This is a genomic window from Kitasatospora sp. NPDC001095, assembly GCF_053598615.1.
This window is the reverse complement of the sequence record NZ_JBSFKQ010000059.1, coordinates 1-44,333: the sequence shown is the minus strand read 5'-3', so window position 1 is coordinate 44,333 and position 44,333 is coordinate 1. Positions and strand designations below refer to the sequence as shown.

Sequence of the window (44,333 nt, the reverse complement as noted above, 5' to 3'; positions counted from 1 at the left end):
GTGGAGTTCACCGCGGCCTTCGTGGAGCTGCCGGACCCCCGGTCCACCACAGCCCCCGCCGCATGCCCGCGGAGGCGTCCGAGGAGGCGTCCGAGGAGGCGCTCGAGGACACGTCCGCGGAGGCGCCCGCAGGCGCGCCCACCGAAGTTCCCGCTCCGCCCGACGCTCCGTCACGCGTCGTTCATGCGCTGGTCGCTGACCTTCGGATGAATGAGGGCGCCCGCAGTTGTACAGCCAACTGCGGCGCTCCCCTCTCCCAGCCTCCGTGACCAGCCGTACCCGGCCCCGGCGCACCGTCCCCCGGCGGGCCCCGGCCCCGGGCGGCGGACAGGACAACCGTGGCCGCAGGCAGCGCCCTGACGCTCAGCTCCTCCAGCAACCCCACCGAAGGCGACCGGCTCACCTTCCACTGGACCACCGACGTCCCCGACGCCAAGAACTGGGTCGGCATCTACGACGGCGGCCGCCAGCCCGGCAACGGCGGCTCGCTGCTGTGGAAGTACACCCCGGGCACCTCGGGCGACGTCCAGCTCGACACCTCCGCGCTGACCGGCGGCCCGTACACCGCCTACCTGCTCGCCAAGGACGGCTACGGCATCCTCGCCCGGACCGAGCCGTTCGCCTTCCGCCCCCAGCCCGCCGTCGTGCGCCCGCACGCCGCCGTCGACTCCTTCACCGCCACGCCCGTCGCCCCGGGCGCGGCCGTGACGGTCCGGCTCGGCGGACTCTGGTCCCGTCCGGCCGGAAACCCGGCCGGCTCCGCCACCTTCCGCAAGGTCGCCGGCCCGGCCTGGGCCTCCGTCAGCGCCGACGGCGTCCTCACCGGCACCGCCCCCGCCGCCCCCGGCAAGGCCCCCGAGCCGGTGGTCGTCGGCGTCGAGGACAGTACGGGCGCCACCGACACCGTCACCGTCCTCGTCCCGGTGGTCGACCCGGCCGCCGCACCGCGCCTCAAGGCCGCCGGCTGGAACCTGCACGACGCGGGCTCCGCCCACACCGACGCGCTGGAGAAGCAACTGCGCGTGGTCCTCGCCCAGGGCCTGGACGTGCTCGCCCTCCAGGAGACCGCGGGGGAGCGGGCCAGGACCCTGGCCGACGCCCTCGGCTGGTACGCCTACCAGAGCCCGGGCAGCATCGGCATCCTCAGCCGCCACCCGCTCGGCGACGTCACCCCGCCGACCGCCGAGCTGCCCGCCGCCGCGGTCACCCTGCGGCTGCCCGGCGGCCGCAGCGTCCGATTCTGGGCCGCCCACCTGGACGAGGCGGGCTACGGCCCGTACGCGGTCCAGGACGGCCGGACCGCCGCCGAGGTGCTGGCCGCCGAGAAGGGGTCGCTGCGGCTGAAGCAGGCCGAGGCGCTGGCCGCCGCCGTGCGCGCGGACATCGCCCGGCGCATCCCGGTGGTGCTGGCCGGCGCGCTCTCCTCGCCCTCGCACCGGGACTGGACGGCCGCCACCGCCGCCGCCCACCAGGGGGTCGGCGCGCTCGCCTGGCCGGTCACCGTGGCCCTCCAGGACGCCGGCCTGACCGACGCCTTCCGCGAGGAGTGCCCCGACCCGGTCAAGGCCCCGGGCAACACCTGGTCGCCCACCCGCAAGCGGCGCGGCGACCGTCCCGAGCCGCAGGACCGCATCGACTACGTCCAGTACGCGGGCCCGCTGAAGCTGGTCGAGGCGCACACCCTGGTCGCCGACTGGCCGCAGCCCGAGCCCGGTGCCGCCGCCAACGAGTGGCCCTCCGACACCGCCGCCGCGGTCGCCACCTTCTGGCTCTGAGCTCCCAGGCTCCCCGACTCCCAGTTCCGAGAGGCCAGTTCGTCATGCCCGAGCTCTCCCGCCGCACCTTCGTCGGCGCCACCGCGGCCGTCGGCGCCACCGCCCTGACCGGTCTGACGGCCACCCAAGCCGCCGCCGCCCCGGCCCCCGCGCCCACCGCCGCCGGCGGCGCCAAGCCGACCGTCCCGCTCACCGGCACCGTCAAGGACGTCAGGCACGTCGTCGTCCTGATGCAGGAGAACCGTTCCTTCGACCACTACTTCGGCACCCTGGCCGGCGTCCGCGGCTTCGGCGACAAGCAGGCGCTCCAGTTCCCGGACGGCACCGACGTCTTCCGCCAGCCCGACAGCCGGCGCAGCGACGGCGGCGTGATGCTGCCGTACCGGATGGACACCGCCAAGTACAACGCGCAGAACGCCGGCGGCCTCCCGCACGACTGGGCCACCGGTCACCAGGCCATCAACAACGGCGCGATGAACAAGTGGATCGCCGCCAAGGGCGAGCGCACCATGGGCTACTTCACCCGGGACGACATCCCCTACCAGTACGCCCTGGCCGACGCGTTCACCGTCTGCGACGCCTACTTCACCTCGCTGGCGGGCCCGACCGACCCCAACCGCCTCTACCTGTGGACCGGCACCTCCGGCCCCGGCCGCGACGGCACCACAGGGCCGTGGATCGACAACACCCCGGTCACCGACAACCCCGTCGCCGACTGGACCACCTACGCCGAGCGCCTGGAGGCGGCCGGCGTCAGCTGGCGCGTGTACCACAACCTCAGCAAGGACGACCGCACCGGCGACTACGACGACAACGCGCTCTCCTACTTCAAGCAGTTCCACGACTTCCCGCACGACGACCCGCGTTACGTCAACGCGATGACGAAGTTCGACCCCGCCGACTTCGACCGCCACTGCAAGGACGGCACCCTGCCGACCGTCTCCTGGCTGGTCGCGCCCTACCTGTTCTCCGAGCACCCGGAGGCCGGCCCGGCCTACGGCGCGCACTGGGTCGACCAGGCCCTGCAGTCGCTGATGTCCAACCCGGAGGTCTGGCGGCACACCGTCTTCCTGGTGATGTACGACGAGAACGACGGCTACTTCGACCACGTGGTCCCGCCCACCCCCGAGCCCGGCACCCCCGAGGAGTTCACCCAGGGACGGGCCATCGGCCTCGGCAACCGGGTGCCGCTCTGGGTGATCTCGCCCTGGTCGCGCGGCGGCTGGGTCAACTCCCAGGTCTTCGACCACACGTCCGTGCTGCGCTTCATGGAGCTGGTCACCGGGGTGGCCGAGCCCAACATCTCGGCCTGGCGCCGGGCCGTCTGCGGGGACCTCACCAGCTGCTTCGACTTCGCCGCCCCGGAGCACTCGATCCCGGCGCTGCCCGACACCAAGGCGCTGATGGCCAGGGCCGACGCGGGCACCAAGCTGCCCGGTGTCGCGCTGCCGGCGGTCGGCGCCCAGGCGATGCCCGTCCAGGAGCGCGGCGAGCGCCCGCACCGCCCGCTGCCGTACCAGCCGTGGGCCGACGTCGAGGTGGACCGGAGGACCGGCAAGGTCACCTGCACGATGAGCAACGACGGCTCGGTGGCGTTCCCGTACGCCGTCTACCCGAACATCCTGCTCCCCTTCGCCGGCACCCCGTACACCGTCGCCCCCGGCGCCACCGCCCGGTACGTCTGGGACGCCGCCACCACGGGCGGCCGCTACGACTTCACCGTGCACGGCCCGGACGGCTTCGTCCGCCGCTTCGCCGGCACCGTGGTGCGCGACGGTCAGGACGGCCAGAACGACATCGGCGTGCCGATCGTCACCGCCGACCTGCGCGGCGACCGCAAGCTCACCCTGCAGCTGGCCAACGACGGGATGACCGACGTGGCCTTCACCGTCGCGCCCAACGACTTCGCGGGCACCGCGCAGACCGTCTGGGCCAAGCCCGGCAGGCAGGCCAACCTGGCCTGGCCGCTGGACAAGCAGGGCCGCTACGACGTCATCGTGACCGCCCACACCGGTCAGCGCTTCGTCCAGCGCTACGCGGGCTGGGTGCACTGACGCGAGGTCGGCCGGGGGCGCCGATCCGGTGACCCCCGGCCGTGGCTCGGCCGCCGTACCGGACCCCGCCGTTACCGTCGGGCGCATGCAGAAAATCACCACCGTCCTCTGGTTCGACGACCGGGCCGAAGAGGCCGCCGCCTTCTACACCTCCCTGTTCCCGAACTCCCGGATCACCAGGACCACCCGCTACGGCGAGGCCGGCCCCCGCCCGGCCGGCTCGGTGATGACCGTCGAGTTCGAGCTGGTCGGCCGCGAGTACACGGCCCTCAACGGGGGCCCCGAGTTCCACTTCACCGAGGCGATCTCGCTCCAGGTGGAGTGCGAGGACCAGCAGGAGGTCGACGCACTCTGGGCGGGACTCACCGCCGACGGCGGTCAGCCGGGCCCGTGCGGCTGGCTCAAGGACAGATACGGCCTCTCCTGGCAGATCACCCCCCGGGTGCTGCTCGACCTGGTCGCGGGCGAGGACCGGGCCAAGGCGGACCGCGTCTTCGCGGCCATGCTGCGGATGCAGAAGATCGAGATCCAGCCGCTGCTCGCCGCGGCCGAGGGGTGAGGCCGTGACCGCCCTCAGCCACCGCGGCATCACCTACCTGCGTGCCACCCCCGAGCGGGTCTGGCACGCGCTCACCAACGCCGACGAGTCCGGCCTCTACTGGGGCCACCGCAACGTCTCCACCTGGCTGCTCGGCGCGCCCTGGGAGCACCAGCGGACCGACGGCTCCGGCATCGCCGACGTCACCGGCACGGTCGAGGCGGTCGACCGCCCGCACCGGCTGGTCACCACCTGGGCCGGGCCGCAGGAGGACCGGGCCGGCTGGCCGTCCCGGGTCACCTTCGAGATCCAGGGCTGGCAGGACCTCACCCGGCTCACCGTCATCCACGAGAACCTCGCCGACGAGGCCGCGCGGGCCGACGCCGAACAGGGCTGGTCGGCGGTGCTCGCCAATCTCAAGACCTACCTGGAGACCGGCCACCCGCTGCCGCAGCAGCCCTGGCTGATGCCCTGACCGCAGCGCTCCGGGGAACGGCGCCGAGCGGGAAGCCCCGGGGAACGGCGCCGGGCCCGCCGGCCGGGACCCGGCGAAGCGCCGGGTGGGACACCCCGGCAACGGCGCCCGGCCTACGCCGCCGGGCGCTGCGCCTTGACGGAGGACCGCCCGCCGCGGGCCCGCTCGCCCCGCAGCAGGCGGCGCAGCGCGGCGTAGCGGGAGAACCGCTCCCGGTTCGCCACCGAGGCCCGGTCCAGCTCCTCCATCAGCCGCCGGCCGCGGTGCTCCAGGTCCATCTCGTCCAGGATGCGGTCCACCTCGGCCAGTATCGAACCGTGCAGCTGCCAGGCCTCCGGGTGCTCCTGGACCTTGCGCAGCAGCAGCTGGGCGACGTTCTCCCGGCAGGTCCACGCGGCCGCCAGCTCGGCGGTCAGTCGCTCCTCCGCCTCCTCGGCGTTGCGGCTCACCTGAGTGGTCACCAGCACCGCGTAGCTCACCATCGCGCCGCCCACGTGCGCCAGCAGTTCCTCGAGCTCCACCGCGACCTCCGGCGGGAAGAGCCGTTCATCGGGTCCGCGCCGCTTGGCCAGGTCGGTCAGCGAGCGGGCCAGCACGCGGATCACGACGACGCAGATCTCCAGCGTGTCCAGCCCGGTGCGCAGCACCAGCCGGGACAGCAGCCCCTCGCTGATCCGCGGGTTGAACCGCAGGCTGTCCTCGGCCTGGCGCAGCGCCGCGTCCACGTCGGCGATCGCCTGGTCGAGCCGGCGGGCCTCGTGCAGCCGCTCGGCGGCCCTGGCCACCGGGGTGGGGCGGCCCAGCTCCTCGGAGATGTCCAGCAGCAGCTGGCGGGCCCGCCGGGCGAGGTCCTCGATCGACTCCCCGGCGGTGTCCACCCAGACCGGTGGCGCGAACAGCAGGTTGAACAGCAGGCCGACGGCGGCTCCGATGAGCGTCTCCAGCACCCGGTCCCAGGCCTGCGAGGCCAGCTTGGTCACGCCCAGGATCAGCATCGCGCTGATCGCGACCTCCTGGACGAACTCCTCGACCCGGACGAACCGGCCGACGACCAGTGAGGCCAGGATGATCAGCCCGAGGCTCCACCAGGAGAGCCCGACCACGGAGCTGAAGCCGATCGCGATCAGCACCCCGACCACCACCGAGTTGACCCGCCGGATGCTGGTCTTGAGCGTCGAGTAGACGGTGACCTGGACCACCAGCAGCGCGGTCAGCGGCGCCGTCAGCGGGGCGGGCTCGCTGCTCAGCTGCGTCGCCACCGCGTACGAGATGGTGGCCGCGACGGTGGCCCGGATGGTCTGGACCACGAAGGGGTCTCGGGCGCTGCGGCGGACCAGGTCCTTGAGGGTCTCCGGGAGAAGGGCCATGTCGCCCTTCTTTCCCCGAAGCCGCCGTTCACACCGCTCCCGGGACCTTCCGGCACCCGTACGCCCGCATCGGGCCGGGCCGGTGCGGGCCGGGCCCGTGCCGTGCGCCGCCGGTACCCGCTAGTCGTCGCGGTTGAAGCGCAGCTTCCAGGGCGCCAGCGCGGACTCGACCTGCACGCCCATGCTCATCTTCGAGGCGCCCTCGATCCGCTCCTCGAAGCGGATCGGCACCTCGCGGATGGTCATGCCCTGCTTGACGACCCGGTAGTTCATCTCGACCTGGAACGAGTAGCCGTTGCTCTGCACGGTCGGCAGGTCGATGGCGCGCAGGGTGTCGGCCCGCCAGGCCTTGAAGCCGGCCGTGGCGTCCCGGACGCCGAGGCTGAGGATCGCGTTGACATAGAAGTTCGCCCAGGCGGAGAGCGCCTTGCGGTGCCAGGGCCACTCCTCGGCGGTGGAGCCGCCCGGGACGTAGCGCGAGCCCAGCACCACGGCGGTGCCGTCGGTGAGCAGCGTCTCGACCATCGCGGGTATCGCGGAGGCCGGGTGGGAGAGGTCGGCGTCCATCTGCACCACGACGTCGGCGCCCTCGTCCAGCGCCTTGGCCATGCCGGCCAGGTAGGCGCGGCCGAGGCCGTCCTTCTCGGTGCGGTGCAGCACGCTCACGGTGCCGCCGGAGTCCACGGCGAGCTTGTCGGCGATCTCACCGGTGCCGTCGGGGGAGTTGTCGTCGACCACCAGCAGGTGCAGGTTGGGCACCGGGAGCTCCGCGAGCAGGCCCGCGAGGACCGGGAGGTTCTCCCGCTCGTTGTACGTGGGGACGACCACAACGACCTTGGGGGAGGCCTCGACCATGTTCTGTTTCCCTCGTGCCTGCTCCGGATGGGACCGTGCGAGTGTACCGGGGGTGTCGGGCGCCGCCGGCCCCGGCTCAGGGCGCGGGCGTCCGCACCGGCGCTCACGGCCGGCCGAGCCGGGCCCGCTACGCCATGCCGTAGACGGCCGCGAGGTTGTCCTGGGCAGGGTGGGTCCGGCCGGCCGGTCCGGCCGCGAAGGCGCGCAGGACGTTCTCGGTGACCTGGCGGACCAGGTCCCCGGCGTGCGAGTCGATGCCGTGGTCGGCCTTGCCGCCGCCGGGGCCGCGGGCCTCCAGCGCCTCGACCCAGCGCATCGTCCCGGTGGCGAACACCCCGGCGCCGCTCGGCACGGTGTAGTAGGCGGTGTCGGAGTGGGAGCGGCGGCCGTCGCAGACCACGGGGGAGTGGGCGATCACCTCGATCGGCCGCGGGGTGGGAAAGCCGGTGTCCACCCGGTCGTACTCCACCCCGACCAGGTGCGGGAACGACGCGCCCGCCGCGACGCCCGTCCCCTCGAAGGCCCAGTGCCCGGGCGAGGTGACCACGTACGGGGCGTCCACCGGGTAGCCGTCGTAGATGACGCCGAGCATCGAGCTCTCCGGGTCGGCGCCCGGGCCGACCCTGAAGTCGGTGGTCGCCGGGGCGCCCGACCGGTGGCCCGGATCCTGCGCCCACGCGTCCTTGTAACAGACCACCGTGCGGTCGGGGCCGAGCTCGGTCGGCTCGAAGCGGACCCGGCGGAAGCAGCAGTTGGCGCCGAGGATCGCCAGGTTGGTCCCGGCGTCCCGGGCCGCGACCACGTTGGCCCGCTGCTCGGGCGACCAGTACTCGTCGTGGCCCAGGGACAGGACGGCGCTCGCCCCGGTCAGCAGGCCGGGCTCGCGGGCCACGTCGATGCCGGTGGTGTACGCGAGCGGCAGGCCGAGCCGCTCGGCGAGGGCGACCAGCGGCGCCTCGTAGACCAGGAACAGCCCGGCGCCGTGGTCGTAGTCGTACGGCCGGTCGAAGACGACCTGCAGCGAGCGGGTGGCCAGGCCTCCGGTCGGGCCGTTGTAGAGGCTGTAGCCGCCCCACTCGTTGTAGGCCTGCCAGGTCGCCGGGGCGCCCATGATCACGGTCCGGCCGGCGGTGCTCGCCGAGCGGACGGTGAGCGGGACGTAGCGCCGGCCGGAGCCGTCCTCGGCGTCCAGGCGCAGCAGGTAGGCGCCCTCGGGCCAGCCGGCGGTGTCCACCGCGAGGGTGCGCTGCCAGCTGGTCAGCACGGTGCGGGTCGCCGGGTCCACGTGCGGCGCGGCCTGCTTGCCGCCGGGGACGTGCTCGCGGCGCCAGACCAGCCGGGCGCGGGCGCCGTCGTACCAGCCCATCCGGTAGGCGGAGACGGTGAAGGCGGCGGCGGAGGTGGAGACGTGCAGGCCGAAGGACTCCCCTGGCAGGACGCTGACCCGGTCGGCGAAACCCTCGATGGCGCCGTCCGGGCCGGGGTCGGTGATCTCCCAGTCGGGGTTGCCGGGCAGGGAGCGCTCGCTCGTCGGGCCGGTGTGCCCGTCGGCGACCGGGCCGCCGGAGGCGGAGGCGGGGGCGGTGGCGCCGGGTGCCGCGGCGCCGGGTGCCGAGGCGGCTGCAGGGGTGGAGGGGTCCGGGCGGCGGGGGCCGCAGGAGGTGACCGCGGCCGCCATCAGGCCCAGGCCCAGAACCCTCCGCCGGCTCGGCTCCACCACCGCGACCTCCCTGTTTCCCTCGTCCGTGTCCGTGCCCCGTGTTCCGTGCCCCGTGGCCGCCCCGGCCGGGCATGTCGGGTGCGCGGACATCCTCGCGCGTTTCGCGACGCCGGTGTAGGCCGCCGCGCCGGATCACGGGGTCTCGCGGGGGTGCCGCCCTGCGGGGATGAGGCCTGGGACGGCCCGCCACCGGGGAGGGCCGTACGGGCGCACCCGGGTGTGTCGGCCCGCGCGCTTGCCCGACCCCGGCGATCACGTCCCCTAGCCTGACCAGGCCCGCCGTCCGGCGGCCGCAGGGGGCCCGGAGCCGCGCGCCCGGCCGAGTCGTGGACAGGGGTGCACGTGGTGTCTTCGGGGTCGGCCGAGCAGGGGGCGGTGCCTTCCTCCCGGGGCGGGCGGTTCCGGGCCTGGCTGCTGGAAGGCCTGTCCGACATGGCCAAACAGCACCCCGGCCCGCACGCCGAGCCTCAGCAGGAGAAGGGCCAGCGCTGGTGGCGGGTCATGTGCCTGACCGGCCTGGACTACTTCTCCACGCTCGGCTACCAGCCCGGCATCGCCGCGCTCGCGGCCGGGCTGGTCTCGCCGCTGGCCACCATCGTGCTGGTGATCGTCACCCTGCTCGGCGCGCTGCCGGTCTACCGGAGGGTCGCCCAGGAGAGTCCGCACGGCCAGGGGTCGATCGCGATGCTGGAACGGCTGCTGTCGTTCTGGCAGGGCAAGCTCTTCGTGCTGACCCTGCTGGGTTTCGCGTCCACCGACTTCATGATCACCATCACCCTGTCCGCCGCCGACGCCAGCGCCCACCTGGTGGAGAACCCGCACCTGCACAGCGCCCTGGCCGGCAGGCAGATCTCGCTGACCATGATCATGATCGCCCTGCTCGGCGCGGTCTTCCTCAAGGGGTTCAGCGAGGCGATCGGCCTGGCCGTGGTGCTGGTCGCGGTGTACCTCTCGCTCAACGTCGTGGTGGTGGCGAACGGGCTGTGGCACGTGCTCAGCGCCCCGCACCTGTTCAGCGACTGGACGGACGCGCTGACCGCGGAACACGGCAACGCCATCGCGATGATCGGCGTCGCCCTGATCGTCTTCCCGAAACTGGCGCTCGGCCTGTCCGGATTCGAGACCGGTGTCGCCGTGATGCCGCACATCGAGGGGGACCCGGACGACACCGAGGAGAAGCCCACCGGCCGCATCCGTGGCGCCCGCAAGCTGCTGACCACCGCCGCCGCGATCATGAGCGTGTTCCTGATCACCACCAGCTTCATCACCACGCTGCTCATCCCCGAGGACCAGTTCAAGACCGGCGGCCAGGCCAACGGGCGGGCGCTCGCCTACCTCGCCCACGAGTACCTGGGCAGCACCTTCGGCAGCGTCTACGACCTCTCCACGATCGCCATCCTCTGGTTCGCCGGGGCCTCCGCGATGGCCGGGCTGCTCAACCTGATGCCGCGCTACCTGCCGCGCTACGGCATGGCCCCGCACTGGGCCCGCGCGGTGCGGCCGACCGTCATCGTGCTCACCCTGATCGCCTTCCTGGTGACCTGGATCTTCGACGCCAACGTGGACGCCCAGGGCGGCGCCTACGCCACCGGCGTGCTGGTGCTGATCAGCTCCGCGGCCATCGCCGTCACCATCGCCGCCCACAAGGCCGGGCAGCGTCGCTGGCGGGCCGGCTTCGGAGTGATCTCGGCGGTCTTCCTCTACACCACGGCGGTGAACATCGCCGAGCGGCCGGACGGCGTCAAGATCGGCGCCTGCTTCATCGCGGGCATCATGCTGGTCTCCTTCCTGTCCCGGCTCAAGCGCGCCTTCGAACTGCGCGTCACCGACGTGGTGCTGGACGAGGTCGCGGAGCGGTTCGTCCGGGACTACACCCACCGCCCGCTGCGGCTGATCGCCAACGAGCCGAACAGCCGGGACCTCGCCGAGTACCGTGACAAGATCCACCAGATCCGGCGGGACAACGACATCCCGGCCGAGGACGACCTGGTCTTCGTCGAGGTCACCGTGCTCGACCCGTCCGACTTCGAGGCCGAGCTGACCGTGCGCGGCGAGGTGCTGCACGACCGCTACCGGGTGCTGTCGCTGGAGAGCTCCAGTGTGCCCAACGCGCTGGCCGCCCTGTTGCTGCGGGTGCGCGACCTCACCGGGCAGCAGCCGCACATCTACTTCGAGTGGACCGAGGGCAACCCCTTCGCCCAGTTCCTGCGGTTCTTCCTGTTCGGACAGGGTGAGATCGCCCCCGTCACCCGCGAGGTGCTGCGCGAGGCCGAACCGGACCGGGCCCGCCGCCCGGCCGTGCACGTGGGCTGAGCTGCCCCGGGCACGCACGTGGGGCGGGTCGTCCCGGCCGTGCACGTGTGCTGAGCCGTCCCGGCCGTGCACGTGGGGCAGGTTGTCCCGGCCGGTCAGCGGCTCGGGTGCGACCTGCTCCAGGCGGGGGCGACGATGGCGACCAGGGCGACGGCGAAGGCGAGTTGCAGGATGTGGCGGATCCAGTCGATGCCCGAGGTGTGGCGGACGCCGATCCAGCCGGAGACGGCGTTGCCGAGCCAGGCCCCGGCCGCGCCGAGCAGCATGGTCAGCCACCAGGGGATCGACTGCGGTCCCCGCAGGATGAGCTTGGCGATCACGCCCAGCACGAAGCCGATGAGCAGGATCCACAGGAGTTGGAACATCGCAGTCCACCTTCCGAGCGCTCCCCGGGCCGGCGGCCGGGTGCGCCGTATCGCCGATGACGCGGTTCGTCCCATGATCACCCGGATCGGGTGAACGGGCACCTCGGCGGGGGATCGCGCAGGCCAGCGGCATCTCGCTGGACCGCCGTCGACAGGGATGGGCGAGAACGAGCCGCAGGCGGGGCCGGAAAGTCGCTGTCCGCCGTCCGGGCCGTACGGGTAGGAATGGGCGGGACGCGGACGGGCCGCGTCACCGAAAGGAGCCGACCCTCGTGACACGCCTTCGTTCCGCCGTCCTGGCCCTGGGCTGCACCGCCGCCGCGCTGACCCTGACCGCGGGAACGGCCCAGGCCGCGCCCGGTGACACCAGCACCGTCTGCTCCTCCTCGCTGACGCCGGGCGGCTACGTGGACGTCCAGTGGTGGAACAGCGCCGGCTGCGGCTCCGGCTTCAACCCGAACACCAAGAAGATCATGCAGCTCACCGGCTACCCGGTCGGCACCGTGGTCAACGCCTGCGCCTCCACCTGGCCGCCGGCCGGCTGGACGATCGTGAGCACCTTCTACGGCTCCGGCTGCAACTACTCCGCGGTGCCGAGCCTGGAGAAGAACTCCTGGCAGCTCAAGCGCGTCTCCTGACGGAAACGCCCGACCTGTTCCGATCCGACGGCGGCCGGGGCCTCAGCGGTCCCGGACCGCCGCGACGGCCTCGCGGACGCCCGGATCCGGGTCGTCCGCCAGACTGTCCAGCAGTTCGGCGACACCCGGGGTCGACCAGCGGCAGACGGCCCAGACCAGTTCCCCCCGCACCGCCGGGTCCGGGTGGGCGGCCAGCGGGGCCAGACGCTCCAGAGGGCCGCGCCGGCGCAACCCGAACCAGTGCAGCACCGAGCGCAGTTCGGCCGGATCGCCCGGTACGCCGGCCGCCGCGATCCGCGCGAGCAGCACGGGGACGGGCGGCGGCGGGCCGTCCAGCGGGTGCGGGTGGCGCTCGCGCAGTCGGCGGGCGCCGTACTCGCCGTAGATGCGGCAGCCGAAACAGGTGCACGGCCGGGTGCCGTGGGCGCCCGGGAGGTAGCGCCAGCCGGTGACCTGCGGTACGGCGCGGACCCGGTGCACCTCGCGGGCCCCCACCGCGCGCGGCAGGAACACCTCCCAGCCACGCGGGTCGGCCAGCGTGCCGATCCGCCGGACCGCCTCGGCGGCGCGCAGCGGCCGCTGGGTGCCCCGGTCGCGGTCGCGGTAGTGCCCGGCCAGGACCTCCTGGTCGTCGTCCAGCCGGAGGTGCACCGCGACGAGCGCGCCCTTGGGGTGGAACCGGGCCAGTTCGCGCAGCCACTGGTGGGTCAGCGTGTACGAGGGCAGCACGGGGAAGCAGTACACCCCGCGCGCGCCGCCCTGGCCGTGGCTGTCGGCGCGGATCCCGGCGCGGCGGATGCGCGGCGCGTTGGCCGCGGCGGTCAGGTGCACGAACATCGCCATGAGGCGCGATGGTAGCGAGTGAACGGGCGGCGCTCCGAACGGTTTTCGGGGAGCGGACGGGCGAGGGCGGGTCGGTCCGGCTCGGCGGGTCGAGGGTGGGCGGGTCAGCCCGGAGGGTCGAGGGTGAGCGGGTCAGCCCGCGTTCGCGCGGGGCTCGGCTCGGGGCCCGGTCCGGCGCTCGATCAGGGCGGCCAGGCCGTCCAGGATGCGCTCCAGGCCGAACTCCAGCGCCTGGTCGCGGCCCTCCGGGTCGGCCATGGCGGCGGCGACGGCCGGGAAGCGGTCGGCGTGCTCCCGGACCACGGTGCCGAGGGCGGCCAGGAGTTCGGCCTCGGGGGTGCCGGCCGGTCCGGCGGCGCGGGACTGCGCGGTGATCCCGCGCACGTGCCCGGTGAGCAGGACGGCGGCGTCCATCCGTTCGGGGCCGGTCAGCCCGTGGCCGTCGAGCGCCGCCACCGCCCGCTCCAGCCAGGCGAGTTCCCTCGGGCCGAGCGCTCGGGCTCCGACGGTGGCGTCCAGCAGCCACGGGTGCCGGGCGAAGGACTCGGCCAAGTGGTGGGACCAGGCGGTGAGTTGTTCCCGCCAGCCGGCACCGGTGGGTGCGTCCGGAGGTGCGCCGACGGCCGACTCGACCATCAGGGCGATCAGTTCGGCCTTGCCGGGGACGTACCGGTAGAGCGACATCTTGGTGAAGTCGAGCAGCCCGGCCACCTTCTGCATGGAGACCGCGTCGAGCCCCTCCGCGTCGGCGACCTCGACCCCGGCAGCGGCGATCCGCTCCAGGCTGAGGGCCGGCTTCGGGCCCCGGGTGGGCCTCGCCGGAGGACCCCAGAGCAACCGCACGGTGTCGCTCACCGACTCGACCATCATCCACTCCCGTCCTGGGCCCCTGCGGGGTGTGCCGCCCCGGGCTTCCGGCCGGGTGTCCGTCCATGCCGCGACCTGGGGGGTTGCCCATCCGATGCAACTGTGTCTACCGTACACAGCAACGAACAGTGTCCGCCAGACACAGTTTCACGTTCCTCGGACGGAGTGGTTTCCATGAGCACCAGGGTCCTGATCTCGGGCGCGAGCATCGCCGGTCCCGCGCTGGCCCACTGGCTGGGCCGGTACGGCTTCGAGGTGACCGTGGTCGAGCTGGCGCCCGCCCTGCGCGACGGCGGCCAGGACGTCGACTTCCGCGGCCGCACCCACCTGACCGTGCTCGAGCGGATGGGCGTCCTGGAGGAGCTGCGCGCGCTCGGCACCGGCGGAAGCCCGATGACCTTCGTGGGCCCCGACGGGCGCGGACTGCTGCACCTGCCCGCCGAGTTCGCCGGCGGTGACCTGGAGGTCCCGCGCGGCGAGCTGGCCCAGTTGCTCCACCGGCACAGCGCCCGCGCCGAGTACGTCTTCGGCGACGCGATCACGGAGCTGGAGGAGACCCCGAGCGGGGTCCGGGTCGCCTTCCGGCACGCGGCGCCGCGCGAGTTCGACCTGGTGATCGGCGCCGACGGCCTGCACTCCAACGTCCGCCGGCTCGCCTTCGGCCCCGAGCGGCACTACGTCCGCCACCTCGGCTACTACGCGGCCACCTGGCGGCTGCCCAACGAGCACGGGCTGCCGGTCGGCGCGGTCGGCCTCAACGTCCCCGGCCGGCTGATGTCCGTCGGCGCGGCCCACCGCGACCCGGCCCGGGCCGGCGCGTTCTGCCTCTTCGCCTCGCCCGAACTGCGCTACGACCGCCACGACCCGGCAGGGCAGAAGGCGCTGGTCCGGGCCGCCTTCGCGGGCCTCGGCTGGCGGGTCCCACAGCTGCTGGAGAGTCTGGACGCCGCCCCCGAGCTGTACTTCGACTCGATCAGCCGCGCCGACGTGCCCGCCTGGTCGACCGGCCGGATCGCCCTGATCGGCGACGCCGCCTGCGGCGCGACCATCGGCGGCATGGGCACCGGGACGGCGGTGGTCGCCGCGTACGTCCTGGCGGGCGAGCTGGCCCGGGCCGACGGCGACCACCGCGCCGCCTTCGCGAGGTACGAGCGGCTGCTGCGCGGCTACGCGCAGGGCTGCCAGAAGGGCGGGGACCGGACCGGGCCGTTCCTCGCGCCGCGGACGGCCACCGGGCTGCGGCTGCGCAACGCGCTGCTCAACCGGCGCTGGGTGCTGGAGCGGATGCTGGAGCTGGGCAAGCAGGTCAGCAGCGTCGAACTGCCGGACTACGAGCGGGAGTCGGCCCGGCGGCGGTTGGCCACGGGCTGAACGGGGCGGGGCCCCAGGTGCGGACGGGGCCTCGGCGCGGACGCGGCCCCGGGTGCTGAGGGGCTGCTGGCGGGCTGCGGACGGGCTTCAGTGTGGTGGGCTGATGCGGGTTCCGTTGTCGAGCAGCGCCTCCACCTGGACGGCGGCCCGGGCGGGGCGTTCGACGGCCAGGGTGCGGTGCGGCGTGGAGTGGTCGGCGGACCGGTCCGGGCCCTTGACGGCGAGCCGGGTGACCCGGCGGCTGCCCGCCGCGAGCAGGAACTCCGGTCCACGCGGGGAACGCCACCAGGCCCAGGACACGGTGTCCCGTTCGGAGCGGCTGCACGTCCGGCCCGATCCGCCGCCGGTACGCTGCGGGCGGCCGGAGCCCGGCAGCAGGACGGCGGTGGCCGCGCTGCCCGCGCCGCCCCAGCGGTCGGCGCGCAGGCAGACCCAGGAGGCCGAACCGGCGTTCTGCGGCAGCGGCTGCACGGCGAAGACCCGGAGGTCCAGTTGCCTGACGCCCGGTGCGCGCTCGGGGGCGGCGCAGCCGGCCCGGGACCAGGCCCGCAGCGGGTCCTGGGCGGTGGCCTCGCGCGGCTCGGGGGCGGGCGGGGGCGGGCGGGCGGGGCGTGGTCGGCCTGGGTGCGATCGGCCTGGGTGCGGTCCGGTGGCGGGGCGTGGGTGAGGTGGGTGGGGATCAGGCCGCCCACGTCGGTCGGCAGGAAGGCGTGCCGGTCGGCGACCACGGGGGAGGAACGCAGTTGGAGCAGGGTGGCGCCCCGGCAGCCGGGGGGACCACCGGCCGGGGTCGGGGCTGTGAGGCCGTCGGGGTGGTCCAACGAGCGCGCGGGGGTGTCGGGGTGGTCCAACGGGCGCGCGGGGGTGTCGGGGTGGTCGATCCGCCGGGTCTCGGCCGAGTCCACCCAGGGCGCCAGCAGGTAGCGGACGGTGGCGCCCCAGCGGTGCAGGACCACCGCGCCCGCCGTGGTGAGGTCCGCGTCGTCGGCCCGGGCGAGGTCCGACTCGGCGTCCTGCCCGTCCCGGCCGTCGGTGGAGCGGGCGATCCGCCCGCCGTCGTGGAACACCACCACGCCGGTGCCGTCCACCGTCCCGGCGAACAGCAGGTGCAGGGAGCGGTGGGCGGAGCCGGGTCGGTACCCGGTTCGGCGTGGGTCCGGGCGCCGGGCCGTGACCAGGCTGCCAGGGCCCGGCCGAGCAGCGCGCCGTCCGTGCTCCGCTCGCCGCGGGTCGGCCAGACGGTGAAGCCGACCCGGGTGGTGGGCTGCCAGGCGCCGGCGGCGACCCGGACCAGGTCGGAGGGGTCGGTGTCGGACCCGGGAGCGACACCGTCGCCGGACGGCCGGGCACCGCGGGGAGGGAGCCGCCCAGGACGCCCGCCGTGGGGGTGAGTCCGAGCACACCGACCGCGGGCACGGCCGTCAGCGAACGGCGACGGCGCAGCAGGTCGGTGGGCTGTACCCGGACGGCGCACCGGTCGAAGGCCGGCGGCAACGGGTCCGAACCGGAGGGGACCTGTCCGGCCACGGCCACGGCCATGGCCACCGCCACCGCCGGGTGCGCCGCTCCGGCTGCCGCAGCACCTCGGCGGCCCGTTCCGGGCTCAGCCCCTCGACCGTCCGCAGGGCGAAGGCCGCCCTGTCCGGGGCGGAGACCGCGGCGAGCGGGTGGTCGACTTCCGCGTCCTCCTCGCCGCCGTTCGGGGTGAACAGCCGCAGGCCCCGGACCCATGGCGTGAGGAGGCGGGCGGCCGGGTGCGACCGGAGCGCGGTGCGCAGCACCCGCAGACGCAGTGCGGCGTAGACGGCGTCGTCGTCCGGGGCGTCGGAAGGTTCGGGAGTGGACGCCTCGGCGACGGTCGGCCGGGGAGACCGGGCCCAGCGGGTGGGCAGGGTGCGCTGGACGGCGGCGTGGGTGGCGAGCACCCGGCTGTGCCGGTCGCGGTCGGCGGGCAGCGCCAGGTGCGCGAGCCGGACCGTTCCTGCCGAGGAACCCTCCCGGTAGCCGTGGTGCCGTCGTGGTGGACAAGCGACGAGTCGATCATGTGATGGTTGCGCCGCCCGGGGAGATCGGCGGTCATATGACGGGTGTGCGGCGGGCCCCTGGGGCAAGGACGTCCGGCGCGTGCCGGCGGCCCTCCCGCCGACGAGCAGCGGTGGATGCTCCGCCCGCCTGGTCGACGGGGGTTCCCGGGCCGTCGACACGCTCGTCGACCGGCTCGCGGCGGACCGCAACGTCTCGCTCGCGGCGGTCGGGGAGACCGCCTCGCGCCGGCTGTACGGCCGGGACTCCCGGGGTCCGGCACGGTCACGCCCGGGTGACCTCCGGTGTCGGGGCGGACCACGGGAGCAGACGCGGTCCCGCCACGACCCGAACGCCGTCGACCCGTACTCGGGCGGCCGCCGGTTCGGCCGGATGACCGGCGGGCACCGGGAAGCCGGGCGGCGACCCCGGCGTGCTCGTGCCGCAGGCCCTGGAGGGGGTCGTCCCCGCGGCCGGCGGCAGGATCGCTGCGGCCTTCGTGGCGAGCCCGTGCGGTCGGGCCCGCCACTCCGGACGCGGGACGCGGGGCGCCGGGTGGGCGGACCCCGATGTGCACGGCCAGGCGCTGCGGAACACGTACGGCCGGAACGGCTGGTCCTGCGGCTCCGCCACGGCCTCCGGCCGGTGCCCTCCCCGCCTGTGGGGCGACCGTCCGCCCCTGACCGCTGTCGGGAGCGCGTTCGCGGGCCGAGGCCCAAGGTCCCACCCGTTCGGCCCCTTGGCCCCTGGCGATCCCGGCCGCCACGAGCGATGCTGCCGGTACCGGCCGGGACGACCCGTGCCCGGTCGGACCAGCATCGTTGGACGAGGTGAACCGGCGTGCGGCATGCCACCGTCGAATCCGTGATGACCAGCCCCGTGGTCCTGGTCTCACCCGAGACCGGATTCCGGGAGATCGTGGCGCTGCTGAGCGAGTACGACATCACCGGCGTACCGGTGGTGGACCCGGAGGGGCGGCCGCTCGGCTTGGTCTCGGAGGCCGACCTGCTGCGCACCCTCGCCGCGCAGGAGGACCCGGCCAGCCTGCTGCCGGCGCCCGAGTCGGCCCAGGCGGGACCGGACGGCGAGGTGACCGCGGCCGACCTGATGACGGCGCAGCCGGTCTGCACCACGCCGGACACCAGCGTGGTCGCGGCGGCCCGGCTGATGAGCCGGCACGGCCTCAAGCGGCTGCCGGTGCTGGACGAGGAGGGGCGGGTCATCGGCATGGTCAGCCGCGGCGACCTGCTGCGGGTTTTCCTGCGCGAGGACGCGGTGATCCGGCGGGAGATCGTCGAGGAGGTGCTGGGCCGGATCGACGGGGTCAGCCCGGCGGAGATCGGGGTGGAGGTCAACCAGGGGCGGGTGGTGCTCAGTGGGACGGTGCCCGAACCCCACCTGGTGCCGATCGTGCTCAACCTGTGCCGCTCGGTGGACGGGGTGGTCTCGGTGACCGACCGGCTCGCGGCCGGTGGCGCGGCACCGGTCGGCTGACCGGCCGCGCCAGCACCGAATCGCACGTTCGTCCCGGGCTCGAACTATGCGCTTCGCATACTGCGGAGGGTATCGGGGAACTCACCCTGTGTGCCCGGCGTGCGGACTGCCGGGACGCCGGAGCTTCGGGGAGGCGGCCGTGACAGTCGTGTTCGACGCGGACTTCACTTCAACCAGCCAGTGGACCGCCGGGCGCAGCAGCGCCTATCCCCGGATGGGGCCGACCAACAGAAGCGACCACAAGCTCGACTACCTCAGCCGCGACTACTGCCCCGGCGGGGTGTTCACGGCGGTCAGGCGGCACAGCGGCGGGCTGTGGAGCTGCAGTCTGCTGACCACCGAGGGCAGTCCGGAGGGCTTCCAACTCCGCGCCGGGGACGTGCTGTCGGCGAGCGTGACGCTGCCCGTCGAGCTGGGCGCCTGGCCGGCGATCTGGACCTGGCGGGACGGCGGCAACGAGGTGGACGTCTTCGAGTACCACCCCGACAACCCCGACCTGCTGGAGATCTCCAACCACGTGCGGGGCGGCTTCCGTTACTGGCACGGCGCGAGCGCCGGGATCGGGCCGGGAGCGACGTTCGACCTGCGGGTCGTGCTCGGCGCGAACTCGGTGGACTGGTACGTGGCGGACGAGCTCGTCTACGCGGACCTGCACGGGGTCGGGTCGACGTGGCACGCGTACATGATCGTCAACATGTCAGTGGCGGACGGGACTTACCACGACCGGCCGCCGTACGGCGGGCCGGACCGGCTGAGCTGGGTGTGCCACGGCCTCCAGGTCGAGCGTTGAGCGTCCGGCGCGGGCGTGCGGTTCTGCGGCTGAGTGTGCGGCGGGGCGTGTGAATTCGGCGGCTTAGTGTGCGGCCGGGGTGCGTGGCCCGGCGGGTGTGCGGGGCGCGGCGGGTGCGCGGGGTGGGGTGCTGGTGCCTACGGTTCGCGGGGGGCGAAGGAGGCGGTGATCGGGCCGCGAGGGGTGAACCCGCCGAGTGGGTCGAGCGGGGTGAGCAGGTTGTGCGGGTCGCGGGGGCCGCGCGGGCCGGAGCGCTGGAACCAGACCGCCCGGCGGTGCGGGCCGATGTGGGCGGGGTCGGTCACGTACAGGTCGTCGCGCGGGGCGCGCTCGTTGCCCGGGGCGAGTGCCGCGTCCACGGCGCGGTCGGCGATCGAGTTCAGCAGCGCGGTGGCGGTGGTCTCGGCGGCAGTGGGCGCGATGGCGAGGGCGGTGAGCTCGGCCCAGAGTTCGGTGGTGACGTAGTCGATCGGGGAGTGGCCGAGCGTGGGGTGGGGGCGCGGGTCGGGATGGTGCCGCAGCACCCCGGCGGCGACGAGCTGCTCGGGGGAGCGGTCGTCGTCGGGCGCGTGGCCGACCGTGAGCGGCGGGACGGCGGACGTGGGCGGTGGGGCGGAGGACATGGGCGGCGGGTGGTGGGTCACGAGCGGCACGCTACCCGGGGCGCACGCCGGATCGAGCACCGGACCGTCGTCCCGGACTTCCCTCACGCCGCTTTCACTGTCGACGGGCGCACGATGGTGGTAGGCGCTGCTCACCTCGGCGGGCCCCGGCGGGGCCGGAGGAGGAGGTCCTGATGAGGTACTGGCACGAACACAACTACGTCGGTGGCTGGGGCATGGGGCTGATGGTGTTCGGGATGCTGGTGGTCCTGGTGATCCTGGTGCTCCTCGCGGTGGCCCTGTTCCGTTACGTGTCGCACACCCGGCAGCCGATCCCGCCCGGACGGGCGGCTCCGGGCGCCGGTGGGCCGGGGGCGGGCGGAGCACAGGGCTGGGGCCAGGTGGGGCAGGGGGGCCAGGGGCCGGCCGCGGAACAGCTGCTCGCGGAGCGGTTCGCGCGGGGTGAGATCGACGCGGAGGAGTACCGGCACCGACTGGACACGTTGCGCTCGGCGAACGGGCCGGGCGGGGACTGAGCTGGGTCGGCTCGGGACGCGGGGCCTCGGGGAGGCGGACCTGGGAGCCTTGCGGGCCTCGGGATGCGAGCCTCGGGCGTACGGGCGGGCCCGCCGCACTTCGCGTGCGGCGGGCCCGCCCGTCGGCGGGGGTGCCTGGGCGTCCGACCGGTTACTCGACGACCAGCTCGACCGGGATGTTGCCCCGGGTGGCGCGGGAGTAGGGGCAGACCTCGTGCGCCTGCTTGACCAGCACCTCGCCGGTCTCGCCCGCGAGGGACTCGGGCAGCTCGACGCGCAGGACGACGGCGAGGGCGAAGCCAGCCTCGTCCTTGCCGATGGACACCTCGGCGGTCACCGAGACCTCGCTGGTGTCCACCCGGGCCTGCCGGCCGACCAGGCCGAGAGCGCTGGCGAAGCAGGCGGCGTAGCCGGCGGCGAAGAGCTGCTCCGGGTTGGTGCCCTGGCCGCTGCCGCCGAGCGCGGGCGGCATGGCCAGCGTGAGGTCCAGCCGGCCGTCGGAGCTGACGGCACGACCCTCCCGGCCGTTGGTGGTGGCGGCTGCGGTGTAGAGCGCGTCCATGGTGGCTTCCCTTCGGGTCCTGGGTGTTCGTGCGGTCGGTCGTCCGGGCGGTTGCGGGGCCCGGACCGCTTCGCGGCGGCCGCTCGGTGGTCGCTGCGTTGTAACCAAGTAGAGCACGCAATTCAATTGCGCACAACTAAGTCGCGCGCTGGCGATCGTTATCATGGGTCCATGACCACCAATCCCGGCCTGGCGGACGAGGAGCTGCTCCGCCTCGACCAGCAGATCTGCTTCTCGCTCAATGCGGCCTCCCGTGCCTTCGGCGGTGTGTACCGGGTGCTGCTGCGGGACCTCGGACTCACCTATCCGCAGTACCTGGTCATGCTGGTGCTGTGGGAGGAGGGCGAGCTGCCCGTCAAGCGGATCGGCGAGCGGCTGCGGCTGGACTCCGGAACGCTCTCCCCGCTGCTCAAGCGCCTGGAGGCGGCCGGACTGGTGCGCCGCGAGCGGAGCCCCGAGGATGAGCGGTCGGTCACCGTCCGCCTGACCCCCGAGGGGTCGGTGCTGCGCGAGCGGGCCGGGCTGGTCCCGCGCCGACTGCTCGCGGCGGCCGGGCTGCCGCTCGAGGACCTGGCGGCGCTGCGCGGGTTGCTGGACCGGGTGACCGCCGCGCTGGACGCCGCCGAGGTCGAGCCGGCGCCGTAGGGGCGTGGCCGACTGGAGCGGGGGGTGTTCGGGTGGAGTGGGGGGTGTTCGGGTGGGATGGCCCTGGGGTGGCCCTGGAAGGCTTGTCAAGCCATCCTTCCGTGAGCCTGTGATCTGGGTCACGTTTCGGATGCGTCCGTTGGGTTCGCGAGGGTGAAGCGGCAGGTCAGCGGCGCTGTCCGAATGTGAACGGAATCTTTCGGCAATTGTCCGCCCGATCCGGTCAACATCGCGGAGCTCCCGGACGGTTACACCACGAGCCCCAAGGGGCCGTCGGCGTGCCACCAGGTGGGCCGGCCAGCTGACCGACGAAAGGGGGGCCGCGTGAGCACTCCCGGGCCGGGCGAGGAGCGGGGACTGCGAGCCGACCCGCTCGGCGACCTGCCGAACGACTTCGAGGCCTTCTTCACCCGAGAGAACTCCGGGTACCTCCGCTACGCCCAGCAACGCCTGCGGCACCGTGAGGACGCCCAGGATGCCGTCCAGAACGCGGGCACCACGCTCTACAAGAACTGGCGCCGGGCCCTGGCCAGCCCCGATCCGCAGGCCTTCGCCTTCAAGATCGTCAAGGATGCCGTGGTGGACGTGCTGCGCGAGCGTCGCCGCACCGAACGCAAGCGGCTGCGGGTGATCGCCCAGCGCCGTCCCGACACCAGCCAGGACGAACTGAACGAGCTCGCCGAGCTGGACGCGCTGGACTGGGCGATGGAGGAGCTCGCGCGGGCCGCCCCGGTCCAGGCCGACGTGGTCCGGCTGCGTCAGGCGGGACTGTCCTACCCCGACATCGGACGCTCCCTCGGCATCGCGCACACCACAGCCCGCACCTACTACAGCCTCGGACGGCGCCACCTGGAGTACCTGCTGGAGCATCCGGACGACGGCGGGGCACGGACATGAGGGTCGCGGACCTGCTGCACGCGCACGCCGTCGAGCTGGAGCGGGAGTTCGACGACCACGATCCGGTGGCCTTCACCCGCCGACTGGCCGAGCGGCTCGCCGCCGTCCGGCGACCCGCCCCAGTGGTGCGCGAACGCCCCGACCGGCCACCCGCCGGCGCCCGGCCCCCGCACGCTCCGGCGGCGGGGCCCAGCCCGGGTGCGTCCGTGGCGGCGGGCTCCGGGACCGGCGCCGGGGCGGGGGTGGGGGTCGGCCCCGGGGTGCGGTCGGGCTCCGGGGCGGCGGCGATTCCGGGACAGCTCAGGTGGGCCGGGGGGCGGGCGGAGCTGCGGCGCGACCTGCGGCACCTGTGCGCGGGGGTGGCGGGCGCGGTGGAGCCAGGGGAACTGGCCCTGGACCTCGAACTCGCCGAGAAGACCGCCTTCCGGACCCTCGGCTGCCTGTTGTACGGCATGGGCCGCACGGCGGACGGCGTCTTCTGGTGGCGGATAGCCGCTCAGTACGGGGACCAGCTGGCCGTGCACTGCCTGGCGGTGCACTACACCGCCGAGGGCGAGCGGCGCGACGCGGCCCGCTGGGCCGCCCAGGCCCAGGACCTGAGCGCCCCTGGCCGGCTGCCGGAGTTGGCGCCCGACGTCCGGCCGGGCGGGGCGGCGGAGCTGGCACGGCTGCTGGCTGAGCACTATGACGGCGAGATCCTTTTGACGGTGCGGGAGGCCGTGGCGGCGCGACCGAGGGCGCACCCCGGACGGTTGGGCGTCCGGGCGGTGCGGGGGCGGGGGGTGGTCCGGATCCGGTGACGGGTGCGGGTGCAGGTGCGGGTGCGGGTGCGGGTGCGGGTGCGGGGACGGGTGCGGTGACGGGTGCGGCCGGTCGGGGTTCAGGCGAGCCCCGAGACGGCGGCGCCCAGGTACTCGGCGCCGAGCAGCAGCGGAACGGCGGTCATGATCGCCGCGTTGTGCGTGGCCGTCCAGGCCCGCCACTCGCCGAGGGTCTGCCGCGCGTGGTCGTTGCCCACGAGGTGGACCACGAGCGGCAGCAGGGTGCCCAGCGAGCCGAGGAGCACCATCAGGGTGGCGGCCACCGCCTTCCCGCCGATACCGATGCCGATGCCGGTAGTGATGCCGACCCCGACCCCGGCGCCGGGCGGCGCGGCGGCGATGGAGGCGGCCCCGCCGACGGCCGGGATCAGGGTCTTGGGGTGGGCGACGATCAGGACCACCGCGAGACCGGCGGACCGGGCGGCGGTCAGCCGGTCGATCGAGAGCAGCCAGGCCGGTGGCGCGGTGACCCGGCCGGGGCGGGGCCGTTCGCGCCACTGCCGGGCGGCCAGCACGAGGAGCGCGGTGCCGAGGCCGAGCTTCAGCCAGGAGGACCAGGTCGGCGTGGTGCGGGCCGGGTCCAGCGCGGTGCCCGCCGCGACGACGGAGGCCACCACCGTGGCCAGGCCGAGCAGCCAGCCGGCCGTGAAGGCGATCCCGTTGGCCCGTCCGTGCGGTGAGGCGAGGATCAGGAGGACGGCGATCAGCGGCAGCGGGCTGAGCGCGACCGCCACCGCGGAGGCCAGCATCGGGCCGATAGCCTCACCCATCTCCCGACCCGCCTTCCCGTCGCCGGGCACCGTCCGCCATTCAGCTACCGACGGGCGGTCGGCGCACGGCCGGTGCCGCCGTTCGGGTGAGGTCGGGTGGGGAGAGCGGGTGGGGGACGGGCGCGGAGTCACGAGTGGGGGCCGGCGCGGGGCGAGAGCGGCGGAGGGCCGCCGCACCGCTGGGGTGCGACGGCCCTCCGCGAGCGCGGAGCGTGTCAGTCGTTGCCGGACTCGATCGCCGCGTGGTCCAGCGCGGTGGGGTCCTCCTCGTCACCGGTGCCGGCCGCGATGGGAGCCGCACCGCCCGGAGCGAGCTCGCCGATCAGGCCGCTCCACGGCGCCAGCTGGCCGTGCACCGCGTACTGCTCCAGCTTGCTGCGCGAGTCGGCGATGTCGAGGTTGCGCATGGTCAGCTGGCCGATGCGGTCGTCCGGGACGAACGCGGCGTCGACGCTGCGCTCCATCGACAGCTTCTCGGGGTGGTAGCTGAAGTTGGGACCCTGGGTGTCGATGACCGAGTAGTCCTGCCCGCGCCGCAGCCGCAGGGTGACGGTGCCGGTGACCGGGTGGCCGATCCAGCGCTGGATGCTGTCCCGGAGCATCAGCGACTGCGGGTCGAACCAGCGGCCCTCGTACAGCAGCCGCCCGAGCCGCCGACCCTGGGTGTGGTACGTCGCGATGGTGTCCTCGTTGTGGATGGCGTTGAGCAGCCGCTCGTAGGCGATGTGCAGCAGCGCCATGCCGGGGGCCTCGTAGATGCCGCGGCTCTTGGCCTCGATGATGCGGTTCTCGATCTGGTCCGACATGCCCAGGCCGTGCCGGCCACCGATGGTGTTGGCCTCGTGGACCAGGTCGACGGCGCTGGCGAACTCCTGGCCGTTGATCCGGACCGGGCGGCCGAACTCGAACTCGATGGTGACGTCCTCGGTCTGGATCTCGACCGCCGGGTCCCAGAAGGCCACGCCCATGATCGGGCTGACGATCTCCATGGAGGCGTCCAGGTACTCCAGCCGCTTGGCCTCGTGGGTGGCGCCCCAGATGTTGGCGTCGGTCGAGTAGGCCTTCTCGGCGGAGTCCCGGTACGGGAGGTCCCGCTCGGCGAGCCACTCGGACATCTCCTTGCGGCCGCCGAGCTGGTCGACGAACGCCTGGTCCAGCCACGGCTTGTAGATCCGCAGGTTGGGGTTGGCGAGCAGGCCGTAGCGGTAGAATCGCTCGATGTCGTTGCCCTTGTAGGTGGAGCCGTCGCCCCAGATGGAGACGCCGTCCTCCTGCATGGCGCGCACCAGCAGCGTGCCGGTCACGGCGCGGCCGAGCGGGGTGGTGTTGAAGTACGTCTGCCCGGCGGAGCGGATGTGGAAGGCGCCGCAGGCGAGGGCGGCCAGGCCCTCCTCGACCAGCGCGGCCCGGCAGTCGACCAGCCGGGCCTGCTCGGCGCCGTACGCGCGGCCCCGGGCCGGGACGTCGGCGAGGTTCGGCTCGTCGTACTGGCCGATGTCGGCCGTGTATGCGTAGGGGAGGGCACCGTGTTCGCGCATCCACGCGACGGCGACGGAGGTGTCCAACCCACCGGAGAATGCGATGCCGATCCGTTCACCGACCGGCAGCTTGCTCAAGACCTTCGACATGGATGCACCCTCTGACCCGCGAGGAGCGGGCCCCTGATCTAGCGATGTGTGACGGGATTCGGCGTAATCGATCCGATGCCCGAACTCTGGCATAGATTTGCAGAGTAATGCAAGGGCATACGGAATCCCCGGTGGCGACGGTGGCTCGCCGGGCCATCGCATGCGGGTCTTGTGTCCGGCCAACTCCGTTGGGCGGTCAGGTGGTTGGGGGGATCAGGGCGCCTGGCCGGACCGCCGGGCGCGCAGCCAGGCGGTACGGGAGGCGAGTACGCCCAGCCCGAGGGCGACCAGGTGGCCGGCGTCGGCCAGCTGCTGGTCCAGCGCCCAGGCGGTGGCCAGGGTCAGCGCGAGCGCCGGCAGGCCGTAGCGGCGCAGCGGGAGCGGGCCGAGGGCGAGCAGACAGGCGCCGGTGGCGACCAGGCCGTAGCTGATGCCCACGTCGCGGGCGTGGGAGAGCGCGCCGGGGATGCGGGCGGTCACCATCACCCACATGGCGCCCTCGGTGAGCAGGGTGGCGCCCAGGTGTCCGAAGAGGAAGACCGCTCCGGCCCGGGCCGGCCCCCAGCGCCACTCGGCCAGGCCCAGGGCGGCGGCGACCGCCGCGATGCCCGCCCAGGCCGGGACGCCGTCGACCACCAGGCCGCTGGTGAACAGGGTCCACCACTTGCCCACTTCCAGGTGGTGGACATTGCTGCTGTTGTGCCGGACGAACCGGGCCCGCTCGGCATGGCCCTGGCTCGCCAGCCAGGCTGCCGTCACGGTCAACAGCAGGACGTACGCCGCGGTCAGCCGCAGCCGGGCGGCGGCTCCCAGGGCGGAGAACCTCGGGGCGGCGGCCTTTGGGGCGGCGGCTCTCGGGGCTGGGCGCCGGGAGGCATCGGGGCCGGTCGGTGTCCTCGTCGTGAGGCGATCGCTCATCGTGCCTGGTGCCCTTGTTCGGCGGTTCCCGGTGAGGGATCGCCCGGTGCGCGGCCGGGAAGCCCGCGGCCGGACGGTCCGAGCGCCAGCGTACGCGAGCGGCCGGAAGGCGGTGGGGGCCGGAGGCGGGTGTGCGGTCCGGGGCCGGGAACCCTCGTGCGGTCGCGCATCGGCCTCGGTCGTGGCGGGTGGCGGTGGAGCCGGGTGGGGGTGAGGGTGAGGGGAGCAGCGTCGAGGAGGCGTCGATGGCCGATAGCACCGCCGGGGGCTCCGAAGCGCACCGGCGGCCCTGGTGGGCGCGGGCAGGCCGCGCGGTGTGGGCCTACGTCCGGCGCGCGCCGGGCACCTACATCTGGCTGGCGATCCTGCTCGTCACCACGCAGGTGATCAGGCACGTCGATCCGGCGACCGCGGACCGCATCCTGCATCGGCGCTCGACCAACCTCCACCACCTCCAGGTCTCGCCGGTGCGGGTCCTGGCGACCAGTGCCCTGTGGATCGCGGGCGGTGGTTGGCCGCTCTACTTCCTGCTGTACAACGTCTTCCACGTGCCGGCCGAACGGTGGCTCGGCACCCTGCGCTGGATCTCTGTGGCGGCTGTCGCACATGTCGGCGCTACCTACCTCAGCGAGGGCGTGCTCGGCTGGGCGATCCGCCGCGGGTTGGCCCCGCCGAGGGCCGTCTACACCCTGGACTACGGCGTCAGCTACGCGCTGGCCGGGGTGGTCGCGGTACTCGCCTACTTGATCGTGCCGCCCTGGCGGTACCTGTACGCGGCAGGGGTGCTGGTCGTCTACGGACTGGGTGTGCAGCAGAGCCGGGACTACACCAGCATCGGTCACTTCAGCGCGGCGCTGATCGGATTCGCCTGTTATCCGCTGACGCGGGACCACCCGGGATCCTTCGACCCGGTCGCCTCGACCAGGGCGCTCTGGCGGCGGGCACGCGGGCGGTGGGCGCGCGGGCGGGCCGTGATCGGCCGCTCGTGACGGCGGACGCCGACCGGCCCGCTGTTGCCCGGTCCGCTCCGTACGAGCGGGCCGGGCAGCGGTGGCGCATGCGACGGGCGCGGGGCGGCTACGGGCCGACTCGCTGGGAGACGCAGAGGATGTTGCCCTCGCTGTCCTTGGACCAGGCCGCGTGCATGCCCTCGCCCTCGGCGACGCCGTCGACGGTCCGCAGGTCGGGGAAGTCGTACCCCTCGAAGGTGATGCCGCGGCCGCGGAGGCCGGTCATCTCGCCATCGAGGTCGGCGACCTTGAAGCTGGCGAGGGTGTGGGCGGCCTGACCACCGCTGGGGGTGCGGTAGACGGTGCACTGGGTGCCGCCGCTGTCGCAGACGAATTCCTCCGCACCCTCCTCGGTCAGCTTGAGGCCGAGGGCGTCGGTGTAGAAGGCCTTGGCGCGGGCGAGATCGGTGGCGGAGATGACTGCTTGCAGCGGAGCGTCTCCAAGCATGGTGTTTCGCCTCCTCCCTGTCACCGGGCTAGGGACGCGCGGGCCGTGCCGCCCGGTGAGCGCAGGACCGCGTCGGGCCGTGTGCGGGAGGCTGCCGGGAGTCATGCGGGGGCCAGCCTCCAGAGCGAGGTGACCTCGGCGGCGCGGGCGGCGCGCAGGAGGGGATCGGACCGATCGGGGGCGGTGGCCCGGGGGTGGCGGGGGACGGTGTCGAGACGCCCGGTGATGCGCAGCCCGGCCTCGGAGACGGCGCCGAGCAGGTCGGCGCGGGAGCGCAGGCCGAGGTGTTCGGCGAGGTCGGAGAGGACGAGCCAGCCCTCGCCATCGGGCAGTAGACGGTCGGCCAGGCCGTCGAGGAAGCCGCGGAGCATGCGGCCGTCCTGGTCGAACACGCCCTCGTCGAGGCTGGAGCTCGGGCGGCCGGGCAGCCACGGGGGATTGCACACGATCAGGGCGGCCCGGTCGTGGCCGGGAGGGTAGAGGCCGGTGCCGGCGATCTTGATGCGGTCGGCGAGCCCGAGGCGGCGGACGTTGTCTCGGGCGCAGGCGAGGGCGCGTGGATTGGCGTCGGTGACCAGGACCTCGCGCAGTCCGCGCCGCGCCAGGAGCGCGGCGAGCACCCCCGTGCCGGTGCCGAGGTCCTGGGCGGTGGCCGTGGGGTCGGTACGGGCGGCCGGTGGCAGCGGCGCCCGGGCGACGAGGTCGACGTACTCGCCGCGGACGGGTGAGAAGACCCCGTAGTGCGGGTGGATGCGGGCACCGAGGGCCGGAACCTCGACGCCCCTGGTGCGCCACTGGTGGGCGCCGATCACACCGAGGAGCTCGCGAAGGGACACGATTCTGTTGTCAAGGAGCGGTCCGTAGGCCGCCAGGCAGGCCTCGCGGACGTCGGGCGCCCGGTGGAGCCGGATGCGGTGGTCCGCGCCGAGCGGCACCAACAGCGTGCCGAGGACACGCGCGAGGCGGGCGCGTTCCCGACGGTGCTGCCGGAAGGCATCGGCCGGGGAGTCGGGGGTGGATCGGGGCCGGCGCCGCTCGGCGCGGCGGCGCATGGCGTGCAGGAGGCGCAGTGCGCCGGGGTAGGTGCCCTGCCAGAGCAGGGCGGTGCCCTCGCACGCCAGGCTGTAGGCGGCCCCGGCGGACAGGGTGTCGTCGGCGGCGATCAGGCGCCGCGGCGGAGGTGCTCCGTTCTCGCTGTGCCAAGGTGCGGGCAGGGTGGAAGAGATGGGCAGGGTGATGATGCCGGGCCGGTGGGTGTCGGACACCGGGACTCCTCGTGGTCGATCGTGCAGGGGACACGAAGAGCGCTTCGACGAGGAGGTGAGCAGCAGGCGCGTCGGGCGGTGGCGCCGCCGGGATGGCGGGCGCGGGGCGTCAGGCCAGGTGCGGCTCACGCGTCGAAGCGCGAGCCGAGGTGTCACCGAGTACGAGGCCCGGCACGACGGCGGGCCGTATACCACTGATCATCTGCGGGCCTCCTTTCCGAATGTCCGAACCAGCTGGTCCTGTGCGGATGTTCGTACGCTTTCACACAGAGTGGTTGGATCGCAACCGATTTATCGCCGGCCCGCCGGCCAGTCGTGCGGCACGCGCTCCAGCACGCCCGCGCCGAACAGCTCGTACAGTGGCAGGGTCTCCAGATGGACGTAGCCGATGTGACAGTCGCAGACCGGCAGGGGGCAGGCGCGCGGCCGCAGTCGGGAGCGGTAGCTGCCGTCGTAGAGGTTGCCGAGGACGTCCCGGACGAAGTGGCAGCGGCGCACGGTGCCGTCGCCGTCGACCGACAGTACGGACTCCCCGGTGCGGCACGGCAGCCCGGCGCTGGGGTGGGCGTGCCGGCTGTAGCCGAAGTGCGGGTCCACCGCGGCCCACTGGGCGGCCTCGGCGTCCGTGTAGGCGAGGCCCTCGGCGGCGTTGACCCACAGGTAGACGCCGTCGGAGAGCTCGGCGCGCAGCCGGCGGGCCTCGGTGAGGTGCTCGGGTTGGCCGACCACACCGACGCTGTAGCGCACGCCGAGTGCGTCCAACTCGCGGCACTTGGCGAGGAAGCGCTCGCGGGTGACCTGGCCGGGGTGGAAGGTGACCCAGAGGGCGAGGGCGTCGAGGTCCGCCTCGGCGAGCCAGCCCGTGCGGCAGCTGAGGTTGGTCTGGATCGCGACGCGGCGGACGTGCTGCAGGTGGCTCAGCTCGACCAGCGCGCGGCGGTACCAGGACCGCACCAGCCCCTCGCCCCAGGGGGTGAACAGCAACGACAGGGTGTCGCCGGTGTCCGCGCGCCCGGCGGCCCAGCCGGTGAAGCGCTCCAACGCGGCCCGGTCGGCGCGAAGTTGCTCGGGGCTGTCGCGCCGCTTGGCGAACGGGCAGTACGGGCAGTCGTAGTCGCAGGAGGCGAGCGGACCGCGGTAGAGCAGCGTGAGGCTCCGCGCGCCGTCCTCCGGCAACGGTGGGGCGGAGGGCATGCCGAGGAAGGTCATTTCGCCTCGTACGCGGCCATCCGGGCCCGGACCTCGGGCGAGAACAGCATCGGCCCGACGGCGTCCGAGTGCGCCAGCCCCTCCGGGCTGAGCCGCAGGTACGCCGGATCGCCCTCGGCGAGCCAGCCGCGCTCGGCGAACCCGGCCAGCTCCGCCGGGAAGTCCTCGACCGGTGAACTGCCGAACCGGGCGCGGTAGTCCGCCAGCGCCATGCCCCCGGCCTGGAGCAGCGACTGCACCAGGTGCCGCCGGCGGGGCTCCTCGCCGCCCATCCAGTGGCCGACCTCGGCCCGGTGGAAGTCCTCGGTGGCGACGTAGTCGTCGATGATGCCGCGCACCGCGGTGGCGTTCACCGCGTAGTCGAAGGAGTAGTGCAGCCGCGAGGTGTAGGAGCGGGCGCCGCAGCCGAGCCCGACCATGCCGTCGGTCTGGCAGGCGTACTCGCTCGCTCCGGCCTGCGGGGAGGCGGCGCGGCGGAACATCCGCATCGACACCTGCTGGTAGCCGTGGGCGAGCAGGTGGTCGCGGCCGGCCCGGTAGAGCGCGAGCCGGCGGGCGTCCCAGACGGCCTGGCTCTCCTGCTCGCCGCGCCGGGCCAGGCCGGTCAGCGGGCGGACGTACAGCGGGTAGAGGTACAGCTCCTCGGGCTGCCAGGCGAGCGCGGTGTCCAGCGAGCGGAGCCAACTCGCCTCGGTCTGGCCGTCGATGCCGTAGATGAGGTCGATGTTGAGCACCGGGAAGCCGGCCGCGCGGATCCGGCCGAGGGCGGCTTCCACCTCGGCCCGCTTCTGCGGGCGGACCGCGGAGCGCGCCTCGGCGTCGTCGAAGGACTGCACGCCCAGGCTCAACCGGGTGGTGCCCCGGGCGGCCAGCACCTCCAGCCGGTCGGCGGTCGCGGTGGCGGGCGAGGCCTCCACCGAGAGCGGTACCGCCCTCAGGTCGGCGCCCATCCGCTGCTCGGCTATGTCACACAGCCGCTCCAGCTCACCGGCCGTCAGATAGGTGGGGGTGCCGCCGCCGAACGCGGCCAGCGCGAACCGGGCCCCGTCGTCCAGTGCCGAGCGCACCGCCGTGGCCTGGCGCTCCAGGGCGTCCAGGTACGCCGTGGTCAGGCCCTCGGGGCTGCCGATCCGGGTGAACAGGTTGCAGAAGCCGCAACGGACCTCGCAGAACGGTATGTGGAGGTAGAGCGAGAGCGCGTGCTGCGCCTCGCCGGCCCACAGCTCGCGCAGCGGGGGACGCCCGGGCAGCGGGCGGTAGGCCGTCTTGTGCGGGTACGCGTAGACGTACGATTGGTACGGCGAGTCCGGGCGCGGGGGTGCGGTGGTCATGCGTGCTCCTCGGAGGTCGCGGTGGGGTGCGCCGCCCGGGCGGGGAGGGTGAAGTGCGCGTACGGGACCGTCCAGACCACCTCGTGGCCGATCCGGTGCCCGGTGTAGCCGTCCTCGCCGTAGGCGGTGCCGTGGTCGGAGCAGACCATCGCGAAGCAGGGGCGGCGGGCGCTCATCGCGGCGAAGAGGCGGCCGATGTGCGCGTCCACGTACTCCAGGGCGGCGGCGTGGCTGTTCCGGGAGTCCCCGTGCTCACGAGTGGCGTCGGGCAGGTGGAACCAGTTCGGCTGGTGCAGTGCCGAGACGTTCAGGAAGAGGAACAGCGGCTGGTCGGCGGGCTGTTCGGCGGCGACCCGCTCGGCCCGGGCGACCTGCTCCTCGAAGGACGTCGGCGACGCCACGCCCAACTCGGGCGCCCAGTGGCTCTCCTGGAAGAGCCCGGGCAGCACCGAGCCCAGCGGGCCCTGCTTGTTGAAGAACCCGACACCGCCGATGCACACCGTGCGGTACCCGGAGGCGGCCAGGGCCGTCGGCAGGTCAGGGGCGTCGAACACCCAGGTGCGCGGGGCGGTGCTCTCCGAGCCGGCGAAGCGGGCGGCGAACAGGCGCGGGTGCGGGCCGTCTGGAGAGGCCGGTGTCGGCAGGAAGCCGGCCAGGATCGCCTGGTGGGCGGCGTAGGTGAAGCTGCCGGGCGCGTGCCGGCGCTCCCAATGGCCGCCGGGGAGGACGGCGGCGAGGTTCGGGATGCGGCCGGCGGCGGCCAGCTCCTCGGCGACGTCGAAGCGGAGCGTGTCGAGGGTGACGAGCAGCAGGTCGTGGGAGCCCACGACGGCGTTCATGTCGGGAGCGGGAGCCGGGACGGGGGCGGTGTTCTGGTGGTTCATCGAGCGGGTTCCGTGATCTGGTGGTCCGTCGCCACGGGGGACGAGGGGGAGGGGGCGGTGAGTGCGGCCAGCTGGGCGCCGTAGGTGTCCAGACCCTCGGCGGGGCCGCCGGGCAGGCCGGTGAGGTTGGGGAGCAGGTCGCCGAAGGCGTTCACCTCGCCGACCAGGGCGCGCCGCCAGCCGGCCGTGGGCAGGACGTCGACACCGACCATCGGTGAGCCGGGGAAGCAGGCCGCCGCGCGTTCGGCCGTCTCCAGCAGGGCCGGCCAGGCCGGCCCCGCCGTCTCCCGGACCTGCGCGACGCTGCCGCGGGCCCCGCCGAGGTGCAGGTTGGTCATCGGCTGGGTGCTGGTGCGCACCACGGCGTGGGTGGCCCGGCCGGCGACCACCACGACCCGCAGGTCCGCGGAGCGGCCGGACTGCGAGGCCTTCGGGATCCACTGCTCGACGTGCAATCCGTCCGGTGCCAGGGCGTCGACGATCGCGGCGACCTCCCGCTCGTCGCGGTAGCGGCGCACCCGCAGTGAGTTGTGGAGCCGGCCGTCGGCCAGCTCCACCGAGGTGGTGGCCTGCAGTTGCCCGCGCGGCCCGAACTCCAGGGCCATCACCCCGGAGGCGGAGGAGCCGTGCGCGGGCTTGACGAAGACCCGGCGCAGGCCGGCCTCGGCGAGGCGCTCGCGCAGGTGCTCCCAGTCGGTGACCTCGCCGCCGAGCGCCCTGGGCACTGGCACTCCGCCCGCAGCGAGCAGGGCGTGCGCCCGTCGCTTGTCGAACATCACGGCGATCTCCTCCGGATCGCCGAGCAGCCGCACGCCGGGCCGGGCGGCCAGCCCGCGCAGCGCGGCCATGACGCCCTCGTACCAGACGGCCGTGCCCTCGACCCTGGTCGGCGCGTAGCCGGAGCCCAGCGCCGGGCCGCGCAGCAGCCTGTCGACCTCCGGCTCCTCGCCGGGCGACTCGACGCGCAGCAGAGCGCCCTCGGGCAGCCGGTACCGGCCACGCAGCACGTCCAGCCAGGGCAGGAGGGCGGGCTCGGGCAGCCCGGCGGCCCGGGCCGCGGCCGCGAACAGCGTCACCCGTCGGTGCCCAGGATTGCCGAGGACGGTCAGCCGCATGGTCATCGCCTCCGCACCCGCCTACTCGGCGACCGAGACGTAGCGGTCGTCCTCGTCGTCCATCTCGTCGCCCTCGGCCTCGCTGAGGTCGATCTCGACCCCGGGCAGGGCCTCCCGCAGGCGCTCCTGCAGCGCGTCACTCAGGTAGTGGTGGTGCAGGTCGAGGGCGCGCAGGTGGGTGAGCGGCTGGCCCTCCAGCAGGGCCGTGGCACCCTCGTCGGAGAGCACGCCCATGGAGAGGTCGAGCGACTCCAGCCGGGCGACCACCGGGGCGTGCGCCACCGCGGCGGCGATCTCGTCCTGGAACTCGCTGTTGGCCAGCCCGAGGTGGCGCAGCCTCGGCAGCCGGGTGCCGTCCAGGAACGGCGCCAGGTCGTCCGGCGTGGCGTCACCGCCGTACTCGTCCACACCGAGCCAGAGGTCCAGGCGCTCCAGCGCGGGCAGTTCGGAGCCGGCCACCGCGCGCACCACGGTGGCCGGAAGGCCGCCGGACTCGAATCGCAGGCTGGTCAGCCGGTCGTGCCGGACCGGCTCCAAGGCGAGGTCCATGCCGCCGCGCACGGCCAGCGACCTCAGCCCGGGGAAGGCGTTCAGCAGCGGGGTGACGTCGTCCATCTCGAGCCAGGAGATCTCGCACTCGTCGTACGTCACCTCACCGAGGAACAACGCCTCCAGGGCGGGCAGGCGCCGAGCGTCGGCGGTGACGGCCTCGACCGCGGGGCCCACGGAGGTGTAGCCGTCCTGCCACCAGGCGCCGATCACCACGGCGCGCACACCGGCCGGATCGACCTCCTCCAGGAAGGACCGCCAGAGGTGGGCGAAGTCCTGCTTGGAACCGTATTCGAGGGACAGCCGCCAGGCGACGGCGCCGGCGGCGGGCCGCGGCCGGGCGTCGTCGGGCGTGAACTCGTGGATCGGCAGCTCGTGGAAGCGTTCGATGTGGCGGGAGACGGCCATGTCGGATCCTGATGGGTCGAGTGGTCGGACGGATGGTCGGACGCGTGCGGGAGGTCGGCCGGTGCGCGCGTGAGGTGACGGCTACTCGGCCACGGCCACGTAGCGCCACCGGTCGTCGGGCTTGCCGGCCTCGGAGAGGTCGATCTCGACCCCGGCCAGGGCCTGGCGCAGGCGCTGCTGCATCTGCTCGGTGAGGTAGTGGTGGTGCAGGTCGAGGGCGCGCAAGTGGGTGAGCGGCTGGCCCTCCAGCAGGGCGGTGGCGCCCTGGTCCGTCAGCACGCCCATGGAGAGGTCGAGCGACTCCAGCCGGGCGACGACGGGCGCGTGCGCCACCGCGGCCGCGATGTCGTCCTGGAACTCGCTGTTCTGGAGGCCGAGGTGGCGCAGCGCCGGGAAGCGGGTGCCGTCCAGGAACGGAGCGAGGTCGTCCATCGTGGCGTCGCCGCCGTAGTTGTCCACGCCCAGCCAGAACTCCAGCCGGGCCAGGGCCGGGAAGTCGCAGCCGGCCACCGCGCGCACGACCGAGCCAGGCAGGCCGCCGGCCTCGAAGCGCAGCGCCTCGAGCGCCTCGTGCCGCAGCGGCTCCAGGGCCAGCCCGCCCTTGCCGTCCCAGTCCTGCGAGGCGCCGCGCACCACCAGCTCGGCCAGCCGCGGGAAGGCCGTCAGCAGCGGTGTGATGTCGCACTGCTGGATCCAGGAGATCTCGCACTCCTCGGCGATGATGTCGCCGACGAACAGCGCGCGCAGGGCGGGCAGTCGGCCGGCGGCGGCGACGATCGCCTCCATCGGCTCCCGGAAGCCGTCCGGCTCGTCCGGCGACCACTGGCCGATCACCACCGCGGTGACCCGCTCGGTGTCGACGGTGGCGAGGAACTGCTCCCAGCGCTCGACGAACGTCGCGTCGGACTCGTAGTCGAGCCTGATCCGCCAGGCAGCCGAGGCCGCGTCCGGCAGCCGGACGGCGCCGGAGCCGCCCTTCTCCTCGGCCTCCGCCAAGGCCTCCACGAAGTCGAAGACGGGGAGACCGTGGAACCGTTCGATGTGGTCGTTGACAGTCATGCACTGCTCCTCGGGGATCTGGGCCGAACAACTGTCTACCAGCCGGGACTGACAATCCGGCGGCCGGGTCACCGCCCGGGCGCGTTGTCAGACCCTTGCCCTATGTTCGGGTCCTGGCTCCGGAGAGTGACCGCGGCGGACGCGGCGGAGCCACGGGTTCCGGCGTCCGCCGGAGTCCGGCCGTACGGCGAGGGAGGACTGATGTACCGCCAGGGCGATGTGCTGATCGTGCCGGTCGAGGAGGGCGCGGTGCCGCCGCGGGTGGCCGAGCTGGCCGTGCGGGCCCGGGACGCCCGGGGCCGGATGGTGCTCGCGCTCGGCGAGGTCACCGGGCACGCGCACGCCGTGGTCGGCCCCGGCGCGCTGCGCCGCGAGAGCGGGCCGTTCGGCGCGAGCTGGCTCCACCTGCCCGAGGGCGGCCGGGTGGTGCACGAGGAGCACGCGGCGATACCGCTACCCAAGGGGTGGTACCGGGTGGTCCGCCAGCGCGAGTACGTGCCGGGCGCCGTGCGGGTGGTCGCGGACTGACGACCGCTCCGCCCGCCGCACGGGGGTCGGCGGGCGGGTGAGCGCGGGGCGGGGCACGAGGGCGGAGCGCGCGGCCGGGGCCGCGGCACGGAACGGGAACGGACGGCCGGGCGGGGAGCCCGGCCGGGAACGGAGCAGGGATGGACACGGTGATCCACGACGAGGTCCACGGCGGCGCCGCGCAGGCGGTGTCCGGGCCGGCCGAGGTGACGGCCCGCTGGCGGGCGGCCGCGGCGGCCACCGCGGCGGCCACCGGGGCGGGCGACCGGGCGGCGGCCGAGCACGCCGTCCGGGCCGCCTACCGGGCGGCCGGGCTGCCCGAGCCCGCGGCGGTCCGCTGGTTCGGGTCGCCGCTCGCCGCGACGGAGGCGGCGCTGGAGCTGCGGGCCGCCGGCGCGCAGAGCGTGCGCGAGGCCGTGCGCACCCGGCCCTGGGAGGAGGCCCGGCGGCGGGCTGTCGAGCAGGTCGGCACCGCCGGGTGGGCGGGCCACTGGGCGCTCACCGGCGGCGAGCTCGGCCCGGTCACCACCCCGCTCGCCGACCGGCTGCGCAACGCCGTGCTCGACCGGCTCGCCCCCGAGGCCGACCGGGAGGCCGACGCCGCCGTGGCCGAGGAGGCCCGGGCCCGTCGCACCACCGTCCGGCTCGCCCTGCTGGACGCCGTGCGGGGCCAGCACGACGCGCCGTGGTTCGCCGCCTTCGAAGCCGCCGGGGCGGGCGCCGACGCCGTCGCCCCGCTCGCCGAGCTGGCCCGGCGGGTCGGCTGGTGGTGGCCGTACCAGGACGTGGCACTGATCAGCGAGCGGCCCACCGCCCTGCACCGCGACGAGGCCGGCCGGCTCGACCGCGCGGACGGGCCCGCCCTGGAGTACGCCGACGGCTTCGCCCTGCACGCCTGGCGAGGCATGCCCGTCCCGCCGGAGTTCCTGGCCGGCCTGGCCGGGGTGACGGTCGAGCGGATCCGCACCGAGGAGAACGCCGAGCTGCGCCGCGTCCTGCTGGAGCACTACGGATACGAGCGCTACCTGGCCGACTCCGGCGCCGAGCCCGTCCACCGGGACGAGACCGGTGTGCTCTGGCGGATCGTCCTGCCCGACGACGAGCCGGTGGTGATGGTCGAGGTGGTCAACTCCACCCCCGAGCCGGACGGCACCCACCGCACCTACTGGCTGCGCGTCCCCCCGAGCACCCGCACCGCGCGCGCCGGGGTCGCCTGGACCTTCGGCATACCCGAGAGCGCCTACCACCCGCAGCGCGAGACCTGACCGAGGGCGCCTCCCGGCATCCGGAGCAGGCCCCTGAGCTGCGCGTGTTGACCCTTACCCCACGTCAGGCCGCACGGTGGGGCGCAGCAGAACGCACGGATGATCGGAGGGACGCATGAGCTGGTCTGTGGGCCAGGTCTCCGGCTTCGCCGGGGTCACGATCCGGACCCTGCACTACTACGACCGGTCCGGGCTGCTCTCGCCCAGTGAGCGCAGCCCGGCCGGCTACCGGCTCTACAGCGGCGCGGACCTCGCCAGGCTCCAGCAGATCCTCTTCTACCGGGAACTCGGCTTCCCGCTCGACGAGATCGCCGACATCCTGGCGGATCCGCAAGCCAACGTGCTCGACCACCTGCTGGCGAGACGCCAGGCCCTCACTGAGCAGATCGGCCGCCTGCAGAAGCTGGTCGACGTCGCCGAGCGGGCCATCGAGGTCCAGCGCACCGGGGTCGAACTGACGCCCCAGGAGCGCTTCGAGGTCTTCGGGGACGTGGTCTTCGACCTCAGCTACGCGGCCGACGCCCACCTCAAGTGGGGCGAGCGGGACAGCCACCAGGAGGCGCTGGCCCGCGCCGCCACCCACTCCAAGGAGGACTGGCAGCAGCTGATGGCGGAGGCCGCCGAATGGCGCGGCCGGCTCCTGGACGCCTTCGACGAGGGGCTGCCGGTCGACCACCGGACGGTGCTGGACCTCGCCGAGCAGCACCGGCAGCACATCACCCGGTGGTTCACGCCCTGCCCGCCGGAGATGCACTGCCGGATCGCCGACGACTACGAGGCGGACGCCCGCGCCTTCGCCCTCGTCGTCCCGCCGGCCGAACAGCGCCCCGGCCTGGCCGGCTACCTCCGGTCGGCGATCGGCGCCAACGCCGAACGGCGCGACGGCAGCGGCCACCAGGAGGCAGCCCGATGAGGATCCTCGTGATGGCCGCCGGATCGTACGGCGATGTCGCCCCCTACACCGGTCTCGGGGCGCACCTCCGCGGTGCGGGGCACGAGGTCGCGCTCGCGGCGCCCGATACCTTCCGCGAGCTGGTGGCCGGCAGCGGCCTCGACTTCCGCCCGCTCCCGGTCGATCCGCGCGGGGCGGGCACCGGGTCGACGGGCGGGCGCTCCGAGCTCCTCGCGCGGGCCGCGGCGTTCATCGGGCAGCTGGGGGGAGCGCTCGCGGACGCCGCCGCTCCGGGCGCCGATCTGCTCCTGCTCGCCACCACCACCGCGCCACTGGGCTGGCACCTCGCGGAGGCGATGGGCGTCCCCAGCCTGGGGGTATACCTCCAACCCGCGCTGCCCACCCGGGAGTTCCCGCCGGTCGTCGGGGGCGGCCGCTCGCTGGGCAGTTGGGGCAACCGGGCGGCGGGGGCGCTCGGCCAGTGGGTCGTCGACCGCCTGCACACCGAGGCCGCACGCAGCCTGCGGTCGCGGCTGGGCCTCCCGGCGCTCTCCCAGACCGCGTGCCGACAGGTCATGGAGCGGGCGAACTGGCCGGTACTGCACGGCTTCAGCCCGACCGTCGTACCGCGCCCGGCCGACTGGCGGGAGGGGCTGCGGGTGGTCGGCAACTGGTGGCCGCACGTGGCGGAGGACTACCACCTCCCGGCCGAGGTCGAGGACTTCCTGCGGGCCGGGCCGCCGCCGGTCTTCATCGGCTTCGGCAGCATGGCGGCGGGGCAGGGCGAGCGGCTGAGCACCCTCGCGGTGGAGGCCCTGCGGCGGGCGGGCGCCCGGGGCGTGGTGCAGGCCGGCTGGGCCGGGATCTCCGGGCAGGGCGACGACGTGCTGACGGTCGGCGAACTCCCGCACGCGCGGCTGTTCCCGCACATGGCGGCTGTCGTGCACCACGCGGGTGCGGGCACGGCAGCCGCGGTACTGCGCGCGGGCGTGCCGAGCGTCCCGGTTCCGGTGACGGCGGACCAGCCGTTCTGGGCCGGTCGCCTCACCCGGCTCGGTGCCGCCACCACTCCGGTGCGGTTCGCCGACCTGACCGCCGACCGGCTGGCGCAGGCGATCCGTCAGTCCGTCGAGCAGCAGCGGCTGAGGGAAGGAGCGCAGGCGGCGGCCCGCGCGATGGCGAAGGAGGACGGCGGGGCCCGGGTCGCGGAGGCGGTGGTGGCGTTGGGCGGGTAGAGAAGGCAGAGGCGCGGAGCGCTGCGTGGCTCGGGTCAGGGGGCGCGCTCCGGCCAATCGGGCACCACGGTGGCGAGACGGGGGTTCGAGGCCACGCCGCGGATGGTCAGGATGCCGCTCGTGCTCCGTGCGGTCATGACGATCGGGTCGGGGGTGACGAGGTGGTGAGACGAGCGGACAGCGGAGGAGGTGATCGCGGGAAACCGTGTCGGAGCCCTTCGGAAGGTCAGGACGCCCGGGCGATCAGGACGGGCTGGAAGAAGCCGGTGTCGACGGGCTGCTCCCAGCGGATGCCGACCAGGCCCGCCTCGGCGGCGAAGCCACTCAACTGGTCCTGGGTGAGCGCCCAGTAGGTGGCGCGGTGGACGGCGATCTGCCACTGGCCGCCGTCCTCCGCCAGGAGCTGGAAGAGCTCCAGGTCGTACCGCTCACCGTCCTCGTGCCACTTCCAGAGCTGGAAGACGACCGACCGCCGGCCGTCGGTCTCGGCGGTCTGCGGCGGCGTGGAAGCGGGCCGGGTGCGGCGCAGCTCGTCGTACGGGCGGGTGGTGACCAGCAGCAGTCCGCCCGGGCGCAGGACCCGCCGAAGCTCACCGAGCGCGGCGCGCACGTCCTCGGCCGTGAGGAGGTGGGGCAGTGCGTTGTCGGCGCAGACGACGACGTCGAACCGCCCGTCCGGGAAGGGGAGTTCCCGCATGTCGGCGGCGGCGGTGGGCAGTCGGAGGCCGCGCTCGGCGGCCTCGGCGGTGGCGCGGGCGGCGGAGGCCGGGCTGAGGTCGGTGCCGGTGACGCGGTGGCCGAGCGCGGCCAGGCCGAGAGCCTGGGTGCCGATGCCGCAGGCGCAGTCCAGCACCTCGGCGGGGCGGTCACCGAGGCCCGCGCGGATCAGGGCGTCCAGCGCGGCGCCCTGGCGGGCGATCGAGGCGTTCCAGTCGGCGTAGAGGAGGTGGTAGTCGTCGGCGAACGCGTCGTAGAAGCGGCCGAGGGAGGACTGGGTCATGGCTTCGGGCTCTCCACGGGACGTCGGCGGGGGCATCGGGCGGGCGAAGCGCGGCACGGCGGGACAGGGCAGGGCGTCGAGCGGAACGCGGTGACCGGTCCGTCCGTCTCGGCGCTATCCTCGCCCGGGCACACTGGGGCGGGGTACCGGTTTTCGGTGCCACCGGGAGGGCGGGCAGATGGCACGGATGCCGGACGATGACGACCGGCCGGGCGGCCCGTGGCTCTGTAGCGGCGACCGGCACGGACCGGCCGGGCCGGTCGCCGGGGTGATCGAGCTGCCGGAGGGCAGCTGATGGGACTGGGACGTGTGGTCCTGGCGCCCCGGCGAGCTGCGGTTGGCCGCCGGGTACGACCTCGGCTACCACCACGGCCTGGAGCTGGTCTTCGCCGACCCACGGTATGTCCGCTGTCCGGACTCCTTCCAGGACCCGGTGTTCCGCCCGCCCACGCCCGAGGAGTGGCGGCTGGTGGAGCGGCAGTGCGGGGAGGAACCGGGCGTGCTGGTCGCGTTCGAGGCGGACGGCGGTGGCGCGGAGCCGGTGAGCGGGCTGATCGCCGCCGGGGGCGTGGAGGTGGGGGTCGGTATCGTCCTCCGGTACCCGCCGGCTCCTCCACCCGCGGACGGCCCGGACGGGAAATCCGCTGGCCGGACGGTTCCGGCGCCGCGATGATGCGCACATGCGCACCTTCGAAGAACTGATCGCCGAGGCCGAGGCGGTGTCCGTGGACGGCTGGGACTTCTCCTGGCTGGAGGGCCGGGCCACCGAGGAACGGCCCTCCTGGGGCTACCAGCGGCTGCTGGCCGGTCGGCTGGGCACGGCGACCGCGGCCCTGGACGTCCAAACCGGCGGCGGCGAGGTGCTCGCGGGCGCCGTACGGCTGGGCGGGCGCCCGTCCGTGCTCGCGGCCACCGAGTCGTGGCCGCCCAACGTGGCCCGCGCCACCCACCTGCTGCACCCGCTGGGCGCGGTGGTGGTCGCGGACCCCGACGAGCCGCCGCTGCCGTTCGCCGACGGGGCCTTCGATCTGGTCAGCAGTCGGCACCCGGTGCGGGCCTGGTGGACGGAGATCGCCCGGGTGCTGACCCCCGGCGGCACGTACTTCGCCCAGCACGTGGGCCCGGCGTCGGCCTTCGAACTGGTCGAGTACTTCCTCGGACCGCAGCCCGAGGCGCGCGAGGGCCGTCGCCCCGAACGGGAGAGCGCCGAGGCCCGGGAGGCCGGGCTGGAGGTGGTGGACCTGCGGTCCGAGCGGCTGCGGATGGAGTTTCGGGACATCGGCGCGGTGGTGTACTTCCTTCGCAAGGTGATCTGGATGGTCCCGGGCTTCACCGTCGACGCCTACTGGGACCGGCTGCGCGAACTGGACGCCCAGATCCGGGCCGAGGGCCCGTTCGTGGCCCACTCGGCGCGCTTCCTGATCGAGGCACGCAAGTAGATCGACCGATCCGGTGTCCGCATTGTTCAGATAGGCAGGAGTCTAGGGAATTCTCACTGATTTGACGAACAATCAGGTATGGGCTGTGGTCACATCAGCCAGCCCAGAAGACTGGTTGTCCAGCCATAGGACTGTGTCCGACGGCAGTGGCCTTGGGTGAAAGCGAGCACGCCGCCACCCGGTGAGTGCCCGAGGACGACCATGTTTTGCACCAACGCCACCCGACCGTCCACGCCGTCGTCGACGTGACCCTCAGTCCAGCCATGGGCTCGGCCGACGCCATGGTGGAGCGCGCGGATGCGCCGTGACCAGCCAACGCAGCCGCATCGCCCCGCGCACCAGTGGGGGCCGAGAACCGGGAAGCCCACGTTCCGCTCGGCGAGTAGGGGAGGGCTGTTGCGCAGAGCCCGGCCTCTACCTCGGCAGGTCCAAGCCGCCGTCCTCGACGCCCGCGTCCTCGCTACCGGGATCGAAAGGAAGGTGGAGGCTCGGGCGGTGGCCGCGCGGGCGGCCTGCTGATGGATCACCTCGCCGCGCATGAGGTCGGCCGCGGCGGCGTGGTCGGGATCGGTCAGGCTCTGGTGCCTGGCCCAGCAGCGCGGATGGCGGGCCACGATCTCCTCCCCGCAGGTGACGGTGATCTCCTCGTTGTCGGCGTGGACCATCACCGTCCGGCCGATCGCACGAGGGTGGACGGAGTAGTCGTTGGTGTCGACCCGGATGTAGTGGTCGCGGCCGATACGGATGCGAAGCGGCCACCAGTGGGGCGGGGCGACCGGTGGGATGGTGAGCATCTGTGCGCGGTCCGCCTCCCACCGGTCCGCGGGGCGCGCGTCGATCGACCGGTGATGACGCCGGTTGGCGACCTGCAACCAGGAGGTCAGCTGGCGGTTGAAGTCGTCCGGGCCGGTGAAGAGGCGGCCGGGCACAAAACTCGTCTCCAGGTAGCCGTTGGCCCGCTCGACCAGGCCCTTCGCCTCGGGATCGCGGGGTCGGCAGAGGTGGATACTGACGGCGAGCAGTCCTGCGAAGGCGGCGAACTCGCTGGTCAGCTTGCCTTTGCCGACGCCGGTTTCGTTGTCCCAGACCAGCGTCCTGGGGACGGCTCCCCAATTGGAGAGCAGGCGCCAGTGGCCGTCGATCAGATCCCCGGTGGTCCGCGAGGGCACCATCCGGGCCGTGATCATCCTGGAGTAGCCGGAGACGATGACCAGGACCGGCGGGCGGCCCGACTGTCCGTAGCCGAGCGGGATGTCCACCGGCGGGAACCACAGATCGCACTGCGCGAGCTCTCCGGGTTGGTAGACCGTCCGCGAGACCGGATCCGCCGGCAGATAGGCAGGACGCAGTTCACGCACCCGCTCCCGCAGGATCGACAGCCCCCGCTCCCAGCCGATCCGCTCCGCGATCACCGTGGCCGGCATCGTCGGGGTCTGCTTCAACAGCTCCCGGATCGCCGGCTCCACCGCGTCCACGGCCGAGCCCTTCGGCGCCCGCCGGTAGACCGGCGGCCGATCCGAGGCCAGCGCGCGCAGCACGGTGCCCCGGGAGATCCCCAGCTCACGGGCCACGGCCCGCGCCGACAACCCCTCCGCCCGATACAACCGCCGGATCTCGGCCCAGTCCTCCACCCGGACCACCTCTCTTCCTCCTGACTCCCGTACCAGTGAAGTCAGGATGATCAAGAGATCGCAGAGTGACCCGATTTTGATCCGCCGTCCGTGGTCCTCAATTCAGGTTCTGGATCACTTTCCGTGCTGATCTGACCACCCGTCACCAGCAGTGACCGGGCCGGGTGCCGGTCACGCGGCGAGGAGCACACGCTTGCGC

General features: G+C 73.9%; 43 protein-coding genes. 20 read left to right on the top strand and 23 right to left on the bottom strand.

Features of this window, described 5'->3' with window-relative positions; translation table 11 throughout:
- The first annotated feature begins 338 nt into the window (after positions 1–338).
- From ACWDBB_RS31895 to ACWDBB_RS31880, 4 genes are all read left to right on the top strand, one after another.
- Entirely contained in the window at positions 339–1,775 is a 1,437-nt protein-coding gene (locus ACWDBB_RS31895) for an endonuclease/exonuclease/phosphatase family protein (protein WP_449792886.1), read from the top strand.
- Positions 1,776–1,819: 44 nt separating this feature from the next.
- Entirely contained in the window at positions 1,820–3,829 is a 2,010-nt protein-coding gene (locus ACWDBB_RS31890) for a phosphocholine-specific phospholipase C (RefSeq protein WP_449792885.1), read from the top strand.
- Positions 3,830–3,914: 85 nt separating this feature from the next.
- Entirely contained in the window at positions 3,915–4,388 is a 474-nt protein-coding gene (locus ACWDBB_RS31885; protein WP_449792884.1) for a VOC family protein, read from the top strand.
- Between the two features lie 4 nt (positions 4,389–4,392).
- On the top strand, positions 4,393–4,842 hold the full coding sequence (locus tag ACWDBB_RS31880; protein ID WP_392877756.1) for an SRPBCC domain-containing protein: 450 nt from the start codon (positions 4,393–4,395) through the stop codon (positions 4,840–4,842).
- 113 nt (positions 4,843–4,955) lie between these two features.
- Here ACWDBB_RS31880 and ACWDBB_RS31875 read toward each other — a convergent pair whose 3' ends face one another.
- From ACWDBB_RS31875 to ACWDBB_RS31865, 3 genes are all read right to left on the bottom strand, one after another.
- On the bottom strand, positions 4,956–6,209 hold the full coding sequence (locus ACWDBB_RS31875; protein ID WP_449792883.1) for an FUSC family protein: 1,254 nt from the start codon (positions 6,207–6,209) through the stop codon (positions 4,956–4,958).
- A 120-nt stretch (positions 6,210–6,329) separates the two neighbouring features.
- Positions 6,330–7,064 carry a polyprenol monophosphomannose synthase gene (locus ACWDBB_RS31870; protein WP_449792882.1) on the bottom strand — a complete coding sequence of 245 codons (735 nt, stop codon included), beginning with the start codon at positions 7,062–7,064 and terminating at the stop codon, positions 6,330–6,332.
- Positions 7,065–7,191: 127 nt separating this feature from the next.
- On the bottom strand, positions 7,192–8,742 hold the full coding sequence (locus ACWDBB_RS31865) for a N,N-dimethylformamidase beta subunit family domain-containing protein (RefSeq protein WP_449792889.1): 1,551 nt from the start codon (positions 8,740–8,742) through the stop codon (positions 7,192–7,194).
- A gap of 474 nt (positions 8,743–9,216) precedes the next feature.
- Here ACWDBB_RS31865 and ACWDBB_RS31860 point away from each other — a divergent pair, with 474 nt between their 5' ends.
- A complete protein-coding gene (locus tag ACWDBB_RS31860) occupies positions 9,217–11,097 on the top strand; it encodes an amino acid transporter (protein WP_449792888.1) in 1,881 nt (626 codons plus the stop codon).
- Between the two features lie 95 nt (positions 11,098–11,192).
- Here ACWDBB_RS31860 and ACWDBB_RS31855 read toward each other — a convergent pair whose 3' ends face one another.
- Positions 11,193–11,462 (bottom strand): GlsB/YeaQ/YmgE family stress response membrane protein, encoded by a 270-nt coding sequence (locus ACWDBB_RS31855; RefSeq protein WP_449792881.1) that lies wholly within the window; start codon positions 11,460–11,462, stop codon positions 11,193–11,195.
- 272 nt (positions 11,463–11,734) lie between these two features.
- Between ACWDBB_RS31855 and ACWDBB_RS31850 the strand changes: the two genes are divergently transcribed.
- On the top strand, positions 11,735–12,100 hold the full coding sequence (locus ACWDBB_RS31850; protein ID WP_449792880.1) for a hypothetical protein: 366 nt from the start codon (positions 11,735–11,737) through the stop codon (positions 12,098–12,100).
- Positions 12,101–12,142: 42 nt separating this feature from the next.
- Here ACWDBB_RS31850 and ACWDBB_RS31845 read toward each other — a convergent pair whose 3' ends face one another.
- Entirely contained in the window at positions 12,143–12,943 is an 801-nt protein-coding gene (locus ACWDBB_RS31845; protein ID WP_449792879.1) for a HEAT repeat domain-containing protein, read from the bottom strand.
- Between the two features lie 132 nt (positions 12,944–13,075).
- Complete coding sequence (locus ACWDBB_RS31840; protein ID WP_449792878.1) at positions 13,076–13,813, bottom strand: TetR/AcrR family transcriptional regulator; 738 nt, start codon at positions 13,811–13,813, stop codon at positions 13,076–13,078.
- A 171-nt stretch (positions 13,814–13,984) separates the two neighbouring features.
- Here ACWDBB_RS31840 and ACWDBB_RS31835 point away from each other — a divergent pair, with 171 nt between their 5' ends.
- Positions 13,985–15,181 (top strand): FAD-dependent monooxygenase, encoded by a 1,197-nt coding sequence (locus tag ACWDBB_RS31835; RefSeq protein ID WP_449792877.1) that lies wholly within the window; start codon positions 13,985–13,987, stop codon positions 15,179–15,181.
- Positions 15,182–15,268: 87 nt separating this feature from the next.
- Here ACWDBB_RS31835 and ACWDBB_RS31830 read toward each other — a convergent pair whose 3' ends face one another.
- Positions 15,269–15,652 (bottom strand): hypothetical protein, encoded by a 384-nt coding sequence (locus ACWDBB_RS31830; RefSeq protein WP_449792876.1) that lies wholly within the window; start codon positions 15,650–15,652, stop codon positions 15,269–15,271.
- A 950-nt stretch (positions 15,653–16,602) separates the two neighbouring features.
- A complete protein-coding gene (locus tag ACWDBB_RS31825; protein ID WP_449792875.1) occupies positions 16,603–17,106 on the bottom strand; it encodes a hypothetical protein in 504 nt (167 codons plus the stop codon).
- 964 nt (positions 17,107–18,070) lie between these two features.
- Here ACWDBB_RS31825 and ACWDBB_RS31820 point away from each other — a divergent pair.
- Complete coding sequence (locus tag ACWDBB_RS31820) at positions 18,071–18,697, top strand: CBS domain-containing protein (protein WP_449792874.1); 627 nt, start codon at positions 18,071–18,073, stop codon at positions 18,695–18,697.
- 139 nt (positions 18,698–18,836) lie between these two features.
- Positions 18,837–19,487 (top strand): beta-glucanase, encoded by a 651-nt coding sequence (locus tag ACWDBB_RS31815; protein WP_449792873.1) that lies wholly within the window; start codon positions 18,837–18,839, stop codon positions 19,485–19,487.
- 137 nt (positions 19,488–19,624) lie between these two features.
- On the opposite strand, the gene ACWDBB_RS31810 is transcribed toward ACWDBB_RS31815, so the two are convergent.
- A complete protein-coding gene (locus ACWDBB_RS31810) occupies positions 19,625–20,131 on the bottom strand; it encodes a hypothetical protein (protein ID WP_449792872.1) in 507 nt (168 codons plus the stop codon).
- A 152-nt stretch (positions 20,132–20,283) separates the two neighbouring features.
- Here ACWDBB_RS31810 and ACWDBB_RS31805 point away from each other — a divergent pair, with 152 nt between their 5' ends.
- Complete coding sequence (locus ACWDBB_RS31805; protein ID WP_449792871.1) at positions 20,284–20,625, top strand: hypothetical protein; 342 nt, start codon at positions 20,284–20,286, stop codon at positions 20,623–20,625.
- Between the two features lie 151 nt (positions 20,626–20,776).
- Here the strand turns inward: ACWDBB_RS31805 and ACWDBB_RS31800 are convergent, their stop codons facing one another.
- Positions 20,777–21,187: an organic hydroperoxide resistance protein gene (locus ACWDBB_RS31800; protein ID WP_449792870.1), complete on the bottom strand. Its 411-nt coding sequence runs from the start codon at positions 21,185–21,187 to the stop codon at positions 20,777–20,779.
- A 171-nt stretch (positions 21,188–21,358) separates the two neighbouring features.
- On the opposite strand from ACWDBB_RS31800, the gene ACWDBB_RS31795 reads away from it, so the two are divergent.
- The 3 genes from ACWDBB_RS31795 to ACWDBB_RS31785 all read left to right on the top strand — a co-directional run bounded on the left by ACWDBB_RS31795 (position 21,359) and on the right by ACWDBB_RS31785 (position 23,529).
- A complete protein-coding gene (locus tag ACWDBB_RS31795) occupies positions 21,359–21,832 on the top strand; it encodes a MarR family winged helix-turn-helix transcriptional regulator (protein ID WP_449792869.1) in 474 nt (157 codons plus the stop codon).
- Between the two features lie 324 nt (positions 21,833–22,156).
- Positions 22,157–22,729: an RNA polymerase sigma factor gene (locus ACWDBB_RS31790; RefSeq protein WP_392877724.1), complete on the top strand. Its 573-nt coding sequence runs from the start codon at positions 22,157–22,159 to the stop codon at positions 22,727–22,729.
- Positions 22,726–23,529: a hypothetical protein gene (locus ACWDBB_RS31785; RefSeq protein WP_449792868.1), complete on the top strand. Its 804-nt coding sequence runs from the start codon at positions 22,726–22,728 to the stop codon at positions 23,527–23,529. Before ACWDBB_RS31790 ends, ACWDBB_RS31785 begins: the two co-directional genes overlap by 4 nt.
- Positions 23,530–23,609: 80 nt before the next feature.
- Here ACWDBB_RS31785 and ACWDBB_RS31780 read toward each other — a convergent pair whose 3' ends face one another.
- The 3 genes from ACWDBB_RS31780 to ACWDBB_RS31770 form a co-directional block, all read right to left on the bottom strand.
- Positions 23,610–24,320, bottom strand: coding sequence for a GAP family protein (locus ACWDBB_RS31780; protein WP_449792867.1), 711 nt, complete (start codon positions 24,318–24,320; stop codon positions 23,610–23,612).
- A 215-nt stretch (positions 24,321–24,535) separates the two neighbouring features.
- The gene (argG, locus tag ACWDBB_RS31775) at positions 24,536–25,948 is read right to left on the bottom strand and encodes an argininosuccinate synthase (protein ID WP_392877718.1); all 1,413 of its coding nucleotides are present in this window, start codon (positions 25,946–25,948) and stop codon (positions 24,536–24,538) included.
- Between the two features lie 213 nt (positions 25,949–26,161).
- A complete protein-coding gene (locus ACWDBB_RS31770; protein ID WP_449792866.1) occupies positions 26,162–26,866 on the bottom strand; it encodes a rhomboid-like protein in 705 nt (234 codons plus the stop codon).
- Between the two features lie 245 nt (positions 26,867–27,111).
- On the opposite strand from ACWDBB_RS31770, the gene ACWDBB_RS31765 reads away from it, so the two are divergent.
- On the top strand, positions 27,112–27,855 hold the full coding sequence (locus tag ACWDBB_RS31765) for a rhomboid-like protein (protein WP_449792865.1): 744 nt from the start codon (positions 27,112–27,114) through the stop codon (positions 27,853–27,855).
- A gap of 88 nt (positions 27,856–27,943) precedes the next feature.
- Here ACWDBB_RS31765 and ACWDBB_RS31760 read toward each other — a convergent pair whose 3' ends face one another.
- The 8 genes from ACWDBB_RS31760 to ACWDBB_RS31725 form a co-directional block, all read right to left on the bottom strand.
- A complete protein-coding gene (locus ACWDBB_RS31760; RefSeq protein WP_449792864.1) occupies positions 27,944–28,324 on the bottom strand; it encodes a VOC family protein in 381 nt (126 codons plus the stop codon).
- Between the two features lie 101 nt (positions 28,325–28,425).
- Positions 28,426–29,589 carry a methyltransferase gene (locus ACWDBB_RS31755; protein ID WP_449792863.1) on the bottom strand — a complete coding sequence of 388 codons (1,164 nt, stop codon included), beginning with the start codon at positions 29,587–29,589 and terminating at the stop codon, positions 28,426–28,428.
- A 291-nt stretch (positions 29,590–29,880) separates the two neighbouring features.
- Complete coding sequence (locus tag ACWDBB_RS31750) at positions 29,881–30,783, bottom strand: STM4011 family radical SAM protein (protein ID WP_449792862.1); 903 nt, start codon at positions 30,781–30,783, stop codon at positions 29,881–29,883.
- Between the two features lie 11 nt (positions 30,784–30,794).
- A complete protein-coding gene (locus tag ACWDBB_RS31745) occupies positions 30,795–32,129 on the bottom strand; it encodes an STM4012 family radical SAM protein (protein ID WP_449792861.1) in 1,335 nt (444 codons plus the stop codon).
- Entirely contained in the window at positions 32,126–32,968 is an 843-nt protein-coding gene (locus ACWDBB_RS31740) for an STM4013/SEN3800 family hydrolase (protein WP_449792887.1), read from the bottom strand. The genes ACWDBB_RS31745 and ACWDBB_RS31740 overlap by 4 nt, the downstream gene beginning before the upstream one ends.
- Positions 32,969–33,009: 41 nt before the next feature.
- Positions 33,010–34,134: an STM4014 family protein gene (locus tag ACWDBB_RS31735; protein WP_449792860.1), complete on the bottom strand. Its 1,125-nt coding sequence runs from the start codon at positions 34,132–34,134 to the stop codon at positions 33,010–33,012.
- A gap of 15 nt (positions 34,135–34,149) precedes the next feature.
- The gene (locus tag ACWDBB_RS31730; protein WP_449792859.1) at positions 34,150–35,085 is read right to left on the bottom strand and encodes an STM4015 family protein; all 936 of its coding nucleotides are present in this window, start codon (positions 35,083–35,085) and stop codon (positions 34,150–34,152) included.
- A gap of 81 nt (positions 35,086–35,166) precedes the next feature.
- The gene (locus tag ACWDBB_RS31725; RefSeq protein ID WP_449792858.1) at positions 35,167–36,144 is read right to left on the bottom strand and encodes an STM4015 family protein; all 978 of its coding nucleotides are present in this window, start codon (positions 36,142–36,144) and stop codon (positions 35,167–35,169) included.
- Positions 36,145–36,345: 201 nt separating this feature from the next.
- On the opposite strand from ACWDBB_RS31725, the gene ACWDBB_RS31720 reads away from it, so the two are divergent.
- The 4 genes from ACWDBB_RS31720 to ACWDBB_RS31705 all read left to right on the top strand — a co-directional run bounded on the left by ACWDBB_RS31720 (position 36,346) and on the right by ACWDBB_RS31705 (position 40,064).
- Complete coding sequence (locus ACWDBB_RS31720) at positions 36,346–36,672, top strand: hypothetical protein (RefSeq protein WP_449792857.1); 327 nt, start codon at positions 36,346–36,348, stop codon at positions 36,670–36,672.
- A 140-nt stretch (positions 36,673–36,812) separates the two neighbouring features.
- Entirely contained in the window at positions 36,813–37,937 is a 1,125-nt protein-coding gene (locus tag ACWDBB_RS31715) for a DUF6745 domain-containing protein (RefSeq protein WP_449792856.1), read from the top strand.
- 115 nt (positions 37,938–38,052) lie between these two features.
- Positions 38,053–38,850, top strand: a complete 798-nt coding sequence (locus ACWDBB_RS31710; protein ID WP_449792855.1) for a MerR family transcriptional regulator — start codon at positions 38,053–38,055, stop codon at positions 38,848–38,850.
- Positions 38,847–40,064 carry a glycosyltransferase gene (locus ACWDBB_RS31705; RefSeq protein ID WP_449792854.1) on the top strand — a complete coding sequence of 406 codons (1,218 nt, stop codon included), beginning with the start codon at positions 38,847–38,849 and terminating at the stop codon, positions 40,062–40,064. The genes ACWDBB_RS31710 and ACWDBB_RS31705 overlap by 4 nt, the downstream gene beginning before the upstream one ends.
- Positions 40,065–40,290: 226 nt before the next feature.
- Here ACWDBB_RS31705 and ACWDBB_RS31700 read toward each other — a convergent pair whose 3' ends face one another.
- Positions 40,291–41,064, bottom strand: coding sequence for a class I SAM-dependent methyltransferase (locus ACWDBB_RS31700; RefSeq protein ID WP_449792853.1), 774 nt, complete (start codon positions 41,062–41,064; stop codon positions 40,291–40,293).
- Positions 41,065–41,371: 307 nt separating this feature from the next.
- Here ACWDBB_RS31700 and ACWDBB_RS31695 point away from each other — a divergent pair, with 307 nt between their 5' ends.
- Both ACWDBB_RS31695 and ACWDBB_RS31690 read left to right on the top strand, forming a co-directional pair.
- Positions 41,372–41,737, top strand: a complete 366-nt coding sequence (locus ACWDBB_RS31695; RefSeq protein WP_449792852.1) for a hypothetical protein — start codon at positions 41,372–41,374, stop codon at positions 41,735–41,737.
- A 7-nt stretch (positions 41,738–41,744) separates the two neighbouring features.
- Positions 41,745–42,503, top strand: coding sequence for a class I SAM-dependent methyltransferase (locus ACWDBB_RS31690; RefSeq protein WP_449792851.1), 759 nt, complete (start codon positions 41,745–41,747; stop codon positions 42,501–42,503).
- 89 nt (positions 42,504–42,592) lie between these two features.
- Here the strand turns inward: ACWDBB_RS31690 and istA are convergent, their stop codons facing one another.
- Positions 42,593–44,134, bottom strand: a complete 1,542-nt coding sequence (gene istA, locus ACWDBB_RS31685) for an IS21 family transposase (RefSeq protein ID WP_449792850.1) — start codon at positions 44,132–44,134, stop codon at positions 42,593–42,595.
- Between the last annotated feature and the right edge of the window lie 199 nt (positions 44,135–44,333).

Bases quoted from the DNA above. Each gene is read 5' to 3' on its own strand.
- ACWDBB_RS31730 (WP_449792859.1), bottom strand. From the start codon at position 35,085: ATGGCCGTCTCCCGCCACATCGAACGCTTCCACGAGCTGCCGATCCAC.
- ACWDBB_RS31765 (WP_449792865.1), top strand. From the start codon at position 27,112: ATGGCCGATAGCACCGCCGGGGGCTCCGAAGCGCACCGGCGGCCCTGG.
- ACWDBB_RS31800 (WP_449792870.1), bottom strand. From the start codon at position 21,187: ATGGACGCGCTCTACACCGCAGCCGCCACCACCAACGGCCGGGAGGGT.
- ACWDBB_RS31705 (WP_449792854.1), top strand. From the start codon at position 38,847: ATGAGGATCCTCGTGATGGCCGCCGGATCGTACGGCGATGTCGCCCCC.
- ACWDBB_RS31855 (WP_449792881.1), bottom strand. From the start codon at position 11,462: ATGTTCCAACTCCTGTGGATCCTGCTCATCGGCTTCGTGCTGGGCGTG.
- ACWDBB_RS31710 (WP_449792855.1), top strand. From the start codon at position 38,053: ATGAGCTGGTCTGTGGGCCAGGTCTCCGGCTTCGCCGGGGTCACGATC.
- ACWDBB_RS31860 (WP_449792888.1), top strand. From the start codon at position 9,217: ATGGCCAAACAGCACCCCGGCCCGCACGCCGAGCCTCAGCAGGAGAAG.
- ACWDBB_RS31735 (WP_449792860.1), bottom strand. From the start codon at position 34,134: ATGACCATGCGGCTGACCGTCCTCGGCAATCCTGGGCACCGACGGGTG.
- ACWDBB_RS31770 (WP_449792866.1), bottom strand. From the start codon at position 26,866: ATGAGCGATCGCCTCACGACGAGGACACCGACCGGCCCCGATGCCTCC.
- ACWDBB_RS31835 (WP_449792877.1), top strand. From the start codon at position 13,985: ATGAGCACCAGGGTCCTGATCTCGGGCGCGAGCATCGCCGGTCCCGCG.
- ACWDBB_RS31700 (WP_449792853.1), bottom strand. From the start codon at position 41,064: ATGACCCAGTCCTCCCTCGGCCGCTTCTACGACGCGTTCGCCGACGAC.
- ACWDBB_RS31885 (WP_449792884.1), top strand. From the start codon at position 3,915: ATGCAGAAAATCACCACCGTCCTCTGGTTCGACGACCGGGCCGAAGAG.
- ACWDBB_RS31870 (WP_449792882.1), bottom strand. From the start codon at position 7,064: ATGGTCGAGGCCTCCCCCAAGGTCGTTGTGGTCGTCCCCACGTACAAC.
- ACWDBB_RS31795 (WP_449792869.1), top strand. From the start codon at position 21,359: ATGACCACCAATCCCGGCCTGGCGGACGAGGAGCTGCTCCGCCTCGAC.
- argG (WP_392877718.1), bottom strand. From the start codon at position 25,948: ATGTCGAAGGTCTTGAGCAAGCTGCCGGTCGGTGAACGGATCGGCATC.
- ACWDBB_RS31805 (WP_449792871.1), top strand. From the start codon at position 20,284: ATGAGGTACTGGCACGAACACAACTACGTCGGTGGCTGGGGCATGGGG.
- ACWDBB_RS31745 (WP_449792861.1), bottom strand. From the start codon at position 32,129: ATGACCACCGCACCCCCGCGCCCGGACTCGCCGTACCAATCGTACGTC.
- ACWDBB_RS31845 (WP_449792879.1), bottom strand. From the start codon at position 12,943: ATGGCGATGTTCGTGCACCTGACCGCCGCGGCCAACGCGCCGCGCATC.
- ACWDBB_RS31750 (WP_449792862.1), bottom strand. From the start codon at position 30,783: ATGCCCTCCGCCCCACCGTTGCCGGAGGACGGCGCGCGGAGCCTCACG.
- ACWDBB_RS31720 (WP_449792857.1), top strand. From the start codon at position 36,346: ATGTACCGCCAGGGCGATGTGCTGATCGTGCCGGTCGAGGAGGGCGCG.
- ACWDBB_RS31725 (WP_449792858.1), bottom strand. From the start codon at position 36,144: ATGACTGTCAACGACCACATCGAACGGTTCCACGGTCTCCCCGTCTTC.
- ACWDBB_RS31890 (WP_449792885.1), top strand. From the start codon at position 1,820: ATGCCCGAGCTCTCCCGCCGCACCTTCGTCGGCGCCACCGCGGCCGTC.
- ACWDBB_RS31740 (WP_449792887.1), bottom strand. From the start codon at position 32,968: ATGAACGCCGTCGTGGGCTCCCACGACCTGCTGCTCGTCACCCTCGAC.
- ACWDBB_RS31840 (WP_449792878.1), bottom strand. From the start codon at position 13,813: ATGATGGTCGAGTCGGTGAGCGACACCGTGCGGTTGCTCTGGGGTCCT.
- ACWDBB_RS31690 (WP_449792851.1), top strand. From the start codon at position 41,745: ATGCGCACCTTCGAAGAACTGATCGCCGAGGCCGAGGCGGTGTCCGTG.
- ACWDBB_RS31820 (WP_449792874.1), top strand. From the start codon at position 18,071: ATGACCAGCCCCGTGGTCCTGGTCTCACCCGAGACCGGATTCCGGGAG.
- ACWDBB_RS31780 (WP_449792867.1), bottom strand. From the start codon at position 24,320: ATGGGTGAGGCTATCGGCCCGATGCTGGCCTCCGCGGTGGCGGTCGCG.
- ACWDBB_RS31760 (WP_449792864.1), bottom strand. From the start codon at position 28,324: ATGCTTGGAGACGCTCCGCTGCAAGCAGTCATCTCCGCCACCGATCTC.
- ACWDBB_RS31785 (WP_449792868.1), top strand. From the start codon at position 22,726: ATGAGGGTCGCGGACCTGCTGCACGCGCACGCCGTCGAGCTGGAGCGG.
- ACWDBB_RS31865 (WP_449792889.1), bottom strand. From the start codon at position 8,742: ATGGCGGCCGCGGTCACCTCCTGCGGCCCCCGCCGCCCGGACCCCTCC.
- ACWDBB_RS31715 (WP_449792856.1), top strand. From the start codon at position 36,813: ATGGACACGGTGATCCACGACGAGGTCCACGGCGGCGCCGCGCAGGCG.
- ACWDBB_RS31875 (WP_449792883.1), bottom strand. From the start codon at position 6,209: ATGGCCCTTCTCCCGGAGACCCTCAAGGACCTGGTCCGCCGCAGCGCC.